This is a genomic window from Streptomyces sp. NPDC053069 (assembly GCF_044546895.1).
In the GTDB taxonomy this organism is placed as follows: Bacteria; Actinomycetota; Actinomycetes; order Streptomycetales; family Streptomycetaceae; genus Streptomyces.
This window is the reverse complement of the sequence record NZ_JBITZN010000002.1, coordinates 217359-274174: the sequence shown is the minus strand read 5'-3', so window position 1 is coordinate 274174 and position 56816 is coordinate 217359. Positions and strand designations below refer to the sequence as shown.

50 protein-coding genes (1 of these 50 only partly in view) are annotated in these 56816 nt (G+C 71.2%); 24 read left to right on the top strand and 26 right to left on the bottom strand.

The window, feature by feature from the left end; translation table 11 throughout:
• Window positions 1-71: 71 nt before the first annotated feature.
• Both ACIGXP_RS04865 and ACIGXP_RS04860 read right to left on the bottom strand, forming a co-directional pair.
• Entirely contained in the window at window positions 72-662 is a 591-nt protein-coding gene (locus ACIGXP_RS04865; RefSeq protein WP_399764055.1) for a DUF1707 domain-containing protein, read from the bottom strand.
• Between the two features lie 96 nt (window positions 663-758).
• Window positions 759-1484 carry a hypothetical protein gene (locus ACIGXP_RS04860; protein ID WP_399764052.1) on the bottom strand — a complete coding sequence of 242 codons (726 nt, stop codon included), beginning with the start codon at window positions 1482-1484 and terminating at the stop codon, window positions 759-761.
• A gap of 125 nt (window positions 1485-1609) precedes the next feature.
• On the opposite strand from ACIGXP_RS04860, the gene ACIGXP_RS04855 reads away from it, so the two are divergent.
• Together ACIGXP_RS04855 and ACIGXP_RS04850 are read left to right on the top strand one after the other, a co-directional pair.
• Window positions 1610-2821, top strand: a complete 1212-nt coding sequence (locus ACIGXP_RS04855; RefSeq protein WP_363217301.1) for a pyridoxal phosphate-dependent aminotransferase — start codon at window positions 1610-1612, stop codon at window positions 2819-2821.
• A gap of 112 nt (window positions 2822-2933) precedes the next feature.
• On the top strand, window positions 2934-3353 hold the full coding sequence (locus ACIGXP_RS04850) for a hypothetical protein (RefSeq protein WP_363217302.1): 420 nt from the start codon (window positions 2934-2936) through the stop codon (window positions 3351-3353).
• Window positions 3354-3437: 84 nt separating this feature from the next.
• Here the strand turns inward: ACIGXP_RS04850 and ACIGXP_RS04845 are convergent, their stop codons facing one another.
• On the bottom strand, window positions 3438-3863 hold the full coding sequence (locus tag ACIGXP_RS04845; RefSeq protein ID WP_363217303.1) for a DUF3592 domain-containing protein: 426 nt from the start codon (window positions 3861-3863) through the stop codon (window positions 3438-3440).
• Between the two features lie 203 nt (window positions 3864-4066).
• Window positions 4067-5887 (bottom strand): phosphoenolpyruvate carboxykinase (GTP), encoded by a 1821-nt coding sequence (locus ACIGXP_RS04840; protein WP_399764048.1) that lies wholly within the window; start codon window positions 5885-5887, stop codon window positions 4067-4069.
• A 289-nt stretch (window positions 5888-6176) separates the two neighbouring features.
• Here ACIGXP_RS04840 and ACIGXP_RS04835 point away from each other — a divergent pair, with 289 nt between their 5' ends.
• The 4 genes from ACIGXP_RS04835 to ACIGXP_RS04820 all read left to right on the top strand — a co-directional run bounded on the left by ACIGXP_RS04835 (window position 6177) and on the right by ACIGXP_RS04820 (window position 9960).
• Entirely contained in the window at window positions 6177-6890 is a 714-nt protein-coding gene (locus ACIGXP_RS04835; RefSeq protein WP_399764045.1) for a hemolysin III family protein, read from the top strand.
• A gap of 110 nt (window positions 6891-7000) precedes the next feature.
• Window positions 7001-8566, top strand: a complete 1566-nt coding sequence (locus ACIGXP_RS04830; RefSeq protein WP_399764042.1) for a DHA2 family efflux MFS transporter permease subunit — start codon at window positions 7001-7003, stop codon at window positions 8564-8566.
• A complete protein-coding gene (locus ACIGXP_RS04825; RefSeq protein ID WP_363217307.1) occupies window positions 8563-9204 on the top strand; it encodes a TetR family transcriptional regulator in 642 nt (213 codons plus the stop codon). The genes ACIGXP_RS04830 and ACIGXP_RS04825 overlap by 4 nt, the downstream gene beginning before the upstream one ends.
• Window positions 9205-9237: 33 nt before the next feature.
• Window positions 9238-9960, top strand: a complete 723-nt coding sequence (locus ACIGXP_RS04820) for a Mut7-C RNAse domain-containing protein (RefSeq protein WP_399764038.1) — start codon at window positions 9238-9240, stop codon at window positions 9958-9960.
• Here the strand turns inward: ACIGXP_RS04820 and ACIGXP_RS04815 are convergent.
• The 6 genes from ACIGXP_RS04815 to ACIGXP_RS04790 all read right to left on the bottom strand — a co-directional run bounded on the left by ACIGXP_RS04815 (window position 9957) and on the right by ACIGXP_RS04790 (window position 19317).
• Entirely contained in the window at window positions 9957-12359 is a 2403-nt protein-coding gene (locus ACIGXP_RS04815; protein WP_399764035.1) for a galactose oxidase-like domain-containing protein, read from the bottom strand. The genes ACIGXP_RS04820 and ACIGXP_RS04815 overlap by 4 nt on opposite strands.
• A gap of 31 nt (window positions 12360-12390) precedes the next feature.
• A complete protein-coding gene (locus ACIGXP_RS04810) occupies window positions 12391-13575 on the bottom strand; it encodes a glycosyltransferase family 2 protein (RefSeq protein ID WP_363217310.1) in 1185 nt (394 codons plus the stop codon).
• Window positions 13572-15224 (bottom strand): glycosyltransferase family 39 protein, encoded by a 1653-nt coding sequence (locus ACIGXP_RS04805; RefSeq protein WP_363217311.1) that lies wholly within the window; start codon window positions 15222-15224, stop codon window positions 13572-13574. Before ACIGXP_RS04805 ends, ACIGXP_RS04810 begins: the two co-directional genes overlap by 4 nt.
• On the bottom strand, window positions 15221-16489 hold the full coding sequence (locus tag ACIGXP_RS04800; protein WP_399764031.1) for a glycosyltransferase: 1269 nt from the start codon (window positions 16487-16489) through the stop codon (window positions 15221-15223). The genes ACIGXP_RS04805 and ACIGXP_RS04800 overlap by 4 nt, the downstream gene beginning before the upstream one ends.
• Window positions 16490-16712: 223 nt before the next feature.
• Window positions 16713-18746: a thioredoxin domain-containing protein gene (locus ACIGXP_RS04795; RefSeq protein WP_399764029.1), complete on the bottom strand. Its 2034-nt coding sequence runs from the start codon at window positions 18744-18746 to the stop codon at window positions 16713-16715.
• The gene (locus ACIGXP_RS04790) at window positions 18727-19317 is read right to left on the bottom strand and encodes an ArsR/SmtB family transcription factor (RefSeq protein WP_399764026.1); all 591 of its coding nucleotides are present in this window, start codon (window positions 19315-19317) and stop codon (window positions 18727-18729) included. Before ACIGXP_RS04790 ends, ACIGXP_RS04795 begins: the two co-directional genes overlap by 20 nt.
• 119 nt (window positions 19318-19436) lie before the next feature.
• On the opposite strand from ACIGXP_RS04790, the gene ACIGXP_RS04785 reads away from it, so the two are divergent.
• Both ACIGXP_RS04785 and ACIGXP_RS04780 read left to right on the top strand, forming a co-directional pair.
• Window positions 19437-19823, top strand: a complete 387-nt coding sequence (locus ACIGXP_RS04785) for a hypothetical protein (RefSeq protein WP_399764023.1) — start codon at window positions 19437-19439, stop codon at window positions 19821-19823.
• A 157-nt stretch (window positions 19824-19980) separates the two neighbouring features.
• On the top strand, window positions 19981-23184 hold the full coding sequence (locus tag ACIGXP_RS04780) for a tetratricopeptide repeat protein (RefSeq protein WP_399764020.1): 3204 nt from the start codon (window positions 19981-19983) through the stop codon (window positions 23182-23184).
• Between the two features lie 8 nt (window positions 23185-23192).
• Here the strand turns inward: ACIGXP_RS04780 and ACIGXP_RS04775 are convergent, their stop codons facing one another.
• Complete coding sequence (locus ACIGXP_RS04775) at window positions 23193-23438, bottom strand: hypothetical protein (protein WP_363217317.1); 246 nt, start codon at window positions 23436-23438, stop codon at window positions 23193-23195.
• The gene (gene mca, locus ACIGXP_RS04770; RefSeq protein WP_363217341.1) at window positions 23431-24291 is read right to left on the bottom strand and encodes a mycothiol conjugate amidase Mca; all 861 of its coding nucleotides are present in this window, start codon (window positions 24289-24291) and stop codon (window positions 23431-23433) included. The genes ACIGXP_RS04775 and mca overlap by 8 nt, the downstream gene beginning before the upstream one ends.
• A 135-nt stretch (window positions 24292-24426) precedes the next feature.
• Between mca and ACIGXP_RS04765 the strand changes: the two genes are divergently transcribed.
• Both ACIGXP_RS04765 and greA read left to right on the top strand, forming a co-directional pair.
• On the top strand, window positions 24427-24825 hold the full coding sequence (locus ACIGXP_RS04765) for a DUF4307 domain-containing protein (RefSeq protein ID WP_399764017.1): 399 nt from the start codon (window positions 24427-24429) through the stop codon (window positions 24823-24825).
• Window positions 24826-25015: 190 nt separating this feature from the next.
• A complete protein-coding gene (gene greA, locus ACIGXP_RS04760) occupies window positions 25016-25516 on the top strand; it encodes a transcription elongation factor GreA (RefSeq protein WP_363217319.1) in 501 nt (166 codons plus the stop codon).
• A 77-nt stretch (window positions 25517-25593) separates the two neighbouring features.
• Here the strand turns inward: greA and ACIGXP_RS04755 are convergent, their stop codons facing one another.
• The 3 genes from ACIGXP_RS04755 to ilvA all read right to left on the bottom strand — a co-directional run bounded on the left by ACIGXP_RS04755 (window position 25594) and on the right by ilvA (window position 28904).
• Entirely contained in the window at window positions 25594-26451 is an 858-nt protein-coding gene (locus tag ACIGXP_RS04755; RefSeq protein WP_399764013.1) for an ABC transporter permease, read from the bottom strand.
• Complete coding sequence (locus ACIGXP_RS04750) at window positions 26448-27446, bottom strand: ATP-binding cassette domain-containing protein (protein WP_363217321.1); 999 nt, start codon at window positions 27444-27446, stop codon at window positions 26448-26450. Before ACIGXP_RS04750 ends, ACIGXP_RS04755 begins: the two co-directional genes overlap by 4 nt.
• Window positions 27447-27674: 228 nt before the next feature.
• Window positions 27675-28904, bottom strand: coding sequence for a threonine ammonia-lyase (ilvA, locus tag ACIGXP_RS04745; RefSeq protein WP_399764009.1), 1230 nt, complete (start codon window positions 28902-28904; stop codon window positions 27675-27677).
• Between the two features lie 162 nt (window positions 28905-29066).
• On the opposite strand from ilvA, the gene ACIGXP_RS04740 reads away from it, so the two are divergent.
• The 3 genes from ACIGXP_RS04740 (at window position 29067) to ACIGXP_RS04730 (ending at window position 30704) form a co-directional block, all read left to right on the top strand.
• Window positions 29067-29573, top strand: coding sequence for a MarR family winged helix-turn-helix transcriptional regulator (locus tag ACIGXP_RS04740; protein WP_399764840.1), 507 nt, complete (start codon window positions 29067-29069; stop codon window positions 29571-29573).
• A 167-nt stretch (window positions 29574-29740) separates the two neighbouring features.
• On the top strand, window positions 29741-30256 hold the full coding sequence (locus ACIGXP_RS04735) for a sigma factor-like helix-turn-helix DNA-binding protein (RefSeq protein WP_399764006.1): 516 nt from the start codon (window positions 29741-29743) through the stop codon (window positions 30254-30256).
• Between the two features lie 199 nt (window positions 30257-30455).
• Window positions 30456-30704, top strand: coding sequence for a hypothetical protein (locus tag ACIGXP_RS04730; RefSeq protein WP_363217324.1), 249 nt, complete (start codon window positions 30456-30458; stop codon window positions 30702-30704).
• Between the two features lie 141 nt (window positions 30705-30845).
• Here the strand turns inward: ACIGXP_RS04730 and ACIGXP_RS04725 are convergent, their stop codons facing one another.
• Window positions 30846-32000: a cystathionine gamma-synthase gene (locus tag ACIGXP_RS04725; protein WP_363217325.1), complete on the bottom strand. Its 1155-nt coding sequence runs from the start codon at window positions 31998-32000 to the stop codon at window positions 30846-30848.
• A gap of 195 nt (window positions 32001-32195) precedes the next feature.
• On the opposite strand from ACIGXP_RS04725, the gene ACIGXP_RS04720 reads away from it, so the two are divergent.
• The 4 genes from ACIGXP_RS04720 (at window position 32196) to ACIGXP_RS04705 (ending at window position 36734) form a co-directional block, all read left to right on the top strand.
• Window positions 32196-33314 carry a hypothetical protein gene (locus tag ACIGXP_RS04720; RefSeq protein ID WP_399764002.1) on the top strand — a complete coding sequence of 373 codons (1119 nt, stop codon included), beginning with the start codon at window positions 32196-32198 and terminating at the stop codon, window positions 33312-33314.
• A 407-nt stretch (window positions 33315-33721) separates the two neighbouring features.
• Window positions 33722-34363 (top strand): hypothetical protein, encoded by a 642-nt coding sequence (locus tag ACIGXP_RS04715; protein ID WP_399763999.1) that lies wholly within the window; start codon window positions 33722-33724, stop codon window positions 34361-34363.
• Window positions 34364-34383: 20 nt separating this feature from the next.
• Entirely contained in the window at window positions 34384-35973 is a 1590-nt protein-coding gene (locus ACIGXP_RS04710) for a hypothetical protein (protein ID WP_399763997.1), read from the top strand.
• Window positions 35970-36734: a nucleotide-binding protein gene (locus ACIGXP_RS04705; RefSeq protein ID WP_363217330.1), complete on the top strand. Its 765-nt coding sequence runs from the start codon at window positions 35970-35972 to the stop codon at window positions 36732-36734. The genes ACIGXP_RS04710 and ACIGXP_RS04705 overlap by 4 nt, the downstream gene beginning before the upstream one ends.
• Window positions 36735-36809: 75 nt before the next feature.
• On the opposite strand, the gene ACIGXP_RS04700 is transcribed toward ACIGXP_RS04705, so the two are convergent.
• On the bottom strand, window positions 36810-37748 hold the full coding sequence (locus ACIGXP_RS04700; RefSeq protein ID WP_399763994.1) for a macro domain-containing protein: 939 nt from the start codon (window positions 37746-37748) through the stop codon (window positions 36810-36812).
• Window positions 37749-37822: 74 nt separating this feature from the next.
• On the opposite strand from ACIGXP_RS04700, the gene ACIGXP_RS04695 reads away from it, so the two are divergent.
• Window positions 37823-39211 (top strand): macro domain-containing protein, encoded by a 1389-nt coding sequence (locus tag ACIGXP_RS04695; protein WP_399763991.1) that lies wholly within the window; start codon window positions 37823-37825, stop codon window positions 39209-39211.
• A gap of 159 nt (window positions 39212-39370) precedes the next feature.
• Window positions 39371-40234 (top strand): hypothetical protein, encoded by an 864-nt coding sequence (locus ACIGXP_RS04690; protein WP_399763988.1) that lies wholly within the window; start codon window positions 39371-39373, stop codon window positions 40232-40234.
• Here the strand turns inward: ACIGXP_RS04690 and ACIGXP_RS04685 are convergent.
• Entirely contained in the window at window positions 40201-41247 is a 1047-nt protein-coding gene (locus tag ACIGXP_RS04685; protein ID WP_399763985.1) for an NAD(P)-dependent alcohol dehydrogenase, read from the bottom strand. The two genes, ACIGXP_RS04690 and ACIGXP_RS04685, sit on opposite strands and share 34 nt — an antisense overlap.
• 169 nt (window positions 41248-41416) lie before the next feature.
• Between ACIGXP_RS04685 and ACIGXP_RS04680 the strand changes: the two genes are divergently transcribed.
• A complete protein-coding gene (locus tag ACIGXP_RS04680; protein ID WP_399763982.1) occupies window positions 41417-42310 on the top strand; it encodes a helix-turn-helix domain-containing protein in 894 nt (297 codons plus the stop codon).
• 25 nt (window positions 42311-42335) lie between these two features.
• Here ACIGXP_RS04680 and ACIGXP_RS04675 read toward each other — a convergent pair whose 3' ends face one another.
• The 3 genes from ACIGXP_RS04675 to ACIGXP_RS04665 form a co-directional block, all read right to left on the bottom strand.
• A complete protein-coding gene (locus ACIGXP_RS04675) occupies window positions 42336-45635 on the bottom strand; it encodes a S8 family peptidase (protein ID WP_399763980.1) in 3300 nt (1099 codons plus the stop codon).
• A gap of 288 nt (window positions 45636-45923) precedes the next feature.
• A complete protein-coding gene (locus ACIGXP_RS04670; protein ID WP_363217337.1) occupies window positions 45924-47171 on the bottom strand; it encodes an Ig-like domain-containing protein in 1248 nt (415 codons plus the stop codon).
• Between the two features lie 225 nt (window positions 47172-47396).
• On the bottom strand, window positions 47397-47744 hold the full coding sequence (locus ACIGXP_RS04665; RefSeq protein WP_363217338.1) for a hypothetical protein: 348 nt from the start codon (window positions 47742-47744) through the stop codon (window positions 47397-47399).
• Window positions 47745-47853: 109 nt separating this feature from the next.
• On the opposite strand from ACIGXP_RS04665, the gene ACIGXP_RS04660 reads away from it, so the two are divergent.
• Both ACIGXP_RS04660 and ACIGXP_RS04655 read left to right on the top strand, forming a co-directional pair.
• On the top strand, window positions 47854-48174 hold the full coding sequence (locus ACIGXP_RS04660) for an LAETG motif-containing sortase-dependent surface protein (protein ID WP_363217339.1): 321 nt from the start codon (window positions 47854-47856) through the stop codon (window positions 48172-48174).
• A gap of 42 nt (window positions 48175-48216) precedes the next feature.
• Complete coding sequence (locus tag ACIGXP_RS04655; protein WP_399763975.1) at window positions 48217-48975, top strand: hypothetical protein; 759 nt, start codon at window positions 48217-48219, stop codon at window positions 48973-48975.
• Window positions 48976-49028: 53 nt separating this feature from the next.
• On the opposite strand, the gene hutH is transcribed toward ACIGXP_RS04655, so the two are convergent.
• The 3 genes from hutH to ACIGXP_RS04640 all read right to left on the bottom strand — a co-directional run bounded on the left by hutH (window position 49029) and on the right by ACIGXP_RS04640 (window position 52756).
• A complete protein-coding gene (gene hutH, locus ACIGXP_RS04650) occupies window positions 49029-50567 on the bottom strand; it encodes a histidine ammonia-lyase (RefSeq protein WP_399764837.1) in 1539 nt (512 codons plus the stop codon).
• 88 nt (window positions 50568-50655) lie between these two features.
• Complete coding sequence (locus ACIGXP_RS04645) at window positions 50656-51798, bottom strand: diguanylate cyclase domain-containing protein (protein ID WP_399763971.1); 1143 nt, start codon at window positions 51796-51798, stop codon at window positions 50656-50658.
• Between the two features lie 163 nt (window positions 51799-51961).
• Window positions 51962-52756: an enoyl-CoA hydratase/isomerase family protein gene (locus tag ACIGXP_RS04640; RefSeq protein WP_399763968.1), complete on the bottom strand. Its 795-nt coding sequence runs from the start codon at window positions 52754-52756 to the stop codon at window positions 51962-51964.
• A gap of 196 nt (window positions 52757-52952) precedes the next feature.
• Between ACIGXP_RS04640 and ACIGXP_RS04635 the strand changes: the two genes are divergently transcribed.
• Complete coding sequence (locus ACIGXP_RS04635; RefSeq protein WP_399763965.1) at window positions 52953-53615, top strand: hypothetical protein; 663 nt, start codon at window positions 52953-52955, stop codon at window positions 53613-53615.
• Here the strand turns inward: ACIGXP_RS04635 and ACIGXP_RS04630 are convergent.
• Both ACIGXP_RS04630 and ACIGXP_RS04625 read right to left on the bottom strand, forming a co-directional pair.
• The gene (locus tag ACIGXP_RS04630; RefSeq protein WP_363219867.1) at window positions 53590-54696 is read right to left on the bottom strand and encodes an adenylate/guanylate cyclase domain-containing protein; all 1107 of its coding nucleotides are present in this window, start codon (window positions 54694-54696) and stop codon (window positions 53590-53592) included. The two genes, ACIGXP_RS04635 and ACIGXP_RS04630, sit on opposite strands and share 26 nt — an antisense overlap.
• Before the next feature lie 264 nt (window positions 54697-54960).
• Window positions 54961-55821, bottom strand: coding sequence for a biotin--[acetyl-CoA-carboxylase] ligase (locus tag ACIGXP_RS04625; protein ID WP_399763961.1), 861 nt, complete (start codon window positions 55819-55821; stop codon window positions 54961-54963).
• Window positions 55822-55931: 110 nt separating this feature from the next.
• Here ACIGXP_RS04625 and ACIGXP_RS04620 point away from each other — a divergent pair, with 110 nt between their 5' ends.
• Window positions 55932-56816 carry the 5' portion of an acyl-CoA carboxylase subunit beta gene (locus ACIGXP_RS04620; RefSeq protein ID WP_363219870.1) on the top strand. The gene runs 699 nt beyond the window's last position, so 885 of the gene's 1584 nt are visible here — the first part of the coding sequence; its start codon is at window positions 55932-55934; its stop codon lies beyond the right edge, outside the window.

The following is a 56816-nucleotide window of genomic DNA, read 5'->3' as shown; positions in this document are numbered from 1 at the left end:
GGAGGGGTGCGAACAAGGAGCCGCGTCAGGTCATAGGGGTTTCCCTCGGCCTCCCGCTCCGGGCAACTCGGCTATTTCCGGGGCGGTTTGGCGACAACAGCCCCGAACAGGGCGAGACCCTTGATGACGACACGCGGGGCGCCCGGCCTGCCGGGCTTGCGGGCGCCGCGCCTGCGGAACACTCCGAACAGCCCGAGGCCCCTGACCTCGACGTCGATGTCGTCCGGGACGACGATCCCGGTGCCTCCCCACAGGGCGACGGCCCGGATCACGGTCTCCTGGGCGGCGAAGCGGGCCTCGGTCAGATCGAGCCGGCCGCCGCCCCACATGGACCAGGCGGTGAACCTGGACGGAACGACCCACTCGCCGTCGCGGTGGAAACCGCCGAACATGCCCAGCGCGAAACGGGAGGTGGGCGGCCGGTCCACCACCAGGCAGTCCCTGGGCCCCGGTTCCGGCAGGCCGCGCGTCGCGACCGCCAGCTCACCGAGCGTCCGGGCGCTGTGGACCCGGCCCAGGCGGTCGTCCAACTCACCCAGCGGCAGGCGGCCGTCGGCTGCGGCGGCCCGCACCCGCTCGACGGCACGCTCGCGGTCCTCCTCGGAGGCAAGCGTGTCAGGAGCCGACGGCGACTGCTCCGCGGGAGAGGGGTGCTCGGTCATGCGGCAACTCTCGCACGACCGGCACGCCGTACCGCCCGGCGGCAGGCCGAGTGTCCCGGCGGGAAACAGAGTTGGCGCGAAAATGACCTCGGGCGGTCAGCGGGGGCGTTTGGTGGTGCCGTGACCGTGCCCCCGGCCGGCGGGGAAGGCCGACGTGGAGTCGGCCGGGCCGGCCGTCGTCGTGGTGGGTGTGGGCGTGGGAGTGGGGGCGGGTGGAGCGGAGGTCACGGCGGTCGGGGCGCTGTCCGGGGCGCCGGTCGACCGGGACGCCTGGACGGCCGGGGAGGCCGTCGAGCCGGGCGGCGCGGCCGAGGGGGAGCCGGCGACGGCCGTCGAGGCGGTCGCGGCCGGGGAGCCGTGGTCCGTGCGGGGGCTCGCGGAGGCCGAGTCACCGACGGCGACCCGCCCGCCGCCGGCCGGCCGGGACCCGTCCGGGGCCGCGGAATCGGAGCCGCCCGCCACCGCGGCGATCACCGCGACCGCACCGGCCACGCCCAGCACCCCGGCGACGGCCGCCACCCGCCGCCGGCCGCCCGTGCGCCGCCCGGCGCGCCGCCGCGCGGCCCGCCCCGCACCCGGCCGTACCGCCTCGTACGGCTCGTACGGCTCGACCGGCTCATGGGGGGCGTAGGACTCGTAGGGCTCGTCGGGCCCGTACGGCTCGGGCAGCGAAGGCAGCTCGCGCGTCTGGTCGTAGGCACTCTGCCAGCCGTGTGCGGCGGCCGGGTCGGCGTACTCCTCGTACGCCGGCGCCGGAGCCTGCCGGAGGTACACGCTCGGCGGCGCCGGAGGCGACGGCTGGTGCTCCCGTTCGGTGGACATGACAGCGGATTGTAGGGACGCAAGTGACTGCTGAGACAGCCTTCGGCGATATCCGGGCAAACCTCTCCGTCTCACGTGTCGGAAAACACGACCCAGGAGGCATTACCGGGCCGTAAGCTCACGACATGCAGGTGATCCAGTCGACCAAGCTCGCCAACGTCTGTTACGAGATCCGGGGCCCGGTTCTCGAAGAGGCCATGCGGCTGGAGGCGGCGGGGCACCGCATTCTCAAGCTCAACACCGGCAACCCGGCCGCCTTCGGCTTCGAGTGCCCGCCGGAGATCCTGGAGGACATCCTCCGCAATGTCTCCAGCGCGCACGGCTACGGCGACGCCAAGGGCCTGCTGGCCGCCCGCCGCGCGGTCGTCATGCACAACCAGACCCTCGGCATCGAGACGGACGTCGAGCACGTCTTCATCGGCAACGGAGTCTCCGAGCTGATCGTGATGGCCATGCAGGGGCTTCTCGACGACGGCGACGAGGTCCTCGTACCGGCCCCGGACTACCCCTTGTGGACGGCGGCCGTCTCCCTCTCCGGCGGTACGGCGGTGCACTACCGCTGCGACGAACAGTCCGACTGGATGCCGGACCTCGCCGACGTCGAACGCAAGGTCACCGACCGCACCAAGGCGATCGTGATCATCAACCCGAACAATCCGACGGGGGCCGTGTACGACGAGGCGATGCTCAGGGGGCTCACCGACATCGCCCGCCGGCACAACCTGCTGGTGTGCTCCGACGAGATCTACGACAAGATCCTCTACGACGGCGCCACCCACACCCCGACCGCCAAGGTCGCCCCCGACCTGCTCACCCTCACCTTCAACGGCATGTCGAAGGCGTACCGGGTGGCCGGCTACCGGGTCGGCTGGATGGCGGTCTCCGGCCCGCGCGCCCACGCCGACTCCTACATCGAGGGCCTGACGATCCTGGCGAACATGCGCCTGTGCGCGAACATGCCGGGACAGCACGGGGTGGTCGCCGCGCTCAGCGGACGCCAGTCGATCAACGACCTGGTGCTGCCGGGCGGCCGGCTGAAGGAGCAGGTGGACACCGCCTACGAGCTGCTGACGCAGATTCCCGGCGTGAGCTGTGTGCGACCCAAGGGCGCGCTGTATCTCTTCCCGCGCCTCGACCCCCAGGTCTTCAAGATCAAGGACGACCGGCGGATGGTCCTGGACCTGCTGCGCCAGGAGAAGATCATGGTCGTCCAGGGCACGGGCTTCAACTGGCCGGAGCCGGACCACTTCCGTGTGGTCACCCTGCCGACGGTCGGCGATCTCCGGGACGCGATCACCCGGATCGGGAACTTCCTGGACGGATACAGCCAGCCTTAGCGGACGGACGCAGCCGGCCGTAGCCGACGGACTCCATTCCGTGACACGACTCAACTTTAGACGAAATCCAAGCTAGGATGGCTTCCTGTCAGAGCACAGGAGGCCATCACTCATGTACGAACCGATCCGCACCAAGTCGGTGCACAGCACGATGGCCGGCACCCCCTCCGACTTCCCCCACCGGTCGCGCGAGGAGGAGCTGGACATCCAGCTCGCCGGACACCTCGCCGCGCTGCTCGCCGTGACCGACGAACTGCGGGCACTGACTCCGTCGGCCGATCTGGAGACCGCCGCGGAGCGGCTCGCCGACCAGGTGGCCCGGCTGCGGGGCGGACGCAGCCCGCTGCGCGCGGCGCCGTCCGCGTCCGGCGACGCCATGGCGCTGCACCAGCGCGCGCACGCCCTCGCCGGCCGCGCGCTCGTGGTCGCCGCCTCGCGCGCCGACACGGCGGCGGCGATCCTCGCCGCCGAGCGGATGGACGCGCACACCGACGCACTGTCGGAGCCGAAGGAACTGAGCACCACCGCCTGACCCCGCAGGGTCCCCCGATCGGCCCCGGTCCGCGTGCACCCGCAGCGACGCGCGGACCGGGCGCCACACACCGCGTCGGCTTGGTCAAAGGGTGAGCAGCCGGACGAGCAAAGCCGTCACCGTGCCCACCGTGAACACCGCCCCCAGCACGGTGAACAGCAGGTCGACCGCCCTCATGTCCCAGCCCTCGACCGCAAACCGGTGCGGGGCCTGCGGGTCGTATCGGACCACGACGTACGACCCCACACGGAAGTTGTGGGCGACGACTCCGCGTCCGAACCTGGAGGAGTACTCGCACGTGCGCCCGTCCTGTGCCGTCCAGGCCACGACCAGGTGGTAGAACGTGGCGCCCTCGTCGTCCCGCCTGACATCGTGGCGGACGACCCGGGCCTCGGCGGTGACACCCACGCGGCGAAGCGTGCCGGCGAGGCGGAGGCCGTACAGGCCGAAGCCGAGGGAGAGCACGCCGATCGTCAGAGGGATGAGAGAGAAGAGCCATTCGCGTTCCACGTGTTACGCGACGCGTGCGCCCGGCTGTCGGTTGCGACGGAGGGGGCGGCAGTGGCCCCGCTCGGGCGGGGCTCTGCACGGCACCGATGAAGCCGGGGCCCCGCACGCCTTTGTGCGGGGCCCCGGTGGGTGGTCACCACGGCCGGCCGTGACGATCGCTGGTCAGGGCATCCGGACCGGCCGTGGAGTCTTCAGCGGGCGGTTCAGCCCAGGCGCTCCACCAGCGCGCGGTACTGGTCCCACAGCTCCTTCGGGGTGTGGTCGCCGAAGGTGTTGAGGTGCTCGGGGACCAGGGCGGCCTCCTCGCGCCAGACCTCCTTGTCGACCGTGAGCAGGAAGTCCATGTCCGACTCGGACAGTTCGAGGCCCTTGGTGTCCAGCGCGCCCTTGGCCGGCAGCACGCCGATCGGGGTCTCGACGCCCTCGGCCTTGCCGTCCAGCCGCTCCACGATCCACTTCAGGACACGGGAGTTCTCGCCGAAGCCCGGCCAGACGAACTTGCCCTCGTCGTTCTTGCGGAACCAGTTGACGTAGTAGATCTTCGGCAGCTTGGACTGGTCCTTGCCCTTGGCGACGTCGACCCAGTGGCCCATGTAGTCGCCCATGTTGTAGCCGCAGAACGGCAGCATCGCGAACGGGTCGCGGCGCAGCTCGCCGACCTTGCCCTCGGCGGCGGCGGTCTTCTCGGAGGCCACGTTGGCACCGAGGAAGACACCGTGGTTCCAGTCGAAGGACTCCGTCACCAGCGGCACCGCGCTGGCACGCCGGCCGCCGAAGAGGATCGCCGAGATCGGCACGCCCTTGGGGTCCTCCCACTCCGGCGCGATGATCGGGCACTGGGACGCGGGAACCGTGAAGCGGGCGTTGGGGTGGGCGGCCGGGGTCTCGGACGCCGGCGTCCAGTCGTTGCCCTTCCAGTCGGTGAGGTGGGCCGGGGGCTCCTCGGTCATGCCCTCCCACCACACGTCACCGTCGTCGGTGAGCGCGACGTTGGTGAAGACCGCGTTGCCCCACAGCGTCTTCATCGCGTTGGCGTTGGTGTGCTCACCGGTGCCGGGCGCGACACCGAAGAAGCCGGCCTCGGGGTTGATCGCGTACAGGCGGCCGTCCTCGCCGAAGCGCATCCAGGCGATGTCGTCGCCGATGGTCTCCACGGTCCAGCCGGAGATCGTGGGCTCCAGCATGGCGAGGTTGGTCTTGCCGCAGGCGCTCGGGAAGGCGGCGGCGACGTACTTGGCCTCGCCCTGCGGCGGGGTGAGCTTGAGGATCAGCATGTGCTCGGCCAGCCAGCCCTCGTCACGCGCCATGACGGAGGCGATGCGCAGGGCGTAGCACTTCTTGCCGAGCAGGGCGTTGCCGCCGTAGCCGGAGCCGTAGGACCAGATCTCGCGGTCCTCGGGGAAGTGGGAGATGTACTTCGTGGAGTTGCACGGCCACGGAACGTCGTCCTGGCCCTCCTCCAGCGGGGCGCCGAGGGAGTGGACGGCCTTGACGAAGAAGCCGCTGTCACCGAGCTCGTCCAGGACGGCCTGGCCCATGCGCGTCATCGTGCGCATGGAGACGGCGACGTAGGCGGAGTCGGTGATCTCCACGCCGATCGCGGACAGCGGCGAGCCCAGCGGACCCATGCAGAACGGGACGACGTACATGGTGCGGCCCCGCATGGAGCCGCGGAACAGGCCCTTCTCACCGCTGAAGATCTCCCGCATCTCGGCGGGCGCCTTCCAGTGGTTGGTCGGGCCGGCGTCCTCCTCCTTCTCGGAGCAGATGAAGGTCCGGTCCTCGACGCGGGCGACGTCGGTCGGGTCGGAAGCGGCGTAGTAGGAGTTCGGGCGCTTGATCGGGTCGAGCCTCTTGAAGGTGCCCTTGGCCACCAGCTCTGCACACAGCCGGTCGTACTCGGCCTCGGAGCCGTCACACCAGACCACGCTGTCCGGCTGCGTCAGTTCGGCGATCTCGTCGACCCACGAGATCAGTTCCTGGTGATGGGTGGGAACGCTGGAAGCCGAGTTGTCGCGCGCCACGGTTGCTCCTAAGTGAGGGATTTTGTCCTTGTGGCCCCGTGGGGGCTGCGACCCGGACGCTTCTGTGCTGCTCATCCGGTGCCGACTGCACTCATTTGATCGTATCCGACACGAGTGCCCATATGTCCAGGGGACCTCACAGGTGAGCACGTGAGGAAGGCCACGGTTTCCAGCGCCGTTTACGTTTCCTTTACGTCCAGGTTTGCGTCACCTGAAGGTCTTTTTGCGTTCGATCGACCAAGAGCCTCACTGATTCCCGACTTACGGCGCCGTAGGTACCATGCCCCGCATGACTGCGTCCGCTCCCGACGCGCCCACGGAGACGCCGGCCAGCGGCCGCGGCCCCGTAGCGCTCTCCTTGCCGCATCCGGTCAAGCCCAGGCTCCGCGGCTGGCTGCACCTCGGCATGTTTCCGGCCGTGCTCATCGCGGGCCTCGTCCTCACCGCCCTCGCCGACTCCACCAGAGGCCGTATCGCCTGCGGGATCTACGTCCTGACGGCCTGTCTGCTCTTCGGCATCAGCGCGCTGTACCACCGGGGAAACTGGAGCCCCCGGATGGACGGCGTCCTGCGCCGCCTGGACCACGCCAACATCTTCCTGATCATCGCGGGCACCTACACTCCGCTGACCCTGCTGCTCCTTCCCGGCGGGAAGGGCCAGTGGCTGCTGTGGGGCATCTGGGCCGCCGCCGCGGCCGGCATCGTCTTCCGGGTCTTCTGGGTCGGCGCCCCGCGCTGGCTCTACACGCCCTGCTACATCGCGATGGGCTGGGCGGCCGTCTTCTTCCTGCCCGACTTCCTGCGCACCGGCGGCATCGCGGTGCTGGTCCTGGTGGTCGTCGGCGGCCTGCTCTACAGCGCCGGCGGCGTGATCTACGGCATCAAGCGGCCGAACCCGTCGCCGCGCTGGTTCGGCTTCCACGAGGTCTTCCACTCCCTCACGCTGGCCGCCTTCGTGGTCCACTACGTCGGCATCTCGCTGGTGGCGTACCAGCACGCGTAACCCGCAACCCATCCCTTCCCGGCCACGGCTCACCAGCCGTGGCCGTTTTCGTGCGCCTGACACCAGATCGCCATTGACAGTCGCATGTTTTTGAGAGTTACTTTCATTTCATGGTTACTGTCACGCACGTCGATGAGCCGCGGCACGACTCCCGCCGCTGGTGGGCCCTCGGGGCCCTGGTCGCGAGCATGCTGGTGCTCGGCTTCGACATGACGATCCTCAACGTGGCCCTGCCGACGATGGCCGGGCAGCTCGGCGCCACGACGGGCCAACAGCAGTGGATGGCGGACGCGTACGTCGTCGTGTTCGCCGCGCTGATGCTCCCGGCCGGACTGCTCGGGGACCGGTTCGGGCGGCGCCGGATGCTGATCGCGGGACTCATGGTCTTCCTGGCGGGCTCGCTGCTCGGTGCACTGGCCGGGGATGTGGACGTGGTGATCGCCGCCCGCGCCGTCATGGGCCTCGGCGCCGCGTTCATCACTCCACTGGCGATGTCCGTGCTGCCCTCGCTGTTCACGCCGCAGGAGCAGGGCAAGGCCATCGGCCTGGTCTCCACCGGCAGCGCCCTGGGCATGCCGCTGGGACCGATCATCGGCGGCTGGCTGCTCGACCACTACTGGTGGGGATCGGTCTTCCTGATCAACATCCCGATGGTCGCCATCGGCATCCTCGCCTGCGTCCTGCTGCTCCCCGAGACCCGTGACCCGCACTCCCCCACGGTCGACGCGCTGTCCACCGTGTTCACCACCGCCGGGCTGGGGGCCCTGGTCTACGCGACCACCGAGGCCTCCGACCGCGGCTGGGACGACCCACTGGTCCTCGCTCTGTTCGCCGGGTCCGCGGCTCTCATCGCCGCGCTCGTGCTGCGCTCGCGCCGGGTCCGGCGCCCCATGCTGGACCTCACCCTGCTCGCCCGGCGCGGCTTCCTGCTCAACGCCGTCGCCGCGACCCTCGTGATGTTCGTGCTGTCCGGCCTGATGTTCGTCCTGCCGGCCTACCTCCAGGCCGTCCTCGGCAACGACACGCTCGGCACCGGCGTACGGATGCTGCCGATGGTTCTCGGCCTGTCCGTCGCCGCGAAGCTCGCCCCGCCGGTCGCCGCCCGTTTCGGCGCGCGTGCCCCGGTCAGCGCGGGCCTGGTGGTGCTGGCCTTCGCCGCCTTCCTCGGCAGCCGTACGACGACCGGCTCCGGCTACGGCTTCACCGCACTGTGGCTCACCACCGCCGGACTGGGCTTCGGCTTCGCCCTCGTACCGGCCATGACGGGCGCGCTCGGCACCCTGCCCCGGGACCGGGCCGGCAGCGGCTCCGGACTGCTGATGACCCTGCGCCAGGTGGGCTCCGCGATCGGCATCGCCCTGCTCGGCAGCCTGCTGGCCGACACCTTCCGGGACCGCCTGGACGTCACCGGGCTGCCCGCGAAGGCCGCCGACACCGCGGGGGACTCGGTCGTCGCCGCCCGTCTGATCGCCGAGAAGGCCCACTCCGCCCACCTCGCCGCCTCCGCGAACGGTGCGTACGTCCACGGCATGACCGTCGTGCTGCTGGTGTGCGGTGCCGCCGCCCTGGTCTCCGCACTGCTGGCGGCGGCCTTCCTGCCCGGGACGACGGCGGCCGGGCCCGCGGAGGCCGCCGCCCCCGACGTGGTCGCCCCGCGGGAGGATGCCCGACAATGACCCCCATGACGGCCGCACGTTCCCCCCTCTCCCCCGCCGACCGCCCGCAACTGGGTCTGCGCGAGCGCAAGAAGATCAAGACCCGTGAGGCGATCCGCACCGCGACATACGAACTGATCAGGGAGCAGGGGTACGACGCCACGACCGTCGACCAGATCGCCGAGCGGGCCGAGGTGTCGCCGTCGACCGTCTTCCGGTACTTCCCGACCAAGGAGGACATCGTCCTCACCGACGAGTACGACCACCTGATGGCGGAGGAACTGCGGGCCCGCCCGGCGGACGAGCCGCTGCTGGAGTCGCTGCGGTACGTCATGCGCGCGTCGCTCGCCGGCCTGATGCACGACGACCCCGAGGTGCTCCGGCTGCGGACGCGTCTCGGAGTCGAGGTCCCCGCCGTCCGCTCCCGGGTGTTCGAGAGCATGGCGAGCACCAGTGTCCTGCTCCGCCGGGCCATCGCGGACCGCACGGGCCACGACCCGGACAGCCTTGAGGTGCGGGTCTACTCCATGTCCGTCATCGCCGGGCTCATGGAGGCCAACATGTACTGGGGCGAGCACGACCAGGAGGGCGACCTGGGCGACCTCATGGAACGCGCCCTCACGGTCCTGGAACACGGCCTGCCCACCGAAAACCGCTGAGGTCCGGGCGGCCCCCCGTGCGATCCTGACGGGGTGAACCGACCCGAGATCCACGTCGAAGTCGCCCCCGCGCTCCATCTGTTCGTGCCGGCCGCCCGACGGGGCGGCGCCACGCCGCTCGGCACGGACGGCGTCTCGACGCTCGGCCATGTCATCGAGTCCCTCGGCGTCCCGCTGACCGAGGTCGGCGCACTGGTCGTGGACGGCCGTGAAGTACCTGTCTCGCACATCCCGGCGGCGGGCGAGACGGTGTTGGTCCAGCCCGTCACCCGCCCCCAGCAGGTCCCCGGCGCCCCGCTCCGCTTCCTCCTCGACGTGCACCTGGGCACCCTCGCCCGCCGCCTCCGGCTGCTCGGTGTGGACACGGCGTACGAGTCGACGGACATCGGCGACCCGGCGCTGGCCGCGCGCTCGGCGTCGGAGCAGCGGGTGATGCTCAGCCGCGACCGAGGGCTCCTGCGCCGCCGCGAACTGTGGGCCGGCGCCTTCGTCTACAGCACCCGCCCCGACGACCAGCTGCACGACGTCCTCGACCGGTTCGCCCCCGCCCTGAACCCCTGGACCCGCTGCACCGCCTGCAACGGCCTGCTCAGGCAAGCCACCAAGGAGGAGGTCGCCGGGCAGCTCAAGCACGGCACGCAACGCTCGTACGACGTCTTCGCCCAGTGCACGGAATGCGGTCGCGCCTACTGGAAGGGCGCGCACCACGACCAGCTGGAAGCGATCGTGGAGCGCGCCCTGACGGAGCATGGTTAGCGCCTGCTCGTATCCCTCTTCTCACAGGCGATGCCGTTCCGGTTCCGGTCCAGGCCCAGCGGGTCGTCGCCGCCGTTGACCTTCAGCCGGCCGTAGTGGTTCTGCTTGAGCCAGGTGCAGCGCGCCGCCGCCGTCTTCTTCACCTTGGGCGGGAAGACCGTCGGCACACAGACGTTGACCGAGCCGTAGTGCCGGTCGCAGCCGGAGATCGTCGGGCTGACCGCTTGCGAGGTGCGCTTCTGCCCCGGGCCGGACTCCTTGCCGGACAGCGCGTCGGCGAAGGCGTGGACGTGCGGCGATGCGGTGGTGGCGCCGAGGGCCGCCGGGCCCGTCAGGTGCACCCACCTGGCCACCGAGGGAACGCCGTTGGCGTCGACCGCGAAGAGCATGTACCAGCCGGGCGGGGCGATGTTCGGGTTGTTCGTCACGTTCAGGTCGACGTTGTTGCCGTCCACGCTCAGCGGCAGGTCGACGAAACGCTGGTTCGGGTCGGAGGAGTGGGTGACCGCGGCGGGCCGGATCAACTCGGCCCTGGCGATGGGGTGGTCGACGGTGATCCGCTGGGTGTCGCCGTACTTCCACTCCTGGTTGATCACCGAGGTGATCGTCGGTCGCGTGCCCTTGTAGAGGTACGGCGGGGTGTAGATCGACACGTTGCGGTTCCAGCTGCCGTTGCCCGGGTTGTCACCGGTGGCCATCACCCGGCCGTCGGGCAGCAGGAAGGCCGTGGAGTGGTAGCCGCGGGACTGGGGGTCGGCGGCCACGGGGTCGAAGGTGTTGGTGCCGGGGTCGTAGACCGAGGACTCGTACACCGGGTCGGCCCGGTTGTGCAGGGCGCCGCCGGTCTCCAGCACCTTGCCGTCGGGCAGCAGGACCGCGGAGACGTACATCTTGCCCTGGTTGCCGGTCTCGGCGACCTTGCCGCTGCCGAGGTCGACCGTGCCCTGCGGGAGCGGCGGCCCGGCGACGTACGACGGGTTGGCCTGCTTGAGGTCGATCACGTCGGTGAGGCGGCCCGCGTCGGGGTTGGAGTCGATGTTGCCGCCGCCGATGGTGAGGACCCTCTGGTCCTGCGCGGGGGGCAGCAGCACGGACGCCGACTGGTCGCGCTGGTCCTTGTTCTGCAGGCCGGGGATCTGCGTGATCGTGTTGGCGTCGTAGTCGTAGATCGCCGAACCCGTGCCGGGGATGTTGTTGCCGAAGACATGGCTGCCCGTGTAGAAGAGGCGGCCGTCCTGCATCAGGACCATCGCCGGGTACAGGCCCCAGAAGGACCAGGTCTGGTTGACCTTCCAGGACGGCAGCCACTGCTGGTCCTTGTCCGACCAGCGGTCGGCGGTCACCGAACCCGTGGAGTCCTCGCGCAGGCCGCCGAAGGTGATGACGTCACCGTTGCCCAGTTCGGTGGCCGACGGGTACCAGTGGCCGTCGTTGAGGTCGTTGGTCTTGGTGTAGGTCTCTGTCTTCGGGTCGAAGACGTACGAGTCCTTGAACCCCTCGTAGCCGTGCCCGCCCGCGACCGGGTACGCCTTGTTGCCGCTCAGCACCAGCACCCGGCCGTCCTGCAGCTGCACATGCCCGGCGCAGAACATGTCCTTCGGTGTGGGGACGACCTTGTAGGTGCCCGTCGCCGGGTCGTACACCGCGGAGGTGAACGTGCCCGCGTTGAAGGCGTCCTCGCTGTTGCCCGAGCCGGCGATCAGCAGCACCTTGCCGTTGTTGAGGACGACCGAGTGCATGGAGCGGACCGGGTTCTGCGTCGGCAGCACGGACCAACTGCCGTTCGCGCACTGGTCGTCCGTGCCCGTGCACCGGGCGGGCGGGAGCGGGTCGGGGACCTGCTCCATGGTGTAGTCGTCGGTGGTCGCCGATCCGGTGCCGTAGACGGAGACACCCCAGGTGATGCGGTCGGTGCCGGCCGGTATCTCGGGGGTGCGGACCGTGGCCGGGGTCCAGCTCGACGCCATCTGGAGGGTCTTGACGTCGGTCCAGTACTGCCAGCCCGTCGTGCTGTCGTGCCGGAAGAGGGTGACGTTCGCGTCCGGGGTCGTGGTCTTGTACCAGAGCCCCAGGTCGTACTGCTTGCCGACGCTCACCGCGGGCGCGCAGTCGGCGGACTCCAGGAACATCGCCTTGCGGTCGCCGTCGACCCGGCGGGTCAGGGTGACCTTCATGGCCTTGGCACCGGAGTGCGCGTCGGAGGTGGTCTCGTAGGTGAAGTCGTTGTCGCCCCAGCCCGCTTTCTCCCAGCAGTACGGCATGTCACCGGTGCCGGCGGTCTCGAACCCGGGATTCTTGATCAGGTTGGCGGCCTCGGCGCTCTGCGGCGAGGTGAGGAGCAGACCGGCGGTCAGGGCGCCCACCCCGACCAGTGCGGTCCGTCTGCGGTACGTGCTCACACGGCTCTCCTTGCGGTGGTACGGCTGTGCTTCATCGGGCGGACGCCGGGGTACGGCGTCGTCGCGGGAGGTAGACCAGCGCCTCGGTGCCGACGAAGCGCAGGACGAAGGTCAGCACCAGCGCCAGGGCGGTGGCGGGCAGGGCGCCCATGCCGAACCGGCCGACGAGGAGTGCGATCAGGGGGATGCGCAGCACCAGGTCGGCGTTGGCGAGGAGCGCGAACCGGCCGAGCCGGTCCCACCAGCGGCGGTGTGCGCGCCGGTCGCGGAACAGCAGGTGCTCGATGAGCAGGAAGTTCCAGGCGACGCCGAGCTGGTTGGCGAGGATCTCGGCGGGCACGTAGTGCATGCCGAGGGCGGTGAGGGCGTAGAGACCCGCCAGGTTCGGTACGAAGCCGCTCGCTCCGATCAGCCCGAAGCCGATCATGCGGGCGACCGGGGAGGCGGTGCGCAGGCCGGCCAGGTGGCGCAGGAAGCGCAAGCCCTCCCGGGCGGTGGACTTGGACTCGCCGGCGTAGCGGTCCTGGAAGACGAACGGCACCTCGGCGACCCGGCGCGGACGGCTGCGGACGGCCAGCTCCAGCAGGATCTTGTAGCCGAGGGGCTTCAGCACCTCGGCGGTGACCGCGCTGCGCCGGACGGCGAAGAAGCCGCTCATCGGGTCGCTGATGCCGTGCAGCCGACGCGGGAAGAGGGCCTTGGTGAGCCAGGTGGCGCCGCGCGAGACGGCCACCCGGTAGCCGCCGGCGAGCCCGGCCCGGCTGCCGCCCTCGATGTACCGGGAGGCGACGACGAGCCCGGCGTTCGCCCGTTCGCCGGTGGCCACCAGCTCCGGTACCAGCGACGGCGGATGCTGGCAGTCGCCGTCCATGACGACGATCCACTCCGAGGTCGCCGCCCGCAGCCCCTCGACCACCGCCCCGCCGAGCCCGCCGACGGGTTCCGCCCGGTGCCGTACGGCCACCGGGAACGGGCAGTCCTGGGCGGCCTCGCGGATCACCTCGGGGGTGTCGTCGGTGGAGTCGTCCACGAAGACCACCTCGCACGGCAGCCGGGCGGGCACGGACTCGGTGATCCGGTGCAGCAGCTGCCGGATGTTCGCGGACTCGTTGAAGGTCGGTACGACGATGGTGACGGCGCCGGGTTCGGGGACTGCGTCTTCCGCGGCTCGCCCGACGGCGTCGAGGCCGGGTACCGGGGCGGTGTACTCGCTCATCGGGTGCCCCCCGTGGCCGTGGCCTTGATCCGCCGGATCTCGATGCGGTCCTCCCCGTTGCCGAAGGTGGCGACCGGCGTGGAGTGCTGGATGGCGGCCCTGACGGTCGGCAGGTCCTTGGCGTCGCGGCGGACGGTCGGCGAGGCGACGACGTAGTCGAGGTCGCGCCAGCCGTGCGGGATGGTCCGGGTCACGGCCGGGTCGAGGTCGGCCTTGTAGAACCAGATGGCGCCGAGCCCGGGCCGGTAGCCGGCGTGCACGAGGTCCAGCCAGAGGGCGTCGTCGACGAGGACCCGGGTGTCCTCCGGGTCCGCCACCTTCGTGCCGAGCCAGTGGGAGGCCTGCCGGTAGGGCCGGTTGGCGTCGGCGGTGACGGCGGTGCGGTCGCCGTCATACCAGTGCGGTACGACGTAGGCGCCGGCGGCCAGGGCGAGGGCGGCGGCGAGCGCGTACCGGCCGCCGGTGACGTACCGGTGCTCGCCGTCCTTGCGCCATCTGCTGATGACCATGTGGGCGACGGAGGCGGCACCGCCGGCGAGCACCAGGGCGAGGAAGGGCAGCGCACCGATGACGTACATGGCGGGCAGATAGCCGCTCGGCCGCAGGGCGACGGCGGCGAGGACGGCGACGGTGAGGGCCGGTCCGGCGAGCGCGCGGGCGGTGACCGACCAGCGCCCGGTGAGCAGCAGGAGCAGGGCTCCGGCGAGGCCGCCGAGGGGCAGGACGCGGTCGTAGTAGAGCCAGGAGTGCAGGACTCCGTACGAGCCGGAACCCGGGTCGAGGATGAATCCCGAGCCCGGCCTGGACATCTGGTAGGTGATGCCGTCCCAGAGGGAGACGTGCCCGGCACCGGGCAGCAACTCGCCCTTGAGCAGGGCGAACAGCGGGTAGGAGAAGCCGGTCAGGATGCAGGCGGTGACGGCTCCGGTGAGGGCGAACTTGCGGGTGTCGCGGTGGCTGTGCCGCCACATGGTGACGAACAGGGCGGGCAGGACGACGAGCATCGTCTCCTTGGTGAGGACGCCCGCGGCGGCGGCGAGGCCCGCGCCGAAGTGGTGCCAGAGGTGGCGGCTGGGCGAGGCGGCGAGGCAGAACGCCAGCAGCAGCCACATCACGGCGATGTTGTCGAGGAAGATCTCCCGGCTGAGGACGACCGCGAGCGGGGAGAGCCCGAGCAGGGCCATGCCGAGTCCGGCGGCCCAGCGGGGCAGGGAGAGCCGGCGCCCGAGGACGTACAGGAGGACCGCGCTGACGCCGCTGACCAGCAGCATGACGAGCCGCATGGTGCCGACGGTCATCGAGCCGGGGCTGACCGCCGAAGGGAGCCGGCTGAGCAGGGCTATCTGGATCCAGCCGAGCGGTGGGTGGTCGTACCAGTAGGTGTAGTGGGCCAGGCCCCGGCCCTGCTGGACGGCCCAGGCCTGGGCGAGGTAGGTGCCCTCGTCGTCGCTGAGGGTCGGGTATGCGGCGATGTTCCAGCCCTGGACGACGAGGATCGCCGTGAGCAGGACACCGCACAGGAGCAGGTCGGGCCGGGACGAGCGGAGCCGTGGCGGCGGCTGTGTTCGACCGGTCGAACGGGCCGTGGGCGCAGGTGTGGGCTGCGCGGGGACCTTCGCTGCGGTCACCGCGGGAAGTGTGGAGGTCACGCAGGAATGTCCTCTCGGGTGGGCTCGGCCGCGGTGAGGTGCGCGCCGACGTGCGTGGTCAACTCCCAGTCGTTACGGCCGCGTTGCTCGCGCCACACGGCGCGGATCGCGGCACCGGCGAGGAGGACCTGATAGAAGGGGCCGCCCACGATGAGCTTCACATAGTGGACGAGGCGGACCTTCAAGTCGTACTGCTTGCCGAAGTCGTGCAGCCCGACCACCTCGAAGACGAAGGTGACAGCGGCGGTGACCAGCGGCAGGAAGGTGAGGAAGGCGACACCGACGGGCACGTCCAGGAAGAGCGCGACGGCCGCGTTGAGCGGGATGATCACGCCGGAGAAGGCCTGCAGGAACGGCGTCATCAGGGTGTACCGGGCGAGCAGCCGCTGCCCGAACGTGGGCAGTTGCTTCCAGTCCTTCTTCCGGTACACCTGGAGGAAGCCCTGGTTCCACCGGGTGCGCTGCTTGAGCAGCGACATCAGCGAGCCGGGGGTCTCCTCGCGGGTGACCATGTCGGAGTCGTAGGCGACGACGACCTTCTTGCCGACGCTGGACAGCCGGACGCCCAGGTCGCAGTCCTCGGCGAGGCAGTTCGGGTCCCAGCCGTCCGCCTCCCTGAGGACGTCGGTCCGCACGAACACGGTGTTCCCGCCGAGCGGGATGAACCCCTTCTGCGCGTGCAGGTGCAGCCGGGAGCGGAACCAGAAGAAGTACTCCAGGCAGTTGCGCAGGCTGTACCAGCTGGAGTGGAAGTTGATGAGCTGGACGCCGCCCTGGACGACGTCCGCTCGCGTCGTCCGGAAGGCGTGGTCGACGTGTGCGAGCAGCTCCGGGTGGACCTGGTCCTCGGCGTCGAAGACCCCGACGACGTCGCCGCGGCAGTGCGGCAGCGCCGTGTTCATGGCCTTCGGCTTGTTCTTCTTCTCGTGGGTGTCGACGACGACCCGGACCCGCGGGTCCCGTGCGGCGGCCTGCTCGGCCACCTCGGTGGTCTCCGGATCGTCGTGCCCGACGATCACGATGATCTCGAAGTCGGTGTGGGTGGATTCCAGCAGCCGCTGGATGGTGTGGTCCAGCACCGCCTGCTCGTGCCGGGCGGGCAACAGCAGTGAGAACGACAGGTGTTCCCCGCCGTCCGGTCTGCCGAACCGGGTGGAGGCCAGCACCTCGGGCGTGCGCCACGCGTGCATCTGCCACCACAGGGTGAAGGCCGCCATCCAGAACAGGGCCAGTGAGACGGCACCGATGAAGACAGACGTGAGCAAAAAGATCCCCCCAGATCCCCGAATCCCCCTGTGCGGGAGACGGTGAGTGACCGTCCATCGACCCGCTGTGGAGAGAGTAGGGGGGATCTGTGAAGCGTGGGAGGTGTTCCGATAAATAGCTTGTTTCGGAACGGTGGTATCGGTAACAGGATCTATCCGCCTATCCGAACACGCGCTCCCGTTTCGGACATTCACGCCTTCCGGCGCCTGGGGTTCCCGACGCTCAGTGCCTGTTCAGGGATGCCCGCAGCAGCTCCGGATCGGTCGTCGGGGCGTCGCAGGAGAAGTGACGGCAGACATACGCCGCCGGCGCACCGGCCACGAGCGGACGGTCGGCGAGCAGCGGGAACTCGTCGCTCTCCGCAGTACCGACGGCGACCACGGCACCCGGGGCGGTACCCAGAAGTGCCGCCCGGTGCAGGGCGGTTGTGCGCTCGTCCGCGAGATCGGGTCCGACGACGGCGACCTCCTTCGGCCCGTCGAGGAGGGCCTCGGCCACGGCGAGCCCCCAGCCGATGAACCGGGGCACACGCGGCCCGAGGGTCTTCACCACCCCCAGAGCGCGTTCGGCGGCGGTCCGATGGGCCTCGGATCCGGTGTGGGCGGCATAGCCCAGCAGGGCACCGGCCGCGGCGGTCCAGCCGGACGGGGTGGCGTTGTCGGTGGGATCCTGCGGCCGGCGGATGAGCCGCTCGGCGTCGGAGGCCGTGTCGTACAGCGCGCCGGTCTCCGGATCGGTGAAGCGGGCGAGCACATGACCGAGGAGCAGCCCGGCGAAATCGAGCCAGACGCCCTCGCCCGTCACGGACGCGAGCGCGAGGAAGCCCTCGGCGACATCGGCGTAGTCCTCCAGCACACCGGCGTTGGGACCGACCCGCCCGTCCTTGCTGGTGCGGGCGAGGCGGGCGTGGTCGTCGAGGTGGACGCGGACGAGGAGGTCGGCGGCGCCGACGGCGGCCTCGATCAGGTCGGGCCGGCCGAAGTAGGCGCCGGTCTCGGCGAGCGCGGCGACGGCCAGGCCGTTCCAGGCGGCGACGACCTTGTCGTCCCGGCCCGGCGCGGGGCGCTGCGCGCGCCGGCGGAGCAGGCGTTCCTTGATGGAGGCGATCTTCTGGGCGTCGGAGAGGACGTCTTCCTGGGGGAGCTGGAGCACCGACTGCCCGTGCTCGAAGGTCCCTTCCTCGGTCACACCGAAGTACCGGGCGGCGAGTTCCCCGTCCGCGTCCCCGAGGAGCGCCCTCAGCTGCTCGGGCGTCCACACGTAGTACGCGCCCTCGACGTGCCGCCCGCTTCCGTCGTCGCTGTCGGCGTCGAGCGCGGAGGCGAACCCGCCCTGTTCCGTGCGCAGTTCACGCACGAGGAAGTCGGCGGTCTCCAGGGCGACCCGCCGGGCGAGGTCGGAACCGGTGGCCCGCCACAGGTGCGCATACACCCGGCACAGCAGGGCGTTGTCGTACAGCATCTTCTCGAAGTGCGGCACGACCCAGTCGCGGTCGACGGAGTAACGGGCGAACCCGCCGCCGAGCTGGTCGTAGATGCCGCCGCGGGCCATGCGCTCACAGGTGTCCTGAGCCATCTGCAGCGCCCCCTCGGCGCCCGTGCGCGCGTGATGCCGCAGCAGGAACTCCAGCACCATGGACGGCGGGAACTTCGGCGCCCCGCCGAAACCGCCGCGCTGCGGGTCGTACTCGCGGGTCAGCCCCAGGAGCGCCTGGGCGAGTTCCGCCTCGCCGGGCGGCTGCGGGGCCTGCCGGACGATCTCCCGCTGGGCGAGATCGCGGACGATCTTCCCGGCCACCTCGGAGACCTCGTCACGCCGGGTGTCCCAGGCCTGCCGGACCCCTTCCAGCACCTGCCGGAAGGAGGGCATTCCGTGCCGCGGCGCGGGCGGGAAGTAGGTGCCGAAGTAGAAGGGCTCGGCATCCGGGGTGAGGAACACGGTCATGGGCCAGCCGCCCTGCCCGGTGGCGGCCTGTACGGCTTCCATGTAGACGGCGTCGACGTCGGGGCGTTCCTCGCGGTCGACTTTGATGTTGACGAAGTGCTCGTTGAGGTAGTCGGCGGTGGCCCGGTCCTCGAAGGACTCGTGAGCCATGACATGACACCAGTGACAGCTGCTGTATCCGACGCTCAGCAGCACGGGTTTGCCGGTGCTGCGAGCCTCGTCGAAGGCCTCGGCCGACCAGGGCCACCAGTCGACGGGGTTGTCGGCGTGCTGGAGCAGATACGGGGACGTCTCATGGGCCAGTCGGTTCACCGTTCCACTCTCCCACGGGCTCGGGCAGCGCGTAGAAACGCATGAGCACCGGGCGCGCCTCGTCCGGGGCCTGCTCGCGCGGGTGGCCGTACCGCGCGAGCAGGGCGTGGTACTCCTGCATGAATTCGAGCAGTTCCTCCCTGGTCATCCAGGTGCCGTGGCGCTGGATCTGGGCCCAGCCCCCGGGGCCGCGGTACTCCTGGTGGGCGCGGCGGTAGAGGGCGGTGTCGAACTCGATCTTGAGGTGCGCGAGCTGGGCGGCGGCCGCGTACTCGGCGGGGGTCATCGTGGCCGGGTCGGGGGTGGTGTGGCTGAAGGGCAGGCTCCGCCACCAGCGCTCCCGGCCGCCGGACTTCTCCGGGATCTCCTCGATGAGCCGCTGCTCGGCGAGTTTGCGCAGGTGGTAGCTGGTGGTGCCGGAGCTTTCGCCGAGTTCGCGGGCCAGGACGGTGGAGTTCGCCTCGCCGTGCCGGCCGAGGTACTCCAGGATCCGGCGGCGCAAGGGGTTGCCGAGGGACTTGTAGAGGGCGGTGCGCTTCAGGCTCGTCATCTCGGGCATGCCGTCGGTCATGCGGTCACCGTAACCCTGAGAACCCTGAGAAGTCCCTGAGGTATGCCGAATTTTCTTTGCAGAATTTTCTCTGCGCTCTACGGTGGAGGCAGTCGGAGAGATGCCGGTGAGGGGACGACGTGAGCGTTCGGAAGAAGTGGCCCTGGGTTCTGCTGGGTGCGGCGGCGGTCCTGCTGATGCCGTGGACGGTGGTGCTGGCCCTGACCCTGCCCGGCAGCACCGAGGTGGACAACTGGCCGCTGGCCTGGATCGGCCTCGACGTCCTCATGGCGACGGGCTGCGCGGCGACGGTCCTGCTCGGCCTGCGCGGCGACACCAGGGCCCGCCTGACGGCCTCGGCGACGGCGTCGGTGGCGGTGCTGGACGCCTGGTTCGACATAACGACGGCGGGCGCGGGTGCTCCGCTGGCCGAGGCCCTGCTGTGCGCGGTGGCGGAGGGGGCGCTGGCGGGGGCCTGTGCCCGCCTCGCGCTGAGCAAGGGCCGGGGGGCGGTGGACACCCGCTGAGGTGCCCGAACATGCCCGGTACGCCGGGTCGTACACGGTCACTCACAAGGACCTTGCCGCACCTGCCCAACTCCCCACTGACAACCAACCCTCCCGCTTCCGCCGCCGCCGAAGGACACTCATACGCAAGGAAGTTGCCACCGGAGGGGGACGGGACATGCGGGACGGGCATCGGGCGGAGGCCGAGCGGCTGCTGGTGCGGGCGGTCGAGGAGGAGGTCCGGCGCTCGGGCGGGCGGATCGACGGGCAGGTACTGCTGTCCCGGGCACGCGGTGCGCTGGACGCGATGGCGGGGGCGGCCGGCGAGGAGTACGACGCCTACACCCGTGCCCTGGACGAGGCCGAGGCGGGCCGGCTGTCCTTCGGGCAGCGGTACGCCCGCCAGGGGGCCGGAACCGCCTTACTGGTGGCGGCCGTTGCCGCGGTGGCCGCCACCGTGGCCGACCTGTCGCTCGGCACGGGCACCGGTACGGCCGTCGGGGCGGGCGTCACCGCCGGCGTGGTCGGCGCCGCCGCCTCCGTGGTGAAGGCGGCCGGGGCCCATGTGCCCGCCGCGCATCACCGCGCCGGCGCCGCCGGACAGCCGGGCGGGCCCGAGCAGCTGCGGCTGCAGTGGCTGACCGCGCTGGAGGTGCGCGGTATCCGCCCGTTCCTCGACCAGCAGCGGGTGATCAGCGCCTCCACGGGCCCGAAGAAGACCGGCGGCACCGCGCTGCGCGGCGCGGACAAGAGCGCCGCGGCCCGCCGGCGCACGGTGCTGGAGCAGTCCTTCGGGCAACTCCCCGACCCGGCCGGCCCGTTCGCGGGACGCCGTGCGGAGCTGGCGCGGATCCGGCAGTGGGCACAGGCGGCCAGAGCGGCCACGGAGACCCGGCCGACCGTGGTCGTGCTGCACGGCGGGCCCGGTTCCGGCCGGACCACGCTCGCGGTGCGCGCGGCGCACGACCTGCGGGACCACTTCCGCGGCGCGGTGGTCGTGGACCTGCGCGGCGGCACGCGCGAGGAGGCGCCGCTCGCGACCCGGGACGCCCTCCTGCATCTGCTCAACCGGCTCGGCGCCCCCCGCGAGCAGTTGCTGTTCCGGGAGCGCTCCTCCCCCGACCAGCAGGTCAAGCGGCTCGGCGAGCTGTATCACCAGCATCTGACCGGGCTGCCGGTGACAATCGTGCTGGACGACGCCTCGGACCCGGAGCAGGTGCGGGCGCTGGTGCCCGAGCGCTCCGACAGCCTGGTCCTGGTCACCTCCCGTACCGCCCTCGACCTCCCCGCCGACCTGCCGGCCTGGGTGCACCATCTGCCGGTCGAGGCACTGGACTCGGCCGGTGCCGAGGAACTGCTCGGCGCGGCCGCCGAGGACGCGTCGGGTCCGTACGACGCCGAGTCCGCCGAGCGGATCCACGCGCTGTGCGCCGGGCTGCCGCTGGCGCTCAGGATCGCGGGCTCCGCGCTCGGCCCCCGTTCGCCCCGGCAGCTGGCCGCGGACCTGGGTGCGTACGGTCCGGTGGACCCGGTGGAGCGGGCCCTGTGGCTGCGCTACACCGACCAGCCGGAGCCGGCGCGCCGGCTGCTGCGCAGGCTCGCGCTCGCGGGGCGGGCCTCGCTGGGTGCCGCGGCGGCCGCCGCCCTGCTCGCCACGGACGAGGCGGAGGCCACGCGCCGGCTCGCCGCCCTCGCCGGGGCCGGCCTCATCGACCATGTGCGCGGCAGCCGCTACCGGCTGCACGACCTGGTGCGCGCCTTCGCCCAGGCCCGGCTGCTGGACGAGGAGGACCCGGCCGAGCGCAGCGCGGCGCAGGAACGACTGATCGTGAACTACGCCGAGCTGGCCGACTCGGTGCTGCGGCTGGTCGACGGGAACATGTCGACACGCGCGCACCAGTTCGGCCCGCACGGCTTCACCTCGCTGGACGAGGCGCTGGGCTGGCTGGACGACGAGTCCAGCTTCATCACCGCGGCCCTGCGGCACGCGGAGGGCGTGGACCAGTCGGCGGTGCTGAATCTTCTGGGCGCGCTGTGCGACTACTGCCTGCTGCGCGGCGACCTGTACCGGCTCGGCGAGATCAGCGAGCTGACGCAGGCCGTGGACCAGGGGCTGCTGGTCCGCTCGGTGCAGTGGCGTACCGGTATCGCGGCCCGGCAGCTGGGCGAGCTGGACAAGGCGCGCACCACACTGACGTCGGTGGTGGACCTGTACCGGGAGGCGCACCATGACGCCGGTGCGGCCCGCGCCCTGTGCTCCCTCGGGATCACCCTGCACCACCAGGGCAACCTCACCGAGGCCGCCGCCAGGCTGCAGGAAGCGCTGGACCTGCAGGCGGCGCCGGAGCTGGCGACGGACCGGGCCTGGACGATGCACGCCCTGGCCGCCGTCCAGCGCGACCGGGGCCGGCTGGCCGAGGCGCTGGAGCTGCTCACCCGTTCCCTGGTCCTGCACCGCGAGGGCGGTTCGCTGCACGGCGAGGCCTGGGCGCACTTCCAGCTCGGCCAGCTGGCCCTGCGGCTGGGGGACGCACCGCGCGCGGAGACCGACCTGCGGGCCGCTCTGGAGCGGTACCGCCGGACGCACGACGCACGCGGCGAGGCCTGGGCGCTGACCCAGCTGGCCCGTGCCCGTCTGGTGGACGGCGACGCCTCACCGGCCGTGGAGGGCCTCAGGCAGGCCGCCGCCCGGCACCGGGAGAACGAGGACGCGCGCGGTGAGGCGTGGACGCTGTACTACCTGGGCCAGGCGCTGGAGGAGACCGGAGATCTGGACCTGGCGGTGCGTGACCTGGAGCGGTCGCGGACGATGTTCTCCCGGATGCGGGACGTCTACGGCCTCGCCTGCGCCCGGCACCACTCGGCCCGGGTCACCCGCGACCAGCGGGCCGCGCAGACCGGCTCTCTGCGCAACTCCGGCTTCGCCCGGCAGCTCCTCGTCGACGCCCGCACCGACTTCCAGCGCATCGGCGTCGCCCACGGCGAGGCTTGGACCTGCCTGGAGCTGGCGGTGGTCGACGCGGGCAATGCCCGTACCCAGGCGGCGCTGGCCCTCGCCGACGAGGCGCTGGACCTGTTCGTCTCCTACGGCGACCGGCGCGGCGAGGACTGGGCCCGCTTCCTGCGCTGCACCCTGCTGCCCTACGCGGCGCCGGGCGGCGTGGAGGTGGGCACGGCGGTCGCCCAGGAGGAGCTGGCCCAGCTGACCCGCGCCGACCACGCCCTGCGGGACGAGAAGCTCGCCGATTACGCCTCGGCATACGCCCTGTTGCTGGAACGCGGCATCAGCCTGGAGGACGGCTGGCAGGCCTGGCGCCTGCGCATGACTCCGGACCGCCACGCCCGGGAGGTGATGGGGGTGGCGGTACCGGCGTGGCGCTGACGCTCGGGTCAGCCTCGTCGCGTAGCGGAGTCGGCCTTCTCGGTCTGCTGCTCCCCGGGCTCCGGGGCCTCCTTGAAGTCGACCTTCCGCATGTGCTTGCTCATCGACTTCATCAGGCCCCACACCGCCAGGGCCATCACCGCGAAGACGATGAAGCCGAGGACGCCGGGGGTGACCTTGTTCTGGTCGACGTCCTTGGCGAGGGGGGCGAGGTGCGTCACTGCCAGGCTCACGCTTGCGCTCATGTCAGGCATTGTCCCGGATGCCCGCGAAGAGGTCGTCCTCGGGGAGGGAGGTATCGACGAGGGACTTCGCCAGCTCGTACTCCTCCGTCGGCCAGACCTCCTTCTGCAGCTCCATCGGCACCTTGAACCAGCCGCCGTCGGGGTCGATCTGCGTGGCGTGCGCGATCAGCGCCTTGTCGCGGATCTCGAAGAAGTCCGCGCACGGAATGTGCGTGGTCAGCGTGCGCTCGGTGCGCTCGAACTCCTTCCAGCGCTTGAGCCACTCCCCGTACGGCGACTCCAGGCCACGGTCGAGCATGGCGTGGTGCAGGGCCTCGGTGCGGGGGCGGTTGAAGCCCTGGTTGTAGTACAGCTTCAGCGGCTGGTAGGCGGGGCCGAACTCGGCCTCCGGGTACTTCTCGGTGTCCGCCGCGCCCTCGAACGCCACCATGGAGATCTTGTGGGTCATGATGTGGTCGGGGTGCGGGTAACCGCCGTTCTCGTCGTAGGTGGTGATCACCTGCGGGCGGAAGGAGCGGATCTGCCTCACCAGCTCCCCGGCCGCCTTGTCGACGTCCTCCAGGGCGAAGCAGCCCTCGGGCAGCGGCGGCAGCGGGTCGCCCTCGGGCAGGCCCGAGTCGACGAAGCCGAGCCACTCCTGCTTGACGCCGAGGATCTCCCGGGCCTCGTCCATCTCCTTCTTGCGTACCTCGTGGATGTGCTCCTCGATGTACGTGTCGCCCTGCAGCTTGGGATTGAGGATGGACCCGCGCTCTCCGCCGGTGCAGGTCACCACCAGCACGTCCACCCCCTCGGACACGTACTTCGCCATGGTGGCCGCGCCCTTGCTCGACTCGTCGTCGGGGTGGGCGTGCACGGCCATCAGTCGCAACTGGTCAGTCAAGACTCAATCCTCGGTAAGTCGGCGCCCCGTGTCTTCGGCGCGATCGCAGGCTTCTATAGTGACCGAATCGGGGGGCGAATAATTCCGGGTTCGGTTCCTGCCGAGAGGACGATCATGAGTACGGCGAGCGCACGACTGCCCGAGGGCCGCTACGGCCGCTCCTCGGACGAGCGTGCCGACCGCAAGCTCAAGGTCGCCGGTGCGGTGCTCGGCGCGGCGCTGCTCGCGCTGGTCGGTTACTTCGCCTACCACTATGTCGCCCAGACCGGGATCAGCGCCCAGGTGATCACCTTCGACACGACGGACAACGCCGTGAAGGTGCATCTGGAGGTCCACAAGGACTCCGGCACCGCCGGCTACTGCACCCTGCGCTCCCAGTCGGCGGACGGCGCCGAGGTGGGCCGGGCCGACTTCCGTTTCACCGGGTCGGCCACGCGCATCGACAAGGTCGTCACGCTGCGTACGACGGCGAAGGGCACGACGGCCGAGCTGCTCGGCTGCCATACCGGCTGACGGCCACCGGACACCCCCAGCCGTCACCCGGAATACATGCACGCTGACCTGCGTTGATGCAATTCTGATGGCTTATGTCCTCCCCCTTCCGGCCTTGAATTGTTAGGCTCGTGGTTTCGCCCATCCAAGAGGGAACATGCTTCTGGGTAGGGCGATGCTTTGTATTCCCAGTACCGACGAGGAGCACCCTGTGACCCAGACCAGCGAGAACGTCACCTGGCTGACCCAGGAGGCGTACAACAAGCTCAAGGACGAGCTTGAGTACCTTACTGGTCCTGCGCGCACGGAGATCGCCGCCAAGATCGCGGCCGCGCGCGAGGAGGGCGACCTGCGCGAGAACGGCGGGTACCACGCGGCCAAGGAGGAGCAGGGCAAGCAGGAGCTGCGCGTGCGCCAGCTGACCCAGCTTCTTGAGAACGCCAAGGTGGGCGAGGCTCCGGTCTCCGCCGACGGTGCCGTCGCGCCCGGCATGGTCGTCACGATCGCCTTCGACGGTGACGAGGACGACACACTGACGTTCCTGCTCGCCTCCCGCGAGTACGCGAGCTCGGAGATCGAGACGTACTCGCCGCAGTCCCCGCTCGGCGCCGGCGTCATCGGCCACAAGGTCGGCGAGGACGCGGAGTACGAACTGCCGAACGGCAAGAAGGCCTCGGTGAAGATCCTCAAGGCCGAGCCGTACTCGGGCTGATCCACCCCCCGACAGGACCTCGAAGCCCCTGGTGTCCGCCGTGCCGGACACCAGGGGCTTCGCCGTGCCCGCAGCCGTCAGGCGGTGGCCGAGCGGTACTTGCGGACCGCGAGGGTGCGGAATGTCGCGGTGATCAGGACGGAGTAGAGCAGCGAGGCCAGGACCGAGTGCTGCATGGGCCAGGCCCCCGAGGTCGACTGGCCGGGGCTGCCCATCAGCACCCGGGCCGCCTGCACGGTGGCGCTGAACGGGTTCCACTCCGCGATGTGCCGTAGCCACGGGGTCATGTTGCTGATGTCGACGAACGCGTTGGACAGGAAAGTCACCGGGAAGAGCCAGATCAGGCCGCCGGAGGTGGCCGCCTCCGGGGTCCGCACGCTCAGGCCGATCAGCGCGCCGATCCAGGTGAACGCATAGCCGAGCAGAAGCAGCAGGCCGAAGGCCGCGAGGACCTTGCCGGCGTTGGTGTCATGGAAGGTTCCGACCCGCCAGCCGACCAGCAGGGCGACCACGGCCAGGACGAGCAGGGTCAGTGCCGTCTGGACCAGGTCGGCCAGCGTACGGCCGGTCAGCACCGCGCCGCGTGCCATGGGCAGCGAGCGGAAGCGGTCGATGAGGCCCTTGTGCATGTCGTCGGCGATACCGGCGCCGGAGCTGGCGGTGGCGAAGGTGACGGTCTGCGCGAAGATGCCGGCCATCAGGAAGTTCTTGTAGCCCTCGGCGCTGGTGCTGCCGTCGATCTTCATGGAGCCGCCGAAGACGTAGGTGAACAGCACCACGAACATGATGGGCTGGATGAGGCCGAAAATGACCATCTCCGGAATGCGGGACATCCGGATCAGATTGCGCTTGCCGACGATCAGCGAGTCCCGGACGGACCGGGTGAACGGGTTGCCCGGCGCCGCGATGCGCGCGGTTTCACTGACGGCACTCATTTCACGGCCTCCTTGCCGTTCGCCTCGTCCTGGTCGGCTGCCTCGGCCACGTGTCCCGTCAGTGACAGGAAGACGTCGTCGAGAGTGGGGCGGCGCAGCCCGATGTCGTCTATCTCGATCCCGCGGGTGTCCAGCTCGCGGATGATTTCGGCGAGCAGCTTGGCGCCGCCGGTGACGGGGACCGTGAGCTTGCGGGTGTGCTCCTCGACGGTGACGTCGCCCGTGCCGACGCCGCGCAGGCTGTATCTGTCCAGGAGAGCGGCGGCGTCGGCGATGTGGTCGCGCTCGTGCACCACGACTTCGACGCGCTCGCCGCCGGTTTGGGCCTTGAGCTGGTCGGAGGTGCCCTGGGCGATGACGCGGCCGTGGTCGACCACCGCGATGTCGTGGGCGAGGTGGTCGGCCTCTTCCAGATACTGCGTGGTGAGCAGGAGGGTCGTACCGCCGGAGACGAGCTGTTTGATGACCTCCCACAGCTGCTGGCGGTTGCGCGGGTCGAGGCCGGTGGTCGGCTCGTCCATGAACATCACCGGCGGCGAGACCACGAGGGCCGCGGCGAGGTCGAGCCTGCGGCGCATGCCTCCGGAGTAGGTCTTGGCGGGGCGGTCGGCGGCGTCGGCGAGGTTGAACTGCTCCAGGAGCTCGGACGCGCGGCGCTTGGCCGCCTTGGCCCGCATCTGGTACAGCTGCCCGACCATCTGCAGGTTCTCGCGGCCGGTCAGGTATTCGTCGACCGCCGCGAACTGGCCGGACAGGCCGATGGAGCGGCGCACGGCGTCGGGGTGCTTCAGCACGTCCACGCCCGCGACGACCGCCTTGCCGCTGTCGGGGCGCAGCAGGGTCGTCAGACAGCGGACGGTCGTCGTCTTGCCGGCGCCGTTCGGCCCGAGGAGGCCGAGGACCGTGCCCTCGGGCACGTCCAGGTCTACGCCGTCGAGGGCCCTTACGTCGCCGAAGGTCTTCACCAGGCCTTCGGCATGGATGGCGCCTGGCATGTCTGTCTCCACGTCGTCGGGGATTCGGGGCGGGATTCTTCGCGGGGGGGTGGGACGGTTCGGAGCGTGTGGCAGGGGGATCGTCAGCAAAGGCTAGGTTTGATCGGCCTGGTTCGCCCGCCTTTTTCCAGTGCGGCAAGGCGGTCCGGCAACCACACTCTCACCATAACGCGATGTATCGCGTCTTACAACGCAGCTCACCCGGACGGGTGGCGAGTTGTGCTTGCGTCAGCCGATGACCGTGTAGCCGGCGTCCCGCAGGGCCTGGCCGACCTCGGCGCAGTGGGCCGGACCCTTCGTCTCCAGGTGCAGCTCGACCTCGGCCTCCGTGAGCCCGAGCCGGGGATCGGTGCGTACGTGACTCACGTCGAGGACGTTGGCGTCGACCTCCGACAACACCCCGAGGAGCGTGGCGAGGGCGCCCGGCCGGTCGGTCAGCCGGAGCCGGACGGCCAGGTAGCGGCCCTGGGCGGCCATGCCGTGGCGCAGCACGCGTTGCATCAGCACCGGGTCCACGTTCCCGCCGGAGAGCACCGCGACGACCGGGCCCTCGAAGGCGTCCGGCGCGGCCAGCAGCGCCGCGACCGGGCTCGCCCCGGCCGGCTCCACGACCAGCTTGGCCCGCTCCAGGCACAGCAGCAGTGCGGCCGACAACTGGTCCTCGCTGACCGTGCGCACCTCGTCCACCAGGTCGGCGATGATCCCGAACGGCACCAGGCCCGGCCGCCCCACCTTGATGCCGTCGGCCATCGTCGCCGGGTTCTCCACCGCGACCGGGTGCCCTGCGGCCAGCGACGGCGGATAGGCCGCCGCGCCCTCCGCCTGCACACCGACGATCCTGACGTCCGGCCGTATCGCCTTCACCGCGACCGCGATCCCGGCCGCGAGTCCGCCGCCGCCGACACCGACGACGATCGTGCGCACCTCCGGGCACTGTTCCAGGATCTCCAGGCCCACCGTGCCCTGACCAGCGATGATGTCCGGGTGGTCGAAGGGATGGAGGAACACCGCGCCCGTGTCGGCCGCGTACTCCTCGGCGGCGGCCAGCGTCTCGTCGACCACCTGGCCATGCAGGCGCACCTCGGCGCCGTAGTCCCGGGTGGCGCTGACCTTCGGCAGTGGGGCGCCCTTCGGCATGAACACCGTGGAGTGCACACCGAGCAGCGAGGAGGCGAGCGCCACGCCCTGCGCGTGGTTCCCGGCGCTCGCAGCCACCACCCCGGCCGCCCGCTCCTCCGGCAGCAGCCCGGCGATCCGCACATAGGCGCCGCGCAGCTTGAACGAGCCGGTGCGCTGGAGGTTCTCGCACTTCAGGTGCACCGGCGCCCCGACCAGCTGGGACAGGTGCCGGCTGCCCTCCATCGCGGTCACCCGTGATACGCCGGAGAGCATCTTCTGGGCGCCGCGCACATCGTCGAGGGTGACGGAACGCAAGGTGTCAGCCGTGCGGTAGCTCATGACCCCAGCATCGCAGTTCGCGCTCGTACACGACTTGGGTGACCAAGCTCCGAGACCGGTTTGTGCAGGGCCGGTACGGCTTGGCCCCGGGCCGCGTACCCTGTCCCCCAACCCAGCAGCCCTTCATGAAGCGAGCCTCCGGCCATGCCCACAACACCTGAAATGTCGATGGACATGACGACCGTCGGTGACACCGGTCTCCTCGACACCCTCCAGCACGAGGTGGCGGTGTTCGCCCGCCGTGCCGAACAGACACGGCTCGGCGGTGTCGGGCAGGTGCGCAACTCCATGGACCGCGCGGCGTATCTGCTGCTCAACCGGCTCGACAAGGAAGGGCCGATGGGCGTCAAGGCGCTCGCCGCGAGCATGGGCATCGACTCCTCCACGGTCACCCGGCAGGTGGCTCCGCTGGTCGACACCGGGCTCGTCAAGCGCACCTCGCACCCGGAGGACGGGCGCGCGGTGGTGCTCCAGCTGTCCCCGCGCGGGGCCGCCCGGCTCGAAGAGGTGCGCTCCTCCAGACGTCAGCTGATGGCGGACCTGACACACGACTGGGCACCGGAGGAGCGCGAGCAGTTCTGCACGCTCCTGACCCGCTTCAACGTCGCGCTCTCCGCGCGGATGACGGTGCCGGGGCCCGGGCCGGTGGAGCAGTCGCCGGCGTCCTGACGGCTGCGGACCACCGCGGCATCCGACCACCGGACTCCCGTCGACACCGGTCGGTTCCGGAGTCTTGACCCCGGGCCGCAGCTGGCCTCATATGAGACCGGGTCCTGTGTCGTACGCGGTTCACCTGTCCCGTACCGGGCAGCGGGGCCCCTCTAGGGGGAGGCGCGGTGCGTGATCGGCAGGTGTCCCGAGGTGCCCGCCGGGCCCGGGAGTTCGAGGCGTTCGTCGCGGGTGCGGCCGGGCGTCTGCTGCATGCCGCCACCCTGCTCACGGCGGAGGCGCCGCACGCCAACCCGCGTGCGCGGCGCCTCCTGACGCTCGCGCTCGCCCACACCTACGCGCACTGGGACCGGCTGCACGGTGAGGACCCGTACGACTGCGCCCGCCAGTACGTCGCCACCCGTTTCGCGCGCGCGACCTGGCACCGGTACGGCGCCTTCGGCCGCGCCCGCCCCGATCCGCGCAGTCCGCTCGCCGCGCTCAGCCCGCAGGAGCGGCTGATCCTCGTACTGCGCCTCTACGAAGGCGTCGCCGAGGAACAGGCAGCGGCCCTGCTGGGGCTCCCCAGGGAACGCATCCACACCATCTGCGACCGCGCAACCGCCACCCTGCTCCATCCACCCCGCCCCACGGGCCCGCCCAAGGGCCCCCATACGGCAGGTCGGAAGGTGGCGCCGTCATGAGGGGCCCTCGGCGAGCGGAGCGGGCGGGGCGGGAGAGCGCTGTGAGTGTGGGCAGCGGCTGGGGCCGCCTTCAGGGACGCGACAGCGCCGGGGGCGGACGGTGTCGGCGAAGGCCCCCGCCACTCGCGTACGTCCCTGCGCGCGCGGGCGACTCGCAGGGCCTGGTGACATCGGCGCCGCGGCGTGAGGGGAGGGCGCGGTGAACCGGGCCGAGCGGGAGGCCGCCGCGCGGCAGATCATGGAGCAGGTTCCGGCGCAGGTGCCGCCGGATCTGTGCGCGGATGCGGTACGCCGTGGCGAGCGCCTGCTGCGGCGCAGGCTGCTCGTCCGCCGGGTGCTGTGGCTGCTGGCGTGTGCCGCGGCCATCGCGTTCAGCGTGTGGGCGGCCCGTGTGCACCCGTGGTCGGAGCCGCCCTCCCAGACGACTCCGCCGATCACGGGCTGGTGACCCGACCGGTCCACGGCGCCAGGACCTGCGGCGTGCCTACGAACCGGCGGCGGTACGACCCCGGACCCACGCCGGCTACGGCGGTGGAGTCGACCGCATCGACCCGGTCGTCCGGTCCGGCAGCGATCCGAAGGAAACGGCCTAGCCCAAGGCCTGCTGCAGGTCTGCCAGCAGGTCGTCGACGTTTTCGATGCCCACGGACAGGCGTACCAGGTCGGCGGGGACCTCCAGTGCCGAACCGGCCGCGGAGGCGTGCGTCATCCGGCCGGGGTGCTCGATCAGGGACTCGACGCCGCCGAGCGACTCGCCGAGGGTGAACACCTTGGCCCGGTTGCACACCTCGACCGCGGCCTCCTCTCCGCCCTCCACGCGGAAGGACACCATGCCGCCGAACGCCCGCATCTGCTTGGCGGCGACCTCGTGGCCGGGGTGCTCGGGCAGGCCCGGGTAGAGCACGCTCGTCACGCGCGCGTGCCGGGTCAGCATGTCGGCGATCTTCGTTGCGTTCTCGCTGTGCCGGTCCATCCGTACCGCGAGGGTCTTGGTGCCGCGCAGCACCAGCCAGGAGTCGAAGGGGCCGGCGACGGCGCCCATCGCGTTCTGGTGGTAGGCGAGCTCCTCGCCCAGGCCCTGGTCGGAGACGATCAGCGCGCCGCCGACCACGTCCGAGTGACCGCCCATGTACTTGGTGAGGGAGTGGACGACGACGTCCGCGCCGAGCGACAGCGGCTGCTGGAGGTAGGGCGTGGCGAAGGTGTTGTCGACGACGAGCTTCGCACCCGCGTCGTGCGCGACCTGAGCGAGGGCGGCGATGTCGGTGATGCCGAGCAGCGGGTTGGAGGGGGTCTCCACCCAGACGGCCTTGGTCTTCGGGGTGATCGCGGCCCGTACGGCGGCCGGGTCGCTGGTGTCGGCGACGGACCACTCCACACCCCAGCGGGTGGCGACCTTGGCGAAGAGCCGGAACGTGCCGCCGTAGGCGTCGTTCGGGATCACCACGTGGTCACCGGGGGTGAGCAGCGTGCGCAGCAGGGTGTCCTCGGCCGCCAGGCCGGACGCGAAGGCGAGGCCGCGGCGGCCGCCCTCCAGCGCGGCGAGGTTCTCCTCCAGGGCGGTACGGGTGGGGTTGGCGCTGCGGCTGTACTCGTAGCCGCCGCGCAGCCCGCCGACGCCGTCCTGCTTGTAGGTCGAGACCTGGTAGATGGGCGGGACGACCGCGCCGGTGGCGGGATCCGCGGTGTTGCCCGCGTGGATCGCGAGGGTCTCGAAGTGCTCACTGATATGCCTGTCGCTCATGTCCACCGAGCGTAGTGCGCCCGGCCGGATGCTGACGCCCGCGAAGCCCGCACACCGCCGAACCGAGGGATTTCCCGCAGTGGCCCGCCACAGACCGGACCGCCATTGCGCGTCCTGTCATGAACGGGACCGGAGTTTTCCACAGCTCGGCGGAGGGGTTGGCCAATTGTCGGCGGCGTCTGGTTCGCTTGAGGCATGTCGATTCTCTGGCTGCTGATGGCGCTGCCCATGCTGAGCTTCGTGCTGCTCTCGCTCATGCGGCGCAGGCGCGGGGTGATCGAGCAGGTTCCCCCGGGGCACCCGGACGCCGCCGACCCGGCGGCCTACGGCTTCGTGCGCCAGGAGGAGCTGGACGTGCGCATGCCCGGACCGGACCAGGACCTGCTGGACGTCCTGGAGTTGGTCCAGCGCACGCAGGACTATCGTGCGGCCTCCCAGCTGCTGGCCGGCACCGGGAGCGAGGACGAGCAGCGCTGGCAGCGGGTGCAGGCCTTCGCGGGTGCCGCCGCGCTGGAGCTGCTGGAGCGGCCCGGCGGGGTGCACGAGACGCCGGGCGGCCAGTGGCTGCGGGTGTGGCGGGCCGAGCAGCCCAAGGACGCGGGCGGCGCCGCCGTCTATGCGGAGTTCCTGGTGCAGCAGGCCTGGCGGACGTCGACGCCGGGCACGGACGACTTCCGGATCATCATGGAGGAGGCCCGGGACGCATGCGGGCAGGCGGCCCTGCTCGCGCCCGGCGACCCGGTGCCGTACATCATCGAGCTGTCCATCGCCCGCGGACTCTCCTACGCGCAGGCCGAGTTCGAGCAGCTCTGGCTGAAGATCCTCGACCGCGCCCCGCATCACATGGGCGCGCATCTGGCCGCGCTGCACTACTGGTGCGAGAAGTGGCACGGCTCGCGCGAGCAGGCGTACTCCTTCGCCGAAGCCGCCGCGGCTCGCGCCCCGCAGGGCTCGCTGCTCGCCGCGCTGCCCCTGTTCGCGGTCTTCGAGCACCTCCCCGAGGTGACCCTGGTGGCGAGCTTCTACCAGAGCGAGGTCGTCACCAAGGCGATGCACGGCACCCTGCACGCGGTGCACTCGGCCCGCCCCGACGACCCGATGCTCGCGCACGTCCGCCATCTGCTGATCTTCTTCCTGGTCCGCGCCAAGCGCTGGCAGGAAGCCATGCACCAGCTGATACACGTCGACGGGCACATCGGCACGCTGCCCTGGACGCTGTCCGCCGACCCGGCCGCCGAGTTCGCCGTCTACCGCGCCCTGGCGGTGGCCGGTTACGAGGCCAACGGCGGCAGCCCGGCCACCCTCCCCGGCTGAACCGGCAGCAGCACAGGCGGCCGTCAGGGCCGACGAACAACTCGCGCGCCTCACACAGCGTCGGCTCGATCGATCGAACAAGGCCCCGCCGTCCGAGCCCCGTTCATTCATCCCTCTGATCGGCGCCCCACGGCTCGGGATCCCTCGCACCTGCCCGGCGCATCCTCGCTTCGGTGTGCCGTGGGCGTTTCCGGAAGCGCGTCGTCCGGGTGGGCACCGACAGAAGGCTGATCATGGGGCAGACAGTCGTCGGAGCCGACTGGGACAGCCCGCTCACCAGGCCCGGATCGGAAGCGTATCGGAAGCGCGAAACCGGCTCCCACCCGTCGGATGTCGGGCAAGGTGACTCTCGCCACGCCGTTGGAACGAGCCAGACCCCGGCTGTCCGCCGGGAGTTGCGAGGGCCCATGAACCACACCTACGAGCCGCCGAGTCTGATACCCACCGCGGGTCAGGAACGGACGTACGCGCTAGTCATCGCCGGTGTCCCCCTTCTGCTGATCCTGCTGATGGCGGTCTTGCCGCTGCTGGCCCCGGATGGCGGAAACGCATCCGGGGCCACCGCGGTGGACGGCCAGGGCGGCTACACCTACGTCCCACCGACGGACCCGCCGGCACCGGACACCTCCAGCGCGTACGGCACGGAACCGTCGACGCCCCTCGGGGGCGACGACAGCACGGACCTGTCCCCGACCCCGCTGGACAGCGAGACCACGCAGAGCACGGACAGCACGGACAGCACCAGCGGCACGGACAGCGCCACCGGTCCCCGCGCGACCGTCAACGACTTCTTCGACGCCATCAACCGCCGCGACTTCAGGACCGCCTGGGCGCTGGGCGGCAAGAACCTCGACATGAACTACGACTCCTTCGTCGCCGGCTTCGACACCACCGAGCACGACGACGTCACCGTCCTCTCCGTCGACGGGGACACGGTCTCGGTGAACCTGAACGCCGAGCAGAGCGACGGCACGCAGAAGTCGTACACCGGTCAGTACACCGTGGTCGACGGAGTCATCACCCACGCCTCGATGACCTCGGCCGGCTGAAGAGAGCGGAGAACAGAGCCATGGCGAGTGCATTTCTTTCGGTTCCCGCTCCGCCGCCGGGGTCCGGCGGCCCGGTCCCGGCCCGCCCGTCCGCGGACGCCACCAGCGACGCCACCCGGCTGCTGTGCGCGGGCACCTATCTGGATCCGGTGTACCGCGCCACCGTCATCCGCGAGCTGCTGACCCACCGCTTCCGGGTGGTGGCGCCCTCGTACGGGTACGACGCGGTTCCCGTGCTCGCGCACGCCCTGGCGGCCCGCCGGCTGCACCGGGCCCGGGTGGCCGTCCTCGTCGCAGGCCTGCTCGTCATCTGTCTCCTCATGGCCGCCGGTGCCCTGGACGGGTCCACCGGGATGCTGGCGACGGTGTGGCTGCTGTGGGTCACCGCGTTTCTGCGGCGCGTCGTCACGCTGCAGCTGCTGACCTCCCGGCTGGGGCGCCACACCGGTGCGGCGCGCCGGACGAACGGGTTCGACGGCTCCTATCCCAGACACCCGCAGCTGACGAGCGAACTCGTGGCCAAGATCAACCGGGAGCAGACCTCGGACGGCAGTCTCATCTGCTACGGCGGCTACAAGCCGTTCGTCGGCGCGGGCCAGCAGGTGCGGCGCTGGTCCACCGCGGAGCTGCTGATCGGCGCACCCGTCACCGTGTTCGAGGGCCGGCACGGACCGGGCCTGCCCGGCGCGCACGGCGTGAACGGCCAGGCGACCGGTGAGGAGCCGAGGCGGAAGGACATCATTCCCTTCACCGTCGAGGACCTCTCCGCTTACGTCTCCGCCCGTATGACCTCCGGACTGCGCGACCACGCGAGCCGGCTGGCGCGGATCGAGGGGCTCGCCGTCGAACAGAGCACGTTCACCACGGCCGTGACGACTCTCCCCGGCGCCTGGGCGGCGATCCCGGAGCAGACCGACGGGCGCTGGCAGGACACCTACGGCTCGGGGCGCGCCTACCTGTGCGTCCGGGTGGGCTCGTGGAACCAGGAGCTGGTCACCACGGCGTTCGTGGGCTTCGACCTCAAGGGGAACACCCTGCACACCGAGTTCTACTCGTATGTGCTGGGGCCGATCCAGGCGAGTTTCCACCTGGTGGACCGGCTGCCCGCGGCGCTGGACGCCGGGACCCTGCTCAGGGTCGGCTGGCACACCCTGCGGGCCGCGCCCCAGGCGGCCCTGCGGCCCGTCCTGTCCCGGGCCCGCTCGGCGCTGTCCGTCCTGCTGCCGTGGGCCAGGAACACCGTCCTGCTGCCGCAGCCGGCCGACACCAGTGAGTTCGGGCTCGGCCGCTACGCGGACACCGTGGTGAACCGCGGAGCGCTCACCAGCATCCGGGAGATGGCGACCAGCGACGACTTCCACGTCTTCTTCCAGGAGACGGACACGATCAAGTACACCCAGATCGTGGAGCGCCAACTCCTCCACTTCATCCGCGAGTTCCTGCAGGAGCACAACGTGGACCTCGCCGAGCACGAGGCCCGCCAGACGAACATCCTCAACGACTACGGCCGCAACAACAACTTCGTGAACGGCGACAACAACACCACCAACTCGGGCACGCAGAACCACTACGGCGCCTCCGACGGCGGCCGGGGGACGGGATCGGCATGACGGACAGCACCACGGGGACGGGCTCCGGCCACAGCAGCCACTACGGAAGCGGAAACACCTTCGGCAGTGGCAACAGCTTCGTCACCGGCAACGGCAACAGCACCAACTCGGGCACGCAGAACTTCTACGGCGGCGCCCGCCAGGCCCCCGGGGACGACGACCGCCCCGTATCCGCCCAGGACCGTCCCGGCCCGTCCCGGGACCGCAGCCGCAACGTCTTCGTCGTCCACGGGCGCGACGAGGAGGTCCGGACGAAGATGTTCGGCCTGCTGCGCAAGCTCGATCTGCGTCCGCTGGAATGGGAGGACCTGGTCAGGGCCACCGGCAAGACGGCGCCCTTCCTCGGCGAGGTCGTCGCGAAGGCCCCCGAGCAGGCCCAGGCGGCCCTCGTGCTGCTCACCCCGGACGACATCGTCCAGCTGCACCCCGAGCTGCGCGGTGCGAACGAGCCGCCGTACGAGACCGAGCCGACCGGTCAGCCCCGGCCGAACGTGCTGATCGAACTGGGCATGGTGCTGATGGCCTACCCGGAGCGCACGCTGATGGTGGAGGTCGGGGAGCTGCGCACGATCGCCGACATCGCGGGCCGGAACGTCATCCGGTTCGACGGCTCGGAGGCCGCCCTGAGCAAGATCGTGCAACGGTTGAAGATCGCCGGCTGCACGGTCGACGACACCGGCTCCGAATGGCGTCAGACCTGGCCGTACAGCCATCTGTCGGCGTACGGACGGACCGGGCGGCAGCTGCCGCCGGCCCGCTGAGCCGCGGTACGGGCCCAGGGGCCGCTCGGCCGCGCTCCGGGGGAGGGCCCGTACCGCCCCCGCGGGTGCCCGGTGTCAGACATGGCGCCGGGCGCCCGCCGCCAGGCCGGCCAGGAACGCGCCGGTCTCCGGCAGGTCGATCCGCCTCAGCTCGCCGGGGCGTATCACCACGTGCAGCTCGCGGCAGACCGGCCGCTCCCACGAGTGCACCACGAACGACAGCAGGATCAGCCGCAGCAGGCTGTCCTCGTCGAGATCGTGCAGCCGGGCGAGCCCCGCACCGGTCAGCGGCATGGTGACGCGTTCCAGCTGGCCGTGCCGGCGCACGGCGTCCCACAGCCGGTCCAGGCCGAGCCACAGCTCCTGGACGCCGGACGCGGCGACGCAGTCGTTGCCCATCCGGCTGTAGGCGACGGCGAACACCAGCTGCGGGCGGCTGCCGAGGACGGCGACGGTCCCGACCGGGTACCGGGCGCGCTTGCCGCGCGGCTTGTCCCGCACGCTCTCCCGCGCCACCGGGGCCACCCCGTCCAGCGCGGCGGCCAGCTCCGCGTCCAGCCGGTGGGCGTCCCCCGCGTAGCGGCGGGCGAGCAACTGCCCCTGGGCGCTGTCGTCGTTGATGACGACACCGTCGTCCACCAGGGTGTCGAAGGTGTCGGTGAACCCCACCACCAGATGGCCGGGCTGCTCGAAGAGGTCGCCCTCCTCGACCACCACGGTCATGTGCGGACGGGTGAACTCCTGCCGTACGCCGGCCTGCGGACGCGCCCGGGCCAGCCCCCAGACCAGACACAGGGCGACCGAACCGGCCAGCACCGGACCGGGCCGGGACACGACGCGCGGGAACAGCTGGCCGGCGAACTGCACGACGGCCGACACCCCGCCGAAGGCCGCCAGCACGTTGCCCAGGAAGACCCGCCACCCGCGCCAGGACCGCGGCAGCCGGGATCGCGCCGGACGGAACGGCGATCGCGCGGGACGGGACGACGACGGGTCCGGAACGGTCGATCGCATGCGTCACTCCGAGTCATCTTGATAGGCTGAAAGCCCTGTTGACGGGCCGTCATGCGGCTGAGGGGGCGAGGCGCGTGCAGAGCCGCACACCGTCCGTACGCGTGCACGTCCTGGGCCCCGTCCGGCTGGAAGTGGACGACGTTCCGGTCCGCCTGACCCCGCTGACCGCGCGTCTGCTGCTGCGTCTGGTCGCCGCCGACGGTGAGGCCGTGACCGCCCGCCGGCTGTACCGGGACGTCTGGCAGCAGACCGTGGAACTGCCGCACCAGGGCCTGCGCAACCGCAACGAGGTGCAGAAGCGGATCCTGGAGCTGCGGCGCGCGTTCGACCGCGCGGGACCGGGCACCGGCAACCGGATCGTACGAACCGGACAGCTGCCGACCGCACACGGCGCCGAGAGTACCTACCAACTGGACCTGGCTGTCGAAGAGCTGGACAGTACGCAGTTCACGCGTCTGGTGGGCGACGCGCTGCACGCGGCACCGGCCTCGGCGGTCCGGCTGCTCGCGGACGCCCTGCGGCTCTGGCACGGCCGGCCGCTGGCCGAAGTGGCGGACGAGGAGTTCGCGACCGCCCCGGTGCGACGGCTGACCCAGCTCAGGGACACCGCACTGCGGGAACTGATCGCCGGACACACCGCACTGGACCGCTACGACCTCGCCCTGCCGGTGGCCGAACAGACGGCTCGGGAACGACCGGACGACCCCGAGGCCGCCGCGGTCCTCGCCCGGCTGAACGCCCGGCTGCGCGAGCGGCACGGCGACGAACTGCTGCGTCACACCCTGCGCGGGCTGCGGGTGGACGTCGTCGTGCTGCGCGGCGATCTGTTCGAGCAGGACGACGCCAACCTGGTCGTGGGGTTCTGCGACACCTTCGACACCTTCCCCGACGACGTGGTGATCAGCCGGGAGAGCGTGCAGGGCCAGTTGGTCGACCGGCTCTTCGAGGGCCGGTACCGGCTGCTCGACGAACGACTGCGCCGGGGGCTCAAGGAGTTCACCCCGCTGGCCACCGAGAGCGTCCAGGCCAAGCGGCGCGGCCGGCGCACCCGTTTTCCGGTCGGCACGGCGGTTGCGGTCCCGGCCGGCCGGCGCAAGGTCTTCGCCCTCGCCTACTCCCGGCTGGGCAACGACCTGCGTGCCCGGTCCGCCCCGGCGGACCTGCGGCTGAGCCTGGAACGCCTGTGGCCGGCGGTCGCCCGGCACGGCCTGTTCAAACCGGTGGCGATCCCGCTGATCGGCGCGGGCCTGTCCCGCATCGTGGAACTCGACCGCACCCAGCTGCTGTTGATGATCGTCGAGACCTTCACCCGGAGCCTGCGCCAGGACCCGGCCGTTTCTCCCGAGTTGCGCATCGTCATCCGCGCCGACGAGCTGGAGCGGACCGACCTGTCGGCGGTCGAGGCGTTCCTGCGTGGTGCGGACGAGCAGGGGCCGGCGCTCCCGCCGACCGCTGCCGGCTGACCTCTTCACACCTCCAGCAAAGATCCGCCGCCGCTTCCGCCGACAGCCACCGCCCGCTTCCGGAACGCTTCGGGAGCGCTTCGGGGTAATTGCGGCGACGGGAGCGGCCTCCGCGCCGTACATTCGCCGCTCGTGAGGCGACCAGGGGAGGCCATGGGGATGAGCACGTTTCTGATCGGCGGCGGGTGGGCCACGGCCGAGGTGTACGAGCCGTTCGTCGATGCGGTCGGCGGGGAGGGGCGCATCGGGTGTCTGATCGTCGACGAGGGGGACGGGGCGGCGCAGTTCGAACGGTATGCCGAGGTGCTGCGGAAGGCGGGGCCGTGCACACCCGTGCCGCTGCTCGTGCCCCTCGGCGGCCGGTTCGAGCCGGAACAGGCGTTGGAGGGGGTCGACGGCCTGCTGGTGTGCGGTGGGCTGACGCCCGCCTACCAGGAGGCGCTTGAGGACGCTCTGGAACGGTTGCCGGCGCTGCTCGCCGGGCGCGGAATGCCGTACGCGGGCTTCTCGGCCGGTGCCGCCGTGGCCGCGCGGCGGGCCGTGGTCGGCGGATGGCTGGTGGACGGGGTACCGGTGTGCCCGGAGGAGACCGGCGAGGATCTGGCGGAGGTGGAGGTGCGGGCGGGGCTGGGGCTGGTGCCGTTCGCGGTGGACGTCCATGCCGCCCAGTGGGGCACGCTTGCGCGGCTGATCGCGGTCGTCGGGCGGGGCGCGGCGCCGTACGGGGTCGCCGTCGACGAGAACACCCTGCTGCAGGTGACGGACGGGGAGGTCCGGACGGCGGGGCTGGGGCGTGCGCATGTCGTACGGCCGGACGGGAGCGGGGGCGGGCCTACGGACCCGGAGAGCGCTTCTCCGTCGCCTAGGGACAGGCCGGCACCGGGGGCGGCACGCGTGCCCCCGTGTCCCACCGCCGGCCCGCCGCCTCGTCTCGCGGGTCGGCGGGCCGTATCCGCTGCGGCTGCTGGGCCGCGGGCGGAACCGCCGGCTCAGATCGTGGCCGTGTCGATCACGAAGCGGTAGCGGACGTCACTGTTCACGACCCGCTCGTAGGCCTCGTTGATCTGGTCGGCGCGGATCAGTTCGATCTCGGCGCCCAGCCGGTGCTCGGCGCAGAAGTCGAGCATCTCCTGGGTCTCCGGGATGCCGCCGATGCCGGAGCTGCTGATGCTGCGGCGGTGGCCGAACACCGAGGAGAGGAGGATGTTCACCGGCTCCTCGGGGATGCCGACGTTGACCATCGCGCCGTCCGTGCGCAGCAGGGACAGATAGGCGTCGAAGTCGAGCGGCGCCGACACCGTGTTGAGGATGATGTCGAAGGTGCCCCTGAGGTCCTCGAAGGTCTTCGGGTCGCTGGTGGCGTAGTAGTGGGTGGCGCCCAGCTTCAGACCGTCGTCCTTCTTGCGCAGGGACTGGGAGAGGACCGTGACCTCCGCGCCGAGGGCGGCGGCGATCTTCACTCCCATGTGTCCGAGGCCGCCCAGGCCGACGACCGCGACCTTCTTCCCCGGACCGGCGTTCCAGTGCTTCAGGGGCGAGTAGGTGGTGATGCCGGCGCACAGCAGCGGGGCGGCCACGTCGAGGGGGAGGCCGTCGGGGATGCGGACGACATAGTTCTCGTCGACGACGATCTTGTGCGCGTAGCCGCCATAGGTGGGCTCGCCGTCCTTGCCGACGGCGTTGTACGTCCAGGTGGGGCCGCCGCCGGTGCAGTACTGCTGCAGACCGGCCCTGCAGTTGTCGCACTCCCGGCAGGAGTCGACCATGCAGCCGACGCCCACGCGGTCGCCGACGGCGTACTTCGTGACACCCCGGCCGACCTCGGAGACGACGCCCGCGATCTCGTGACCGGGCACCATCGGGAAGATCGCGGTGCCCCAGCCCTCGCGGGCCTGGTGGATGTCGGAGTGGCAGATACCGGCGAACTCGATGTCGATGAGGACGTCGAACTCACCGACCGCGCGCCGCTCGATCGTGGTCCGCTCCAGCGGGGCCTTCGCGGCAGGCGCGGCGTAAGCAGCAACAGTGGTGGTCATGCCGGGGTTCTCCTAGCGATGTGATCGCGCCCGGTTGCCTTCCCACCGGGCACGCAACCACCCTCTCCCACGCTACGACGGCCACCCAGACCACGCCTGTGCATACGACTGCCGTGCCTACCACTGGCGGGGTCAGGTTCCGGTGCGTACGACCGTGAATACTGGACGTATGGAGAACCAGCCCCTGCCCTCGTCCCCGCCTCTGGACCGGCGGGCCGAACTGAACGAGTTCCTGCGCAGCCGGCGGGCCCGGCTGAAGCCGCAGGACGTGGGGCTGCCCGACTTCGGCCGGCACCGGCGGGTGCCGGGGCTGCGCCGCGAGGAGCTGGCGCAGCTGGCCGGGGTGTCGGTGGCGTACTACACCCGTCTCGAACAGGGCAACGGCAGGAACGTCTCGGCGGAGGTCCTGGACGCGATCGCCCGGGCGCTCAGGCTGACGGACGCCGAGCACGCGCATCTGACGCATCTGGCCAAGCCGAAGTCGCACAAGAAGAAGCCGGCGGCGCGCCAGCAGCAGGTGCGCTCCTCGCTGCGGCAGCTGCTGGACACGATGGACGGCGTACCGGCGTACATCGTCGGGCGCCGCTCGCAGATCCTCGCCTGGAACCGGATGGCGGCGGCGCTCTTCGGCGACTGGGCGGAACTGCCGCCTGCCGAGCGCAACTGGGCCCGCCTGGTGTTCCTGCACCCCGCCTACCGCGACCTGTTCGTCGACTGGGAGCAGAAGGCGATCGACATCGTGTGCGCCCTGCGCATGGACGCGGGCTGCTATCCGGACGACCCGCGGCTGTCGGCGCTCGTCGGTGAGCTGTCCGTCAAGAGCGAGGAGTTCCGCCGGCTGTGGGCGACGCACGACGTCAAGGAGAAGAGCCACGGCGTCAAGCACCTGCACCATCCGCTGGTGGGCGATCTCTCCCTGAACTTCGAGTCCTTCCGCCTGACGGACGACACGGACCAGTCCCTGCTGACCTACCACGCCGAGCCGGGCTCGCCGTCCGCCGACTCCCTCCGTCTCCTCGCCAGCTGGGGCACGGACGCTGCCCACGCGGTGCCGTCGGCCTGAGCCGTCCTGCGACCACGCGGAGGGTCTACTTGCCGAAGTAGGCGTCGTAGATCGTGATCCGGGATGTGTTGCCGTTCCTGTCGGTGATCTCGGAGCGCAGGGAGAGGGACCTGCCCTTCGCCGGGTTCTTCACGGTGATCCTGCCGTCTCGGACGTCGGTCTTCGTGAAGGTCCTGCCGTCGTAGGAGACGTACACGGCGAGGGACCTCAGATTGCGGCCCGCCGCCGAGCCCTCGACGGTGACCGGGAAGGTGAGCGTCTCGCCGGCCGCGACCCGGCTGTCCAGCCCGGTCGTGACGCCGTAGTGCAGGACGGAGGCGGGGAGCTGGACGGCGGTGCCGGAGATCTTCTTGGAACGGAAGGTCCAGGTCGCGTCGATCCGGGAGGAGGCCCGGGCGACCGTCGCCGAGCGCTTGACCGAGGTGGTCAGCCGGTAGGCGGCGGCACCGGCCGGAACCTTGAAGGTCGCCTCCCCGAACAGCGGGTCGTTGGTCGAGCCGATCTTGGTGCCGTCGCGGTACAGGGTCGTGGTCACCGAGGTGAAGTCCGAGTATCCGGTGTGCCTGGCGGAGTCGGCGAACAGCGGCAGCGAACCGTAGATCTCGTTGCCGGAGCGGTAGAGACCGAGGTCCTTGTCGAGGTGCGGGCCGAAGACCGCGGTGTTGACCGTCCTCGTGCAGCTCTGGCCGGCCTTGAAGGAGGAGGCGCCGAGCGCGTACGTGGCGTCGGGCAGCGGGAATCCGTCCTGGTCGGTGCCGCCGTACTGGGTGAAGTGCAGGTCCCACAGGACGCCGCCGCCGGCGGACAGGTGCAGGGTGCGGGTGCCGGGCAGCTGCTGCGGCACGTCGATGGAGGAGGCGCCCACGCTGCCGGGCACCCAGCCGATGGCGGCGACCGAGCCCGTCCTGCCGCGCGCGGATGCACCCAGCCGGGCCTTGACGGTGGCCAGTTCGCTCGCCCTGTAGTGCCTGGTGTAGCCGGTGGCGAGCCGGGTGACCGGGCCGCCGGAGGTGACGTCGTACTGCTCGCTGGTCCCCTTGGTCCAGTGGCCGTCCCACTGCTGGAACAGCTGTCCCGCGGGGAGCTTCGGGCCCAGGTGGGCGGTGCGGAAGTTCTTGTACGTGTCCAGGAACCAGCTGTAGCCGTACTCGTCGTCACCGATCGTGAGGGTGTACCCGGGCGAGGCGAACCGTGACCTCACGCCCGGGGCCGGGACGGTGATGTCGACCGGCTTGGTCCTGCGCGCGTCGATCGTGAGGGTCTGCTTCCTGGTGACGGTCAGCTTCGGCTGGGCGATCCAGTCGGTGCCGCCGGTGCCGTTGTCGTTCCGGAAGACGGCGGAGTTGAGGACGTACGTGCCCTTGGGCGCGCGCACCCTCACCGTGCCGGACGCGTCGTACGGGTTCAGCTCCGTGCCGTTCGCCGGGCCGCCCACGCCGCTGAGGCCGGCGGTGTAGTACGTGGCGGGCTTGCCGTCGCGGCCGGTGAACTTCAGGGTGACGTCGTACGACTCCACCTCGCGGTGCACCGCGGCGGCCGTGCGGACGCTCTGGCCGGCGCCGGTCGCGGTCACGTGCGCGCCGTAGGCGCCGTCGAGGGTGCCGCCCAGCCTGGTGTTCACGGTGAGGCCGACGGAGGCCTTCCCGTGCGCGGGGACCGTCAGCCTCGTCGCGCCCAGCGTGAAGAAGCCCGACGGGGCCGCGTGGCCCCTGGGATCGGTGGCGGTGCTGCTCAGGGTGAGCGTGACGTCCTTGTCGCCGAGGTTGCGGTACGTCACCTGCCGGGTGACCGGCTTGTCGTCGGTGTGCGGCCACTGCTGCACACCAAAGCTCAGCGAGACCGGGTCGGCGATCACGGTCTGCCGGTAGGCCCTGTCCACGGCGATACGGCCCGAACCCTGCTGGAACGGCGTGTAGGTGCCGCCCTTGGCGGAGCCGGTCAGTGCGCCCTTCAGCTCGGCGTAGCCCCAGCCGGGATGCTCCTGCTTCAGGATCGCGGCGGCGCCCGCGACATGCGGGGTGGCCATCGAGGTGCCGGAGAGGGTCAGGTAGCCCGCGGGCTTCTCGCCGACCTCCTTGTCGATGACGCTGCCCTTGGCCGCGGCGGCGGTGATGTCCACGCCGGGCGCGGTGACGTCCGGCTTGATGGCGCCGTCGCCGATGCGCGGGCCGGTGGAGGAGAAGTCGGCGAGCCTGTCCTTCTTGTCGACGGCGCCGACGGTGAGCGGGGCGTCCGCGCTGCCCGGCGAACCGATCGACTGGGGGCCGTCGTTGCCCGCGGCGATCACGAACAGGACGCCCTTGGTGGCGGAGAGCTTGTCGACCTCGGCCTCCAGGGGGTCGAGGCCGGGGCTGTCGTAGCCGCCGAGGCTGAGGTTGACGACGGAGGCCCCCTGGGAGGCCGCCCACTCCATGCCGGCGAGGATGCCGGAGTCGTCTCCGGAGCCGGTGTCGTCCAGGACCTTGCCGTTGAGGATCCCGGCGTCCGGGGCGACACCCTTGTACGTGCCGCCCGAGGTGGCGCCGGTGCCCGCCACGATGGAGGCGACGTGCGTGCCGTGCCCGTAGTGGTCGGTGGCGTCGGCGGCGGAGGTGAAGTTCCTGGACTCGGCCACCTGGCTCTTGAGGTCCGGGTGGCGGGTGTCCACGCCGGTGTCGAGGACGGCGACCTTCACGCCCTTGCCGGTGTAGCCGGCCTGCCATGCGACCGGGGCGCCGATCTGCGGCACGGACTTGTCGAGCGAGGCCCTGCGGACGCCGTCGAGCCAGACGTGCGCGATGCCGGAGGCGGCCCGGTCGCCGTGGGTGAGGGCGTGCCACAGCCCGGCGGTGTCCTTGACCTGTGTCTGCACGGCGTCGGCGTTGAGGGCACCGAGGCTGCGGCGCAGGCGGGCCGCGTCCCGGACGTCCGCCCTGGCCGCGGCGGCGGCACCGCGGTAACCGACGATGACCTTCAGGCCGTTCTTCTGGGCCCGGCGGGTGGCGGCCTTGTTCAGCTCGGTGACGTCGAACAGCCGCTGGTCCAGCGTGCCGGAGGTCACCAGGCGGGCCGCGTCGACCGGGACGACCAGTGTGTGGCCCTTGGTCCTGCGGACCTGGAAGGGTACGTGCGCCCGGCCCTTGGCCCGCTGCAGGCCGACGATGCGGCCCTTGGCGTCGAGGGCGACGCGGTCACCGGTGATGAGGGTGACGTGGGTCCTCGCGGTGAGCGCGGAGGCGGTGGTCGGGGTGCGCTCCACGGGTCTCGCCGACGCCGGGCTGGTCAGACCCGCGGCGAGGGCGACGGCTGCGGCCGTGGCGACAGCGGCCGCAGCAGCGCTTTTCACTTGTCTGCGCAAGTTCTCCCCCTGGAGACGGAGCACGGGGCGAATTCCCCGTTCACCCGACCACGCAGTATGCCGGGGGGTGTTCAGAGGGCTCAACGGTTGAGAGGAGAGTAAGAGAGAGCGACGGAAAACTGTTACGCCGTGGGCGGGACACCGTTACAGACCGGCGCGGTCCCGTTCTCATGACGAGGGTCAACCCGTGCTCCAAGGCTGCGGGCCCGCCCGTGCAGGGCCCGCACACGCCGGTGCCGCCCCTTGAGGGGGCGGCACCGGAGGGATGAGGGGGCGTCAGGCGGCCGAACCGGCCTTCCACTGGGCCCAGCTCATGTTCCAGCCGTTGAGGCCATTGTCCGGGGCGACCATCTTGTCCCCCGTGTTCTGGACGACCACCACGTCACCGACCAGGGAGTTGCTGTAGAACCACGCGGCCGGCGTGCTCGCGTCGCCGGCGCCCTTGACGTCCTGCAGACCGATGCAGCCGTGGCTGGTGTTGACGCTGCCGAAGACGGAGGGCCCGCCCCAGTAGTTGCCGTGGATGAAGGTGCCGGAGTTGGTCAGGCGCATGGCGTGCGGCACGTCCTTGATGTCGTACTCGCCCTTGCCGTCGGAGTCCTTGAAGCCGACCGTCGCGCCGTTCATGCGGGTCTGCTTGAACTTCTCCGAGATCACCATCTGGCCCTCGTAGGTGGTGTGCTCGGGGGCGCCTGCGGAGATCGGGATGGTCCTGACGACCTTGCCGTCCTGCGTGACCTTCATCTGCTTGGTCTTCGCGTCGACGTAGGAGACCTGGTTGCGGCCGATGTGGAAGGTGACCGTCTTCTGCTGGATGCCCGTGACTCCGGGCGCGGCCTCGACGCCGTCGAGCGCGAGTTTCAGGGTGACGGTGGAGCCTGCCTTCCAGTACTGCTTCGGGCGGCAGTCCATGCGGTTGGCGCTGAACCAGTGGCAGGCGACCTCCTGGCCGCTGCTGGAGCTGACCGTGATGCCCTTCTGCACGGCCGCCTTGTTGGTGATCGCCTTGTCGAAGTTGATCGAGACCGGCATGCCGACACCGACCGTGGAACCGTTGTCCGGGGTGAAGGTGCCGATGAAGCTGTTGGCCGGGGAGACCGTGGTGAAGGACGCGTTCTCGTTGGCTATGCGGCCCTGGGCGTCCTTGGCCTCCGCGGCGACCCTGTAGGTGGTGGAGCGCTGCAGCTGGACGGTCGGCTTCCAGCTCTTCCTGTCGGCGGAGAGCTGCCCGGCGACTGCCTTGCCGTCCTGGGTGGTCATCGTGACGCCGGTCAGTGTGCCCTTGGCGACCGTGACACCGGCCGAGTTGTTGATGGAGGCGTTGTCGGAGCCGTCCTTGGGTGTGATGGTGATCTGGGCCTCGGACGACTTCTTGGCCGCTGCCTCGTCGGCCTTCGCCTGCGAGCTCTTGCCGTCGTCGGACGCCTTGGCGTGGCCGCCGCCGGAACAGCCCGTGAGTGCCAGCACCCCACCGAGCAGTGCGGACGCGACCGTCAGGCCCTTGCGCCGCTTACTGTCCGTCATCACACGCTTCTCCATCGTTGCCGAAATCGAAAACCCCGAGACCCCCGTTGCGAACCTTCCACGCTACGGACGATCCGTCCTGTTTCACATGGTTCGCATGTGTTAGGCGCACCACGCCGGCCACGGTCGCCCGAGGCTGGTGGTGCTGAGTCGTCCGTGCGCCCCCTGAGACGGCGAAACCCCGGACGGCGGTTGCCGTCCGGGGTCATGACTGCCCCGGGACGCTCAGCCGATGCCGTCCTCTTCTTCGTCGTCGTCTTCCCCATCATCCTCGTCGAGATCCCAGTCGGGCGAATCAGGGTCGTAGTCGATCCGCTCACTCGACCAGGACGCCTGCTGGACTTCCACCCCGGGCACCTCGCTGACCAGGTCGAACGGGTCCACGAGATACGCGAGGGCCTCCGCGGTGTCGTCCGTCACAGCCCCCTCGGCCTGGGCCCGCTCCGCCTCCGGAAGCTCCGTGTCCCGGCCGACCCTGCGCAGCGCGGCCTTGGTCACCTCGTCCTCGTCCTGCACTTCGAGGACGACCTCCACCCGAAGCCGTACAAAACGTGATGTCTCTTCAGCGCTCATGCCGGGAGCGTACGACTGAAACCTCCCGTGACTTTCCTGTGACCCGCGACTTTCACTAACATCGCTCCACACGGCCAATTCGCCAGCGTCACAAGGGGATCGATATTCCGTGTCATCCGCTCGCCGTCCGCTGCTGACCGCCACCGCCGCGGGCACCCTGCTGTGCGCGCTGTGGTTCGTCCCGTCCGCGAAGGCCTCGCAGGACCCGGCCAGAGCGAACACGGAATCCACCACGACCCATGTGACACAGCAGGCCAGGGCGGTGTCGCAGGCGGCCGCGGACAGCGCACGGGAGGCGGCGGACGACACCGAACTCGCCGACACCGGCAGCCCCGACACCACGCCGTACATCGTCGGCGGCACCCTTTTCCTCGGCGTCGGTGCCGGGTTCGTGGTGTATTCGGTGCGCCGTGAACGCATGGGGTTTTAATCACCCTTGACGATTCTTTGACAGTGCGCACATAGTTCGCCCATGAAGAGATCATCGGGCGTGCGACTGTGCGCCACCGCGGTGCTGGGTGCGCTGTCGCTCGCCCTTGTCACGGGCTGCTCCGGCAAGGATGCGGCGAAGCCGGCCGTGCAGGCGCCGAGCGCCACGGAGTTGAAGAAGCTGATCATCGCCGACGGCGAGGTGCCGGGGTACAAGGTGGGGCCAGTGCCGGCCTCCCGCGCCAAGCCGATCACCACCGACAGCGCGCCGTGCCGGCCGCTGGCCCGCGTGATGAGCGGCCTCCCGCCGACCGAGGCGGCGGCGAAGACCGACCGGCTGGCCATGGAGAACGCGAAGAAGTCGCCCTCGGCCAAGCCGACCTCGCCGGACGACCTCGACGGGAAGAAGTTCGAGGAAGCCATGCACAAGTCCCTGGACCGGGACGTCACCACGGTCACCCTTGCCTCGTACGACGGCGACGGCGCCGAGAAGGCCCTCGCGTCGGTCTCCGCCGCCGTCAAGGCCTGCGCGAGCGGCTTCCCCGGCAAGCAGGCGGGGACGAAGGCGCAGTTCACCAAGGTCGCCGCGGAAAAGGCGACCGACGCCGGGGACGGGGCGGTGGCGTTCACCGCGACGATGGACTCGGACGACGGGGATGCGGCCCCCGTCCACGCCGAGGTCGTCAGGACCGGGACCACCCTGTCGGTCTACTTCACGTCCAACCTGGGCGCGATGATGGACAAGAAGGCGTACGCGGTGTCACCGGAGGTCGTCAAGGCCCAGCAGGCCAAGCTGAAGTGATGTGACGACAGGGGTCCCGCACGCGGCGGGGCCCCTGTCGTCCTGCCGGGACGTTACTGCAGCGGGCCGGTGACGGCCTCCACCGCGGCGACGAGGTGCCCGCCGCGTACGAACGCGTCGGCGGCGGCCAGGTCGGGCGCCAGGAACCGGTCGGGGCCCGGGCCCTGCACACCGGCGGCGCGCACGGCCTCGATGACGGCCTGGGAGGCCGGCGCCGGGGTGAGGCCCTCGCGCAGCTCGATGGCGCGGGTGGCGGCGTACAGCTCGATGGCGATGATCCGGGTGAGGTTGCCGACGGCGGTGCGCAGCTTGCGCGCGGCCGACCAGCCCATGGAGACGTGGTCCTCCTGCATGGCGGAGGACGGGATGGAGTCCGCGGAGGCCGGTACGGCCAGCCGCTTCATCTCACTCACCAGGGCGGCCTGCGTGTACTGGGCGATCATCAGCCCGGAGTCGACGCCCGCGTCGTCGGCGAGGAACGGCGGCAGCCCGTGGCTGCGGTTCTTGTCCAGCAGCCGGTCGGTGCGGCGCTCGGCGATGGAGCCGAGGTCGGCGGCGGCGACGGCGAGGAAGTCCAGGACGTAGGCGACCGGGGCGCCGTGGAAGTTGCCGTTGGACTCCACGCGGCCGTCGGGCAGCACGACCGGGTTGTCGACGGCGGAGGCCAGCTCGCGCTCGGCGACCAGCCGGGCGTGTGCCATGGTGTCGCGTCCCGCACCGGCGACCTGCGGGGCGCAGCGCACCGAGTAGGCGTCCTGGACGCGGGGCGCGTCGTCCTGGTGGTGCCCGGTGAGCTGGGAGCCCTTGAGCACGGCGAGCATGTTGGCGGCGGAGGCGCCCTGCCCGGGGTGCGGCCGGATGGCGTGCAGCTCCGGTGCGAGCACCTTGTCCGTCCCGAGCAGCGCCTCCAGGCTGAGGGCGGCGGTGACGTCGGCGGACTTGTAGAGGGTGTCGAGGTCGGCGAGGGCCATGATCAGCATGCCGAGCATGCCGTCGGTGCCGTTGAGAAGGGCGAGCCCTTCCTTCTCGCGCAGCTCGACGGGCTGGATCCCGTGCTCGGCGAGCAGCTCGCCCGCGGGGCGGACCGTGCCGTCGGGGCCCTCCGCCTCCCCCTCGCCCATCAGGGTCAGGGCGCAGTGGGACAGCGGGGCCAGGTCACCGGAGCAGCCGAGGGAGCCGTACTCGTGCACCACCGGGGTGATCCCGGCGTTCAGCACGTCGGCCATGGTCTGCGCGACCTCGGGCCGCACGCCGGTGTGCCCGGAGCAGACGGTCTTCAGCCGCAGGAACATCAGGGCCCGTACGACCTCACGCTCCACCCTCGGCCCCATGCCGGCGGCGTGCGAGCGGACGATGTTGCGCTGCAGCTGGGCGCGCAGTTCCTGGCTGATGTGCCGGGTCGCCAGGGCTCCGAAGCCGGTGGAGACGCCGTAGACCGGGTCCGGCTTGGCCGCCAGCGCGTCCACGATCTCGCGGGCCGCCGCCAGGGCCGCCACCGCCTCCGCCGACAGCTCGATGCGGGCACCGCCGCGCGCCACGGCGAGAACGTCGGACGCCGTGACACCGGACGTCCCCACCACCACAGTGTGCATATCCATATTCAGGAGCGTACGCATTGAATGCGGGGATGTCACTAGTGGGGAACAGGGGCACCCCTTACCGATCCGTGTGGGCTTCGCCTCACGGGCGGCGTCCCCGGAACCGGCGCCGCTCGCCCTGCGAGGGCGGCGGCTCGTCCGCCAGCCGTACGACCGGATCCTGAGGCCCCTCGCGCCCCGCGACCACCGGCCGGTCGACACCCAGCGCCTTGGCCCGGTACTGGGCGGCGTCGGCGAGCCGGAACAGCCGCCGGGCGTCGTGCACCTCCCCGATCGGGTCCTCGGTCGAGGCGATCCCGCACGCCACGCCCTCCCCGGGCTCCAACTCCGCCGCCCTCCTGCACAGTTCGTCGGCGGCCTTGACCACGTCGTCGGCGGGCGGCCCGACCGCCAGCAGACAGAACTCGTCCCCGCCGAGCCGTGCCACGAGCGCACCCGGCACCATCGCCCCGCACAGCGACAGCACCGAGCCGAAGCGCTCCAGGAGCCGGTCGCCGACGGCGTGCCCGAGGGTGTCGTTGACCCGCTTCAGCCCGTTGAGATCACAGACGACGAGGCTGACGGCCGCACCCTCCGTACGGTGCCGCTCGACGGCTTCCTCCAGGCGTACGTCCACGGCGCGGCGGTTGGCGAGTCCGGTGAGGGCGTCGGTGTACGCGAGCCGGCGGGCCTCCTCCAGCCGCTCGGTCTGCGCGAGCCCGGCGGCGACGACGGCGGCCAGCACGGTGGCGAAGTCGGCGTCGGCCCGGTCGAACAGAGGGGCGTCGACGGGACGGGCGACGTACAACTCGCCCCAGGCCCTGCCATGCAGCACCACCGGCGCGACGACACAGCAGCCGCGGCCTCTGCGGCGCAGGGCGGCGACGCGCTGATGGAAATAGCCGGGAGTGCCGGCGGCGGTTCCCTCGGCGGTCTCCACCCAGGCGTTGGGTCCGCCCCCGCCGGCCCACCGCTCGTGCAGGAACTCGGTGATCTCCGGAAACTGGTGCACCGGGTAGGCCTCGGACTCGGGGAACTCCTCCTCGTCCGGGCGCCGGTCCCCCACGTTCACGAGGACGCGCAGGCGGCCGAGCTCCCGCTCCCACACCGACAGCGCAGCGAAGCCGCCGTCCAGCGCTCGGCACGCGCCGAGCGCTGCGGCATGCCACGAGTCCCGCGGAGTGTGGGCCGCCGCCATCCCCTGCGCCAGCGCCACGACTGCGGCCAGCCGCCTGTCCTCGCCCATTACTCCAGATTAGGGAGGATTTGGGGGTTGCGGGACATGGGTGGGGCGAACAGGTGGTGAGCCCTGCGGTGCGAGGGGCTCGGGTCCGATGCGGCCGCTCGCGCCCACGCGGCGCAGCCGCCGGTCGAACACGGCCCCGCGCCCCTTACGGGCACAGCCCCGCCTACTCCCCCGGCCACTGCGGCTTGCGCTTCTCGTTGAACGCCGCCACTCCCTCCGCCCGGTCACCGGAGAACGCCACAGAACGCCACGCCGCGTCCTCGACCTCCAGCCCCGCCCGCAGATCCAGGCCGTGCCCCAGCCGCAGCGCCCGCTTGGCGGCCCGTAGCCCGACCGGCGAGTTACCGGCGATGCGCGCGGCCAGCACGAGGGCCTCCTCCCGATCGCGCCCGGCGTCCACGACCTGGTCGACCAGCCCCAGTTCGACCGCCTCCGCCGCCTCCACCCGCCGCGCCGAGAAAACCAGCTCCGCCGCACGCGCCGCCCCGACCCGCCGCGGCAGCAACTGCGTACCGCCGCCGCCGGGAATCACGCCCACGGACACCTCCGGCAGCCCCACCACCGCCGTACGGTCGGCCACGATCAGATCGCAGGACAGGGCCAGTTCGAACCCCCCGCCCAACGCGAACCCGTGCACCGCGGCGATCGTCGGCATCGGCAGCTCCAGCACCCCGGTGTACGCCCCGCGCGCCACCGGCCGCTGCCGCAGCAGATCGGCGTCGCTGAAGGAGTTCCGCTCCTTCAGGTCCGCCCCGACGCAGAACGCCCGCTCATGGGACGAGGTCAGCACCACCACCCGCGCGTCCCGGTCGGCGGCCAGCGCCGTGCACGCGGCGGCGAGGGAGCGGGCCATCTCCGTCGAGACGGCGTTCATGGCCTTGGGCCGGTCCAGCACCAGCTCCGCGACGAACCCGTGCCGCCGTACCAGCACGAACTCCCCGAACCGCTCCTCGCTCATGACACCCTCCGGCTCACGTGTTAACGCGGGTTAACCACTGTCGGCCCGATCATCGCAGCCGGACCCGGCCGCGGAAAAGCCCAGGGGGCTACGCCCGTTCGAGTGACATCCCGGCCGTCTCACCCCACATCGCCCACAGGAACGCATAGCGTGCGTCCGCCACGGCACGCCGGGGCGGGCGGCGGGGAGGGGAACCATGTCACTGATACGTGCACAGTCCCGTACGGAAACGGAACCGGAGCAGCGGCGGGAGCCACAGGAGCACGGCGAGCCGGTCGGCGCGCCCGCCGTACGACGCGGACGGCACCGCAAGCCGCGCCCCCGCAAAGTACTGCTCGCCGCCGGCGGACTCGCCCTGGCCGCAGGTGTGCTCAGCCTGGTCCGGGTCGCGCCGGACTCGGGCGCCGACGTCCCGGGCACGACCGAGGCCGGGCCCCGCCCCGACGCGGACGGCGGCACCACGGACCCCGCGGCGAACACCGCCGTCACGGTCGCCGCCGCCCCCACCGCGCTGCCCTCGGCGACCTCCGTCATGGGCGGCCGGAGCCTCCCGCCGACGGCCGCCCGTCCGGCCGGCGCCCGTCCCGGCCCGCACACGCCCGCGGTGCCGCACGGCGGCACCGCCGCACCGGGCACCACCGCCGGCGGACCGGCCGCCACCCGCGGCACCCCGTCGCAGCCCCGGGCGACGCCCTCCGCCCAGCCACCTGCCCCGACCGCCTCCCGGACCGCACCGCCCAGCCCCGCACCCAGCCGCAGCACGGCGGACCCGGGTACGGACGGACTGTGCGTGCCGGTGCTCGGCCTGTGCGTGGACCGAGGGGGCGAGAGGTCTACGACTGGCCGTCGCGGCGGGTGAGCAGCCAGGGCTCGACCACGCCGAGCCCGCGGACCGGGCGCTGCCACATCGGCTGGAGCGCGAAGCGGTACACCGGCGGCTCCTCGCCTTCCTTCTCGGCGGCCGCCGCGGCCTCCGCCGCCTCCGCCTCGGAGACGGGCGCCTCGCCGGAGCGGATCAGTTCCTCCGCGAAGGCGCTGTCCACCAGGACGGCGTCCCGCGGGGCTATCGAGGTCAGCCGGGAGGCCAGATTCACCGTCGTACCGAAGACATCACCCATACGGGTGGTGACCGTGCCGAACGCCATGCCGACCCGGAGCTCCGGCATCGTCTCGTCGTTCGCCAGCGTCTCGACCAGCCGCAGCGCGATGTCCGCGGCGATACCGGCGTCGTCCGCCGCGTACAGCACCTCGTCGCCGAGGGTCTTGATCAGCCGGCCGCCGCGCGCGGCCACCAGGTCGGCGGCGGTCGTCTCGAACGCCTCGACCAGCTCACCCAGCTCCTCCTCCTCCATCCGGCGGGTCAGCCGGGTGAACCCCACGAGGTCGGCGAAGCCGACGGCGAGCCGCCGGTCGACCATCTCCTCGTCGTCCGCCGACTGCACGACCCGTCCGGCCGAGGCGGCGAGTTGCCGGCGCCAGACGTAGACCAGGAACTCCTCCAGCTCGGGCAGGAGCAGCTCGACGATCGGGTACGTCACCTCGGTACGGGTCATTCCGGGCTCGGGCGGCTCGGTCAGGCCCTCCAGGAAGGAATCCATCTGCCACTCGGCCAACCGGGCGGTGGTCTGCCCGGTGGACCGGGCCACCTGCACCGCCATGGCCTCGCTGAGCAGCCCCGCCTCGACCAGACCGGCGAGGCGGCGCAGGGCCAGTACGTCGGCCTCGGTGAGCGCCTTGGCCTGGCCGATGTCGGCGAAGCCCATGGCCCGCCAGAACCGTGACGCCAGCTCCATGGAGACGCCGGCGCTACGGGCCGCCTGGAACGGGGTGTAGCGGCGCTCGGCGCCCAGGATGAGCTGTTCGAGGCGCAGGGCCAGCGGATCCTCGCCGGGGTCGGCGGCGTCCGCGCCCGCGCCGGAGCCCGTGTCGTCGACGGTCACGCCTGCTGCCCTTCCGATCTGCCGCGGTCACGTTTCGACCGGCCTCAACTCTACGGCAGGTGTGCGCCAGCTCACTCCGTTGGGTTCGGCCGGGGGGATGTGCTCGGTACCGGGTAGGTGCCGTTTGCCTCTGTGCTGTGCCGGAGAGGTCCGGGGGAGTCATCGCCGTCGCGGAGTGCGGGGCGGTCGTGGCTGGTCGCGCAGTTCCCCGCGCCCCCGGGGAGCTGCAGCCGGCCGCGGCGCGACCCCCCGGCCGGCACGGACCTACGCGGGACGCAGATGCACGATGTCCCCCGCCCCCACAGGCTCCCGTACACCCTTCTCCGTCGCGATGACCAGCCGTCCGTCCCCGTCGATCGCCACCGCCTCGCCCACGATCGACCGCTCTCCGGGCAGCTCGGCCCGCACGGTGCGCCCCAGCGTCGCGCACCCCGCCGCATAGGCCTCCTGAAGACCACTCAGCGTGGGATCACCCCCGGCACCCCGCCACCGCCCGTACCACTCCTCCAGCGACCGCAGCACCGCCCGCAGCAGCGGATCCCGGTCCGTGCCCGCCGCCCCGGCCAGCGCCAGCGACCCCGCCTGCGGCACCGGCAGTTCCTCCGCCCGCAGCGTGACGTTGATGCCGACACCGATGACCACACCGCCCTCACCGGCCCGCTCCGCGAGGATGCCGCCGGCCTTGCGCTCCTCCCCGCCCACGGTCACCAGCAGGTCGTTCGGCCACTTCAGCGCCGTATCCACGCCCGCCCCCCGCGACAGACCCGCCGCCACCGCGACGCCGGTGAGCAGCGGCAGCCAGCCCCACCGCGCCACCGGGACCTCGACGGGCCGCAGGAGCACGGAGAAGAACAGGCCCGAGCGCGGCGGTGCCGTCCAGCGGCGGTCCAGACGGCCCTTCCCCTCCGTCTGCTCCTCCGCCACCAGCACCGCGCCCTCACCTGCCTTCCCGGCGGCGGCCCGGGCGACCAGGTCGGAGTTGGTGGAGCCGGTGCGCTGCACCACGTCCACCTCGCGGTACAGGCTTCCCTCCCGGACCAGCGCACGCCGCAGTGCCACGGCGTTCAGGGGCGGACGGTCCAGGTCGGACCAGCGGCTGTCGTCTGATGCATTGTGCGGCGTCATGCAAGTCACCCTAGGTGTGGGAAACGCCGCACTGCCGACCCACAGGCCCAGCACTACTCTACGGATGAGTAACCGTCCCCCCTTTTGAGCAGGCAGGGAGCCGCATCCCGATGTCCGAGCCGGAAGAGATCGACATTCACACGACCGCTGGCAAGCTGGCGGATCTCCAGCGCCGCATCCACGAGGCGACGCACGCCGGCTCGGAACGCGCCGTCGAGAAGCAGCACGCCAAGGGCAAACTGACGGCCCGTGAGCGCATCGAGCTGCTGCTGGACGAGGGGTCGTTCGTCGAGCTGGACGAGTTCGCCCGGCACCGGTCCAGCAACTTCGGACTGGAGAAGAACCGGCCGTACGGCGACGGCGTCGTCACCGGGTACGGCACCGTCGACGGACGCCCCGTCGCGGTGTTCTCGCAGGACTTCACCGTCTTCGGCGGCGCGTTGGGCGAGGTCTACGGGCAGAAGATCGTCAAGGTCATGGACTTCGCCCTGAAGACCGGCTGCCCGGTCATCGGCATCAACGACTCCGGCGGCGCCCGCATCCAGGAAGGCGTCGCCTCCCTCGGCGCGTACGGCGAGATCTTCCGCCGCAACACCCACGCCAGCGGCGTCATCCCGCAGATCAGCCTGGTCGTCGGCCCCTGCGCCGGCGGAGCCGTGTACTCCCCGGCCATCACCGACTTCACGGTCATGGTCGACCAGACCTCGCACATGTTCATCACCGGCCCGGACGTCATCAAGACCGTCACCGGCGAGGACGTCGGCTTCGAGGAGCTGGGCGGGGCCAGGACCCACAACACGGCCTCCGGCGTGGCCCATCACATGGCCGGCGACGAGAAGGACGCCATCGAGTACGTCAAGCAGCTGCTGTCGTACCTGCCGTCCAACAACCTCTCCGAGCCCCCGGTCTTCCCCGAGGAGGCCGACCTCGCCGTCAGCGACGAGGACCGCGAGCTGGACACCGTCGTGCCCGACAGCGCGAACCAGCCGTACGAC

Coding starts and splice junctions, on each gene's coding strand:
- ACIGXP_RS04700 (WP_399763994.1), bottom strand. CDS start 37,748: ATGCGATCGACCGTTCCGGACCCGTCGTCGTCCCGTCCCGCGCGATCG.
- ACIGXP_RS04690 (WP_399763988.1), top strand. CDS start 39,371: ATGAGCACGTTTCTGATCGGCGGCGGGTGGGCCACGGCCGAGGTGTAC.
- ACIGXP_RS04720 (WP_399764002.1), top strand. CDS start 32,196: ATGTCGATTCTCTGGCTGCTGATGGCGCTGCCCATGCTGAGCTTCGTG.
- ACIGXP_RS04680 (WP_399763982.1), top strand. CDS start 41,417: ATGGAGAACCAGCCCCTGCCCTCGTCCCCGCCTCTGGACCGGCGGGCC.
- ACIGXP_RS04775 (WP_363217317.1), bottom strand. CDS start 23,438: ATGCCTGACATGAGCGCAAGCGTGAGCCTGGCAGTGACGCACCTCGCC.
- hutH (WP_399764837.1), bottom strand. CDS start 50,567: ATGCACACTGTGGTGGTGGGGACGTCCGGTGTCACGGCGTCCGACGTT.
- ACIGXP_RS04780 (WP_399764020.1), top strand. CDS start 19,981: ATGCGGGACGGGCATCGGGCGGAGGCCGAGCGGCTGCTGGTGCGGGCG.
- ACIGXP_RS04765 (WP_399764017.1), top strand. CDS start 24,427: ATGAGTACGGCGAGCGCACGACTGCCCGAGGGCCGCTACGGCCGCTCC.
- ilvA (WP_399764009.1), bottom strand. CDS start 28,904: ATGAGCTACCGCACGGCTGACACCTTGCGTTCCGTCACCCTCGACGAT.
- ACIGXP_RS04645 (WP_399763971.1), bottom strand. CDS start 51,798: ATGGGCGAGGACAGGCGGCTGGCCGCAGTCGTGGCGCTGGCGCAGGGG.
- mca (WP_363217341.1), bottom strand. CDS start 24,291: ATGGCCGTGCACGCCCACCCCGACGACGAGTCGAGCAAGGGCGCGGCC.
- ACIGXP_RS04830 (WP_399764042.1), top strand. CDS start 7,001: ATGGTTACTGTCACGCACGTCGATGAGCCGCGGCACGACTCCCGCCGC.
- ACIGXP_RS04850 (WP_363217302.1), top strand. CDS start 2,934: ATGTACGAACCGATCCGCACCAAGTCGGTGCACAGCACGATGGCCGGC.
- ACIGXP_RS04790 (WP_399764026.1), bottom strand. CDS start 19,317: ATGACCGACGGCATGCCCGAGATGACGAGCCTGAAGCGCACCGCCCTC.
- ACIGXP_RS04865 (WP_399764055.1), bottom strand. CDS start 662: ATGACCGAGCACCCCTCTCCCGCGGAGCAGTCGCCGTCGGCTCCTGAC.
- ACIGXP_RS04665 (WP_363217338.1), bottom strand. CDS start 47,744: ATGAGCGCTGAAGAGACATCACGTTTTGTACGGCTTCGGGTGGAGGTC.
- ACIGXP_RS04755 (WP_399764013.1), bottom strand. CDS start 26,451: ATGAGTGCCGTCAGTGAAACCGCGCGCATCGCGGCGCCGGGCAACCCG.
- ACIGXP_RS04705 (WP_363217330.1), top strand. CDS start 35,970: ATGACGGACAGCACCACGGGGACGGGCTCCGGCCACAGCAGCCACTAC.
- ACIGXP_RS04640 (WP_399763968.1), bottom strand. CDS start 52,756: ATGAGCGAGGAGCGGTTCGGGGAGTTCGTGCTGGTACGGCGGCACGGG.
- ACIGXP_RS04655 (WP_399763975.1), top strand. CDS start 48,217: ATGAAGAGATCATCGGGCGTGCGACTGTGCGCCACCGCGGTGCTGGGT.
- ACIGXP_RS04685 (WP_399763985.1), bottom strand. CDS start 41,247: ATGACCACCACTGTTGCTGCTTACGCCGCGCCTGCCGCGAAGGCCCCG.
- ACIGXP_RS04835 (WP_399764045.1), top strand. CDS start 6,177: ATGACTGCGTCCGCTCCCGACGCGCCCACGGAGACGCCGGCCAGCGGC.
- ACIGXP_RS04635 (WP_399763965.1), top strand. CDS start 52,953: ATGTCACTGATACGTGCACAGTCCCGTACGGAAACGGAACCGGAGCAG.
- ACIGXP_RS04810 (WP_363217310.1), bottom strand. CDS start 13,575: ATGAGCGAGTACACCGCCCCGGTACCCGGCCTCGACGCCGTCGGGCGA.
- ACIGXP_RS04670 (WP_363217337.1), bottom strand. CDS start 47,171: ATGACGGACAGTAAGCGGCGCAAGGGCCTGACGGTCGCGTCCGCACTG.
- ACIGXP_RS04715 (WP_399763999.1), top strand. CDS start 33,722: ATGAACCACACCTACGAGCCGCCGAGTCTGATACCCACCGCGGGTCAG.
- ACIGXP_RS04860 (WP_399764052.1), bottom strand. CDS start 1,484: ATGTCCACCGAACGGGAGCACCAGCCGTCGCCTCCGGCGCCGCCGAGC.
- ACIGXP_RS04855 (WP_363217301.1), top strand. CDS start 1,610: ATGCAGGTGATCCAGTCGACCAAGCTCGCCAACGTCTGTTACGAGATC.
- ACIGXP_RS04710 (WP_399763997.1), top strand. CDS start 34,384: ATGGCGAGTGCATTTCTTTCGGTTCCCGCTCCGCCGCCGGGGTCCGGC.
- ACIGXP_RS04740 (WP_399764840.1), top strand. CDS start 29,067: ATGTCGATGGACATGACGACCGTCGGTGACACCGGTCTCCTCGACACC.
- ACIGXP_RS04625 (WP_399763961.1), bottom strand. CDS start 55,821: ATGACGCCGCACAATGCATCAGACGACAGCCGCTGGTCCGACCTGGAC.
- ACIGXP_RS04750 (WP_363217321.1), bottom strand. CDS start 27,446: ATGCCAGGCGCCATCCATGCCGAAGGCCTGGTGAAGACCTTCGGCGAC.
- ACIGXP_RS04725 (WP_363217325.1), bottom strand. CDS start 32,000: ATGAGCGACAGGCATATCAGTGAGCACTTCGAGACCCTCGCGATCCAC.
- ACIGXP_RS04825 (WP_363217307.1), top strand. CDS start 8,563: ATGACCCCCATGACGGCCGCACGTTCCCCCCTCTCCCCCGCCGACCGC.